This is a genomic window from Mesorhizobium sp. LMG17149 (assembly GCF_024518695.1).
Lineage (GTDB): Bacteria > Pseudomonadota > Alphaproteobacteria > Rhizobiales > Rhizobiaceae > Mesorhizobium.
The window spans coordinates 1-54561 of sequence record NZ_JANIFL010000004.1; the positions used below are offsets into that span (position 1 = coordinate 1).

A 54561-nucleotide genomic window follows, 5' to 3' on the forward strand; every position below is an offset into this window, starting at 1 on the left:
TCATCCATGATGCCAGTCTCTCGCCAAACCATCGCCGGTCCTCCCGGCGGACAAGAAAACTGTCACCCATGCTATCGGTCCATTCTGTTACCTATCTATCCGGTTCGGACAATAGCGCCCCTCTCCCCGTCACTATACGGGGAGAGGATGCCGGCAGGCAGGTGAGGGGCAGCGCCGACTTCGACACCTGATGGTCTCCACCAGGAAGCTGCCCCCGGCTACCCGCCGGTGGCGATGGTCAGCACCTTGAACGGCGTGGTGATGACGATTTCCGCGACCGAGCCGACGGCCTTGCCCAGGCCCTGACCGAGATTGTTGAGCTGAGTCGGGACGGGCTCGTCCGAGGCAAGGCCGGCAGGCGCCCGCAGCCGATCGCCCAGCAGTTGCACCAGCATTGGGTTGTCGGCGAATTTGGCGTGGTTGAGGCGGTCACCGCCCTTGGCCTGGGAAAGGTCGACCACCGACACGCCATAGCTGGCGAGGTCGGCCGCATCGCCGTAATCGCCGACGCGCGGCTTATCGCCCGAGATCAGGGAGGACAGCTTGAGAGCCCGGTCATCCGCCGAGAGCAGGATGGCGAATGGCTTGTCGGGTTTGCCGTAACGGATCATCTGTTTCTTGAACACGTCGACATCGATGTCGGGCGAGGCCAGGATGACGTAACCGAGTTTGTCGTCGAGATCGCGATCGCCGGTGATGGCAAGCTGGCGCAGAGCCTCCATGGTCACCCAGGTCCCCATCGAATGGGCGATGATGTCGATGCTCTTGACCTTGGTCTTGGCCAGCATCCTGAGCGTCGCCTCGAGGTCGTCGCGCGCTGCGTTGGCGCTTTCCTTGTCGTAGATGTAACCCGTGGTCTTGCCGCTCGAAGCCCATGAGAACAGCACCGGCGTGCCGGGATATTTCGTGTCGTGCGCGATCTGCGTCAGCCGGTAGATGCCGTCATCGAAGCCGTTGTTGAAGCCGTGCACGAAAACCAGCGCACGGTCGCCGCGCATGGCGATGTCGGCGCCGACCGCCTTGGCGAACTGCGGCGCGCCTTCATAGAAGGTGACGTCCTTGGCGGTGAAATCCTTGGCCGGGTTGCTGTTTGCCGATCCCTTGGCCCGCTCGATGGCGCCGACCTGATGGTTTTTCGGGACGGTGACGTCGACACGGGCAAAGCTGGTGGTCAGCGAGCGATCGCCGTCGAACACCTGTCGCGGGTCCTTGATTGCCCTCTGGCGGGTGGTGGCGACGAAGATTTCATGCGTGGCCGCGATGTCGGAAGCGGGCACCGTGACCGTCGTCTTGTTGAGCAGGTCGTGCGTTTTGCCGCCGGCGCAGCCGGTGACAGCGAGCGCCAATGCAACGACGAGGTAGCTCTTCGAACGCATGGTCATACGCCGGCTCCCGCCAAGGGGGACGTCAAACGCGTGACGTCGCTGGCTATTCCGATAAGGCCAGAGACCGGCGCGGTCCAGTTCAAAGTGTATCCACACGTCCGCGATGCCGGGCAGGCACGGCGAAAACCGCGGGACCGCACCTATTGGCCAAGCAGGCTGATGCGGTCTGTCACGTCACGGTCGCTGGCAAAGCCGTCATCCTCGCGCAGCCGCTGGCCGATCATCTTCACCAGCGTCGGATTGTCGGCGAACTTCGTATGGTTGAAGCTGTCCGATCCCTTGACCTTGGACAGGTCGACGACCGACACGCCATAGGAGGCGAGATCGGCGGCATCCTTGTAGTCGCCGACGCGCGGCCGGGATCCGGCGATCAGGCCGGAGAGCCGCAGCGCGCGGTCGTCGTCCGACAACAGCAGGATGAACGGCTTGTCGGGCTTGCCATAGCGCCGCATCTGGCTCTTGAACACGTCGACATCGATGTCGGGCGAAGCCAGCACCACGTCGCCGAGCTTGCCGCCGAGATCGCGGTCGCCGGTGATGGCCATCTGCCGCAGCGTTTCCATGGTGACCCAGGTTCCGAGCGAATGCGCGACGATGTCGATGCGCCGCGCGCCGGACTGCTCCAGCATCCTGAGCGTCACCTCCAACTGGTCGCGGGCAGCGCTGGCGCTTTCCTTGTCATAGACGTAGTCGGTGGTCCTGGCACCCGATGCCCAGGAAAACAGCACGGGCGTGCCGGGATAGCCGGAATCATGGACGATCTGGGTGAGGCGATAGACGGCGGCATCGAAGCCGGTGTTGTAGCCATGCACGAAGACCATGACGCGGCCGCCACGCGCCGCGATGTCGGCATTGAGCGCGCTGGAGAATTTCGGCTGCGTGTCGTAGCCGACGACCTCGGAAGCCATGAAATATTTGGCCGGGTCATCCGACTTGCCGCGCGAGCGGCGCTCGATCTGGCCGGTCTTGTGAAGCCCCGGAACGGTGACGTTGACGCGGGCATAGTTCAGCGTCGCCGAGCGTTCGCCGTCGAAAACCTTGTTGGGATCGTCGGACTTCTTGCGCGTCGTGGCGATGAAGATCGAGTGGTTGCCGGCGATCTCCGTCACCGGCGCGGACACCATGGCGCTGCCCAGCAATTCCTGTGTTTGCTGGCCGGCGCAGCCGGCGACGAACAAGGCCAGGAGAACGGTGAAAATCTTCTTCAAAGGCACGCCTGAATTTCCAACTCCGGCCGAAAGGCCTGTCTATCCTCACGATACCTCCCGGACAGGCAGAGTGCGGCAGAACTAAGTCATGTCCAGTCGAAATGTGATCGGCGCGCCGCTGCGGCCATCGCAGTGTTGCGCGAATGCCAAAATGGCGGGAAACGCCTGCGTGATCCGCGCAATGAGCGGCGTCGCCGCCGGCTCTCCAATTCCCGCAGAGATAGCGGTTTCAAGCCGCCCGGTGCCAGGGGCATGAGAATGTACCCACAAGTAGCTGAAAATATTCCGCAAAATTTCCGCTCGGAACGACGCACATGATGGACGATGGCGCCACGTAGCCGGATATGCAATAGGCTGGCTCGCGCCGCACCTGTCCCGGCGCTCAACAACCGAACGTGTGCGACCCGATCAATGATAGAGGTCCGCGGACAGCGTGCGACACAAGGTGGCTTTCCCAAGGGTGGTTTCCGATGAACAGTTTTTCTTCCCGCGTTGCTGCCGCTGCCGCCGCGATCCGCCAGATCTTCCCTGAAACGCCGCTGCAGGAAAACGATTATCTGTCGAAAAAGACCGGCGCGCGGGTGCTGTTGAAGCGCGAGGACCTGTCGCCGGTCCGCTCCTACAAGATCCGCGGCGCCTTCAATTTCTTCCGCAAGACACTGGCGGCCGGCAACGAGGCTGAACTGTTCGTCTGCGCGTCCGCCGGCAACCACGCGCAGGGTTTTGCTTTCGTCTGCCGCCATTTCGGCAGGCGAGGCGTCGTGTTCATGCCGGTGACGACGCCGCAGCAGAAGATCGACAAGACCAAGCTGTTCGGCGGCGATTTCATCGAGATCAGGCTGGTCGGCGATTTCTTCGACGACTGCTATCGCGCGGCCCTGGAATTCACTGACAGTTCCGGCGCCCATATGGTGCCGCCCTTCGATCACAAGGACATTATCGAGGGCCAGGCAACCGTCGCCTACGAGATCGCGGACCAGATGTCGGGCGCCCGCATGCCCGATATCGTCATGCTGCCGGTCGGCGGTGGCGGACTTGCCGCGGGCGTCACCCATTATTTCGCCGATCAGGGCAGGGAAGCACGCTTCGTCTTCTGCGAACCGGCAGGGGCACCGAGCCTGCGCGAAAGCCTTGCGGCGGGAAAACGGCTCAAACTCGCCAAGGTCGACAATTTCGTCGATGGCGCCGCGGTGGCCGAGATCGGCCGCGAGCCGTTGCGTCATCTCAAGGATTTTCCGGCCGAAACGGTGCGGCTGATCCCGGAAAACCGGCTCTGCGCCACCATGATCGAAATGCTCAACGTCGAAGGCGTCGTGCTGGAGCCGGCTGGCGCGCTGGCGATCGATGCGCTCAAGGATTTCTCCAAGAAGGAGATCAGGGGCAAGACCATCGTTGCCGTGGTTTCGGGCGGCAATTTCGATTTCGAGCGGCTGCCGGACGTCAAGGAACGGGCGCTGCGCTTCGAGGGGCTGAAGAAATACTTCATCATCCGCTTTCCGCAGCGGCCCGGCGCGCTGCGAGACTTCCTCGAACTGCTCGGGCCCGACGACGACATCGCCCGTTTCGAATATCTGAAGAAATCGGCGCGCAATTTCGGTTCGGTGCTGATCGGCATCGAAACCAAGGACCGCCGCAATTTCGATCTGCTCAAGGCGAAGTTCGAGGCCGAGGGCGTCCAGTATCAGGACATCACCGACAACGAGACATTGGCCGGTTTCATCATATGAGCGGCAAGGAGGCAGGAAAAATCTTCGTCGCGCTGTTTTCCGGCATCAATGTCGGCGGCAACCGCATCGTCAAAATGGCGGAGCTGCGGTCGTTCTTCGAGGATCTCGGCTTTTCCGATGTCGCCACCTACGTGCAGAGCGGCAATGCCGTGTTCCGGGCGAAGAAGGGCGACGCGGCCGCGCTGACGAAACAGATCGAAGCAGCCTTCGAGAAGAAATGGGGTTTTTATTCGCGCATCATGGTGCGCGATCTCTCATGGTTCGAGCGGCTGGTGAACGAAAACCCTTACCCGGAAGTTGCCGGGGACCATACCAAGCTGCATGCCTATGTGCTGGAGCGCGAGCCGACAGCGGACGAGGTGGCGCGACTGACCGAAAAGTGCACCGGCCCCGAACGCTTCGAGATCAAGGGCGATGTGCTCTACTTGCACGCGCCGGACGGGCTGGGCAAATCGGTGTTTGCCGGGCTGATCCCGCGCACGCTGAAAGTCCCGGGCACCGCACGCAACTGGCGCTCCGTGCAGGCGCTGCTGGAGATGGCTGCTCAGACCGGTGGGAAGTAGGCGGCCTATGCCGCCGGTGCTGGTTTCCAGTCGAAGGTCAGTTCTTCGCGGAAAGCAAAGCGCTTGATGTGATCGGCGACAACGCTTTCCAGGCGCTCGATCGATCCCGCTTCGTCGGTCGACACCGTGATATGCAGTGTCGCCGCATCGGCATCCATGACGGTACGGCCCATTGAGAGATCGATGGTGCCGTGGGTGGGATCGAACTCGACCGGGAATTTGTGCGCCCAGTGCTTGCACAGCTGCTGCAGGTAGCGGCTGGCATGTTCGGTGGCGACGTCGGCATGGCTGGTCGGCATGAATTCTCCTGGGCAAGCGCCTGTTGCATGGCTGGGCGCCGGCCCAAGCCTGGCGCCTCAGCCAGACAGATAGGCGCCGCCCCTGAAAAACCAAACGGTACCGGGCCGTCAGCCTGGTATTGTCCGCTCAAGACAGCGTGATCGGCTACCAGCTTCCGGTGTTCGCCATCGAAGCCCAGGGCTCCGCCTTGGCCTTGGCCGGGCCTTTCTGCAGAAGCTCGATCGAGATGCCGTCCGGCGACTTGACGAAAGCCATGTTGCCGTCGCGCGGCGGCCGGTTGATGATGACGCCATTGTCCATCAGATGCTGGCAGGTGGCGTAGATGTCGTCGACCTCATAAGCGAGGTGGCCGAAATTGCGTCCGCCCTTGTAGTCTTCCGGATCCCAATTGTAGGTCAGTTCGATCAGCGGTGCCTTGTCGGCGATGCCGCTTTGCTCGTCTTCGGAGGCCGCGAGGAAGATCAGCGTGAAGCGGCCTTGCTCGTTTTCGTAGCGGCGCACTTCCTTGAGGCCGAGCTTGTTGCAGTAGAAGTCGAGCGAGGCATCGACGTCGGTGACGCGGATCATGGTGTGCAGATAGCGCATGTGATTTCCTCGATAAATTGCGTTGCGGCGCAACATAGGGTCGGCCCTGTCAAAGGGCAATCGTGCGGCGGTGCGCAATGCCGGCAAAGAACAAATCCGGTATTGCCCAAATGAACCGTGAAAAAAGGCACGGCAGGTCTTGCACAGACCGGAAGCCGCAGTGTTAATCTGTTGGCAAGAATCAGTTGCGGTGTTCTTGAAAAAAGGGGGCATTCTTATGGGGGAAAAGGCCTCTTTGACGGGGCGGGACGGACCCCTCGGCGACGCCTTGCAGCGTGACGAAGGCGGCGATGCCGCGGACTTGCTCGAAATAGCCGGCGCCATCAAGTGGTTCGATGTGGCCAAGGGCTATGGTTTCATTTTGCCGGATGACGGCATTTCCGGCGATATCCTCCTCCATGTGACATGTCTTCGAAGGGATGGCTTTCAGACGGCCCTGGAGGGCGCACGCGTGGTCTGCCTCGTCAAACATGGCGACCGCGGATTGCAGGCCTTCCGGGTGCTCTCTATGGACGTCACCACCGCGGTCCACCCGGCCGAGATGCAGGAGCAGCGCACCCATGTCGCGGTGACGCCGGAGAGCGGTCTCGAACGCGCCCTGGTGAAATGGTTCAACCGCACCAAGGGGTTTGGTTTTCTCACCCGCGGCGAGGGCACCGAGGACATCTTCGTCCATATGGAGACCTTGCGCCGCTACGGTATCACCGAGCTTCGGCCCGGACAGGTCGTGCTGGTTCGTTTCGGGCGCGGCGACAAAGGCCTTATGGCCGCCGAAATTCACCCCGATATGGGGACCTTGCCGGTCTCGCACTAAGGCGTTTCCGGCCGAGGATCTCGAATGGCTTACAGGAACTGGCTGACCGCGGGCGCGATGTGCGCGATTGCCTTCATCGCCGCCGCCGGTGGTTACTTCTATTCCGAAAAGCCGACCTCGGCGGACAGCCGGGCGATGATCCTTCCGGCCGATCCGGCGCCATTGGTCGTGGTGACGAAAGGCGGTGATCGCTCTTTTTCCATCGAAGTCGCCGACACCGCCGCGGAGCGCGAGGCCGGCTTGATGTACCGCCAGGACATGGCGGACAACCACGGCATGCTGTTCGTCTTCGAGGTCCAGCAGCAGGTCGGCTTCTGGATGCACAACACGCCAATGCCGCTCGATCTGATTTTCGTCGGCCAGGATGGCAAGATCCGGGCGATCAAGCACGGCGAGCCGCAATCCGACGCCGTCATTTCGCCCGGCGTACCGGTGCGCTTCGTGCTCGAGCTCAAGGCCGGCACTGCCGCCAGGAACGGCATCGAGTATGGCGACCTGTTGCGTCATCCGGCCGTGGGCACGGTATCCGGCCCCGGCATGCCACCAGCCGACAATGGCGATGCACCCAATGGCGGTGGCGGTTGAGCACACAGGCGGGATCGCAGATGCAGTCTTTCACCCATGACGGCTTCGAGCTTGCCTTCCTCGACCGTCAGCCGGCATCCGGCGAGGGCGATCCGGTGCTGATGATCCATGGCTTCGCCTCGAGCCATTATGTCAACTGGGTGTCGCCCGGCTGGTTCAAGACGCTGAACGATGCCGGTTACCGCGCTATCGCCTTCGACAATCGCGGCCACGGTTCGTCGTCGAAGAGCTATGAGGAGGCCGACTACACGCCGGTCAAGATGGCTTCCGATGCCGCTGCCTTGCTCCGCCATCTCGGCATCGAGCGCGCCCATGTCATGGGTTATTCGATGGGCGCTCGCATCGCGGCGTTCATGGCGCTGTCCGATCCGGACAAGGTGGCGACGCTGGTCTTCGGCGGTCTCGGCATCGGCATGGTCGACGGTGTCGGCGATTGGGATCCGATCGCCGCCGCCCTGCTTGCCGATGATCCGGCCGCCACCAGCCATCCGCGCGGCCGGTCGTTTCGCGCCTTCGCCGACCAGACCCGCAGCGATCGCCGGGCCTTGGCCGCTTGCATCGCCAAATCGCGCGAATTGCTGAGCGAGCAGGATATCGCCCGCATCGCCCAGCCGACGCTGGTCGCCGTCGGAACGACCGACGACATTGGCGGCTCGCCCGATGAGCTTGCAGCGTTGATGCCGAACGCCAGCGCCTTTCACATCGAGGGCCGGGACCATATGCTGGCCGTCGGGGACAAGACCTTCAAGCAGCGCGTGCTGGAGTTCTATGCCGAGAATCCGCTTTGAGCGGACGGCGATGCATCAGGCGGATTTGATGCTTGTGCTCAGTCCGGCGCTCTCGCTGCTTGAACCGACTTCGCCATCACGCACAGCAGCTCGAACATCATCGTCGCGCCGGCGAGCGCCGTCATTCCGCCCAGGTCGAAAGGCGGCGCCACCTCGACGACGTCGGCACCGACAATGGTCAATCCGTCGAGCAGGCGGACCATTTCCTGGGCCTCGCGGGTGGTGAAGCCGCCTAGCTCGGGCGTTCCGGTCCCAGGCGCCATCGACGGGTCGATGCAGTCGATGTCGAAGGTCACATAGATGGGCGTATCGCCGACGATGCCGCGCGCCTCTTCCATGACGCTGGCCGCGCCCCGCCTGACGAACTCCTCCATGTAGATGATGCGAATGCCTTGGGCGATCGCCCAGTCATGTTCGCCGGGTTCGTATATCGAGCCGCGGATGCCGATCTGGACGATGCGCTTCGGATCGAGCAGTCCTTCTTCGATGGCGCGGCGGAAGGGCGTGCCATGCGTATAGGGATTGTCGCCGAAATAACGGTCGTTGGTGTCTGAATGCGCGTCGAAATGGATCATGCCCACGGGCGCCTTGCGGGCCACGGCGCGCAGCACCGGCAACGTCGTCAGATGATCGCCGCCCGCTGCAAGCGGAATGGCGCCCGCCGTGACGATCGCCGCGATGCCGTCCTCGATGCGCTTCAGCCCGTCCAGGAGGTTGATTGGATTGACCGAGAGATCGCCGACATCGGCGACATTGGCGATGCTGAACGGCTCCGTTCCCGAGACGTGATGGGCGCGCCGCATCAGGCTCGACTGGTTGCGGATCTCGCGCGGGCCGTGCCGTGCGCCGGCCCGATTGGTGGTGCCGCCGTCCCACGGAATGCCGACGAGCGCGATGTCGAGCCCTTCCGCGCTTGCCACGGCCGGCAGTCTCATGAAGGTCGAAAGTCCGGCGAAGCGAGGAACGGCGGAAGCGTCGATCGGCTGGAAGAAATTGCTGCTCATGGTGTCGGCACCTCAGAAGAATTCACGTTTGACGATTTCCGCAATGCGGGTCTCGCAGTCGTCGAGCAGCCACCGGCCCTTTTCGGCTGATGAGCCCTCGGTCAGCGACAGCACGCCGGATGGCGGCACTTCCTCGGCTGGCTTGGGATAGCGATCATATGGCCTGAACTGCGCCGGGCCGTCATGCAGTGCCTTGCCGAGATCGACGAACTCGGGACGCAGCGCCAGCATCATCGAGGTCTCGATGACGCTCGCATGTTCCAGCTCGATGCCGGGATAACCATCGGGGAACACTTTTGCCAGCGTCTCTGTGCGCACCATTTCCCAATGATCGATGCGCAGGATCGTCAGATCCGCCGCACGCTCGCGGCCGATGGCATCGAGCGCCAGTTCGATGCCTTCGATCGACGGGCCGATGTTCTCGTAGTGGCCGTTGAGGACAACGATGCGCCGGACCTTCTGGCGATAGAGATCGCAGATCACATCCTTGACCAGCAGCGAAAACGTGTGCGCCGTGATGTTGATCGTGCCGGGGAAGGCCGGGCCGCCGCCTGTTCTCGGCTGCGAACGGTTGCCGTAGGCAATGGTCGGCGCGACGAGGCCGCCGACCTGCTTCGCCACTGTCTCGGCGATGGCGGTGGGAAGCACGACATCGACATTCATCGCCATGTGGTGGCCATGCTGTTCGGTCGAGCCGAGCGGCAGGAAGATGGGAGCGCCGGCGGCGATCCGCTTCTCGGCTTCGGGCCATGGCAGTTCAGCGAGGAAAACTCGGTCTTTCATGATCATCTCGTTTCAAAGCATCGCCGCGCCACCATTGGCGCCCAGGCATTGTCCAGTGAAGAAGGTGGCGCCGGGGCCGGCAAGGAAGACCACCGCGGAGGCGATTTCATCCGGCCGGCCGATCCGCCCCAGCGGGTGTGTCGTTTCAAGCGCGCGCTGGCTCTCGCTCAGCGCCTCGAAACCGAGAAGCGGCGTGTCGGTTGGTCCCGGCGCCACGGCGTTGACCAGTATGCGAGGCGCAAGTTCGCGCGCCCAGGAGCGGGTCAGGCCGAGCAATGCTGCCTTGGTCGCGCAATAGACCGAGGCGCTCGCCCGGCCGAGATAGGCGAGCTCGGAGGCGATGTTGATGATGCGGCCGCCATCGGGAAGGTACGGCAGGACTTCCCGCGACACGATGATGGCGCCGCGCACATTGACGGCAAACATGCGGTCGACATGGTCGAGCGAAATCGCGCCAAGCGGTGCTTCCTGCAGGATGCCGGCATTGTTGATCAGGATGTCATAGCCGCCGATCCGTTCCGCTCCTTGCCTGACCGCGGCAATAATGTCGGCCTCATTGGCAAGGTCGCAGGCAAGGATCGGGATATCGCCTTCGGATGCCTTGAGATCGAAGCCGAGAACCGTGGCTCCGGCGTCCCGCAAGGCGAGCGCGGTAGCGCGGCCGATGCCGCTGGCCGCACCGGTGATCAGCGCGCGTTTTCCGTGCAGCGGGGTTACCAAGGCACTTCTCCCCTGTCGACGCCGAGCGACTGCCCGGTGATGTTGGCCGCGAGATCCGACGCCAGGAACAGGTAGGTGCCGGCCATGTCGGCCGGCTCCATCAGGCCGGGCAGGGCTTGCGCGCCGACGATGTCTTCGAGCAGTGCTGCTTCACTGACGCCGCCTTGCTCGGCCATGCGGCCAAGCGAGCGCATCGATGCTTCCGTGCGGACCCATCCCGGACAGACCGCATTGACGCGGATGCCCCTCGATCCAAGTTCCTTGGCCCAGGTTTTCGTCAGCCCGATGATGGCGTGCTTGGAGGCGACATAGGCGCCGAACCGCGCTTCGGCGACGCGGCCCCAGATCGATGCGGTGTTGATGATCGAAGCGCCGGCCTGCATGCGCGGCAAGGCGCGCGCGGTGACAAGCGCCGTGCCGATGACGTTGATCTCGATGATGCGCCGGAAGGCGGCTTCGGCCTCGTCGCTGCTGTCAGTGATCGGCGTCATCAGCTCGAGGCCGGCATTGTTGATGAGCACGTCGATCCGGGAGATCGGTTCGAGGGCCGCGCCGACCGCCTCGCGGTCGGCGATGTCGGCCTCCGTGCCTGTGGCGCCCAAGTCGTGGGCCCGTTCGTGCACGGCCGCGTCGTTGGCAATGAGGTGCAGGCTGGCGCCGGCCTGGGCGAAGCCCTTGGCGATGCCGAGCCCGATGCCTCGGCTCGCTCCGGTGATCACGACCGTCTTTCCGGAAAAGGAGAGGCTCATACGACCACTCCGGTTTCGTTGCGGATCAGATGCAGGACCTTGTTGCGCAGCTCGAAGAATTTCTGGGTTTCGCGAATCTCCAGCGGCCGGTCCGGGCCAAGCTCTGCCGCCACGTCGATATCGGCGACGATCGAGGCTGGACGGCGCGAGAACAGGATGATCCGGTCGGCGAGAAATACGGCTTCTTCGACGTCGTGGGTGACGAAGATGATGGTCTTTTCCTCGCGGATCTGGATCTGCCGCAGCTCGACCTGAAGCCGCTCGCGCGTCAGCGCGTCGAGCGCGCCGAAGGGCTCGTCCATCAACAGCACGTCCGAACCCGCGGCGAGCGTGCGGGCTATGGCCACGCGCTGGCGCATGCCTCCCGAGATACGGTTTGGATAGGAGTCGGCAAAGTCGGCGAGCCCGAACAGCTTGAGATAGTGGCTGATACGCTCGGCTCTTTCGGTGGCACCGAGGTCCTTCCTGTAGCGCATGCCGAAGGCGATGTTGTTTTTGACCGTCAACCAGGGAAACGACGAATAGGACTGGAACACCATGCCGCGCCGACGGTCCGGCCTGACGACCTTTTCCCCACCGAGCAGGATCGAGCCCGAACTCGGTTCGTCGAGGCCGCCGACCATGCGCATCAGGGTGGTCTTGCCGCAGCCCGAGGGGCCGAGGAAGACGACCAGCGAATTGCGGTCGAGGCCAAGGCTGGTGTTTCGCACGACATCGACGGGGCCAAAGGACTTGGCCGTGTCGACGAATTGAACATATCCGGTCATGTCATGCTCCTCACAGATACCGGAACAGCCGGCGGTGAAGCAGGCGCAAAAGCTGGTCGGTGACAAGGCCGATCAAGCCGATGACGACGACGCCGGCCATGACCTCGGGCGTCTTGACGAAGCGCCGGGCCGTCCAGATCACATAGCCGATGCCGGAATCGGCGGCGACGATCTCGGCGATGATCAGATAGGTCCAGCACCAGCCGAGCGTGATGCGCAGATTGTCGAGCAACGTCGGGCCCATCCAGCGCAGGGCGACGTCGACCATGACCTGCCTCGAATTGGCACCGACGGTGCGGGCGACCTCGACGAACTCCTGCGGCACGCGCCGCATGTCGTCGGCGACGAGCAGCACGAGCTGGAAGAACGTCCCCAGCCAGAGCAGGAAGATCTTGGTCTCCTCGCCGACGCCGAACCAGATGATCGACAGCGGCACGAGTGCGGGGACCGGCAGGTAGCGGATGAAATCGATCATCGGCTCGAGGGCGGCGCCGACGATCCGGTAGCTGCTCATCATGATGCCGATCGGGATCGCCATGACGGCGGCCAGCAGGAAGGCAATCCAGACACGGGTGGTCGAAACCGCGACGTGCCACAGCAGGTTCTGCTCGGTCAGCATCGTCCACAGGGCAATGACGACGCGGCTCGGCGAGGGCAGGAACTGCGGCGCAATGATGCCCGCGCGCGCCGCCAGCTCCCACAGGGCAACGACGAGCACAGCCGCGGCGACACTGACGGCAAACTCCAGCATCGGCGATGCGCGACCGCGGAAGACAAACAGGCTGCTGAACAAATCATTATCCCCGGATGATCGAAAGAACGGCCGTCACCGGCGCGAGCCGGAATGACATCGCTGCCGACAGCCGAGACAAGCTGCCGGCCCGGCCGCGCGGCCGCTATTTCGCCGGGATCTTGTTGATCGCCGAATTGTCGATCTGGTCGGCCGCCACCAGTCTGTTGTCGGCGGCGCCGTTCTCCAGGTTTAGATCCATCACCGTGTCGAATATCCCGTGCAACGTGCCTTTTTCTCCCGGCTTGCCCATGTAGGCCAGGGATTCTGCAAGCGTCGTGTAGGACAGGCTGGAGTTGACGATGTCGGTCACTTCGGCAGGCGTCAGGCCGAAATGCTTGGACGCCATGTCGGCGAATTTTTCCGGCTCGGCCTTGATGAAATCGACCGCCTCATAGATGCAGCCGAGGAATTTTGCGTATTTGTCGGGGTTCGCCTTGAAGTCGTCGTTGCGGGCGATGATCGCGTCGATGATGATGCCGCGATGATCCTTGGACGAGATCAGCATGCGGGCACCGGTGCGGGTCGAGGCCTTCAGCGCCTGCGACATGAACGGTTCGTAGGTCGCGATCGCCGCGATCGATTCATCGACGAAAACCGCACCCGTATCGGCCGTCGCGATGTCCTTGATCTGCAGATCCTTCAGCGACAGGCCCGCCTGCTTCAGCTCCATCTGCAACAGCAGGCGCGAGGGGATGTTGGGCTCGGCCGCGACAACCTTGCCCTTGAGATCGGCAACCGACTTGATCTTGTCATCGGTGATGACGCCGTCGCCACCGACGGATTCGTCGATCGTTCCGATGATGATGCCGGGCGTCGAGGCGTCGCGCGGGCGGCCCTGATATTCGCCGACCGAGCGCATCTGCATCTCGATGTCGCCGCGCGCCATCGCCGCCATGACGTTGGTCAGGTCATCCTCGAACTTGATGCTGACATCAAGGCCCTTGGCGGTGAAGCAGCCAAGGTCGCTGGCGATATGGACAGGCGCAAATCCCAGCCATGTCGGCGCCAGGATGCGGATCTGGTCGGCGCTGAGGGCGAGCTGCGAACTGGCGAGCAGCAGGGCTGCGGACAAGGCGGTGCCGAGTAACGGTTTCATGATTGTTCCCCAATTTTGTTCCGTACAGGCTCGCGATTTCTGACATTGATGTAAATGAGTTTATTTAGAACGATACATCGAATAACATCGATGTATCGTTCTGTGCATCATGGGGGGCGCCATGCGCCGGCTGGACAATATCGACATCCGCCTGCTGCGCGTTTTCGTGGCGCTGGCCGATTCAGGCGGGTTCGCCGCTGCGCAAATCACGCTCAACCTGTCACAGCCGACGCTGAGCACGCATCTGGCGGAGCTGGAGAAACGCATCGGTGCCCAACTCTGCCATCGCGGGCGCAAGCAATTCCGCCTGACCGAGGTTGGACAGGCAACCTACGATGCGGCGCAGAAGCTGTTCCGCGACCTTGACGATTTCGGACATCGCATCAATGCAGCCAGCGGCAGCCTGTCGGGCCGCTTGCGGGTCGGCACGTCTGATGGGGTCTTCACCAGTGGCGAACTGGGTATCCAGCACGCGCTTAGCCGCTTCATGGGGCCGGATTCCGACGTCTTCATCGACCTTTCGGTGGGTACGCCGTCCGAACTCGAGCAACAAGTCGCCGATGGCGGTCGCGACGTTGTCATCGGGCCGCTGTCGCAGAAAGCGCCTGGGGTTGTCTATCGCGACTATTGCGGCGAACCGCATCTTCTCTATTGCGGCCGCCGGCACCCGCTCTTTGCGATGCTCGATTCAAGGATCGATCAAGGCGCCGTCGACGCCGCGCGGTTCTCGGTGCGCAGCTATCGGCATTTCGACGACCTCTACCTGGTCGGCCATCCCAAGGCGAGTGCATCGGTCGTGCACATGGAAGCGCAGTTGATGCTGATCCTGTCGGGCAACTTCATCGGCTTTCTGCCGTGCCATTTTGCCGATCCCTGGGTCGCCGCCGGAGACATGCGGGCAATCAAGCCAAGGGCCTATTCGTTCAGTTCCATACACCGCGTCGCCTATCGCAAGACCGACGCCCAGCGCTCGCTTGTTCAGGCGTTTCTCGGTGCATTGTTCGATGCAACGCCCGTGGCCGGATAGGGCGACATGCAAGCGTGCCACCGGCGAAGATCACAAAGGGCTTTGCAGGGCCTGCAATGACCGCGTCATGTTTTCCCTGGCCTGCGGTTCGCAGCGCTGGCGAAACTCTTCAGTGTGGAAGATATGCGGGCGGGCGAGGAAGCTCTTCAAGACCGCACTGCGTCCGGCTCGCCACATCGGCTCCTCCACCCAGTGATACTCGCGCCGCACGGCGCGCTCATAGGCGTCGAAGGCGTCCGGCGCGGCTCCCAGGATCGACAGGTCCATATCCAGGAAAAGACTTGCGTCCCGTGTGGCCGCCGCGTCTTCGAACGGCGGCACCTGGTGCGTGGCGGTGGCGACGATCATTGCCGAGATGCGGTTAAGGCGTGAAGGATTTGCGCGGCCCGCCAGCTTTTTCTCGGCAAGGGCCGCACTTTGCGCCTCATTGTCCTTGGCCTTGCTGTCGTAGATGGCATCGTGGAACCAGATCGCCGCTTCGATCGCCTCGGGGTCGCCGAGCAATTCTCGACAGTCGCCAGCGAGCGCCAGCATTGCCTCGATATGGGAAAGGTTATGATAGTGGCGGCCTGGCGCCCGGTAGAGAGCCGAAAGCTCGCTTTTCAGCGCGTCGTCGATCAAGGGTTCGTTTTCCATGGCTGCTTGAATTCCCGCGAACCAAATCCATTTGACAAAGCACTAAGGAAAATTGAGTTCAATCGTGCTATGATCTGGCTTATATGTGCGGCTTGGCAACAGGCACAACAGGCAAGCCAGGCAGGACGCAGGACGAGACGGCGATGAACAGCATCAGCATTTCCCGACACAGCGCATTGAAGCCGGTCGATCCGATCTGGCGTTCGATCCGCGACGAGGCCATGGAGGCTGTCAACCGCGACCCGCTGCTCGCTGCATTCCTCTATTCGACCATCCTCAACCAGGACAGCCTGGAAGAAGCAGTCATTCACCGGCTGGCCGAGCGGCTGGCGCACCAGGACATCGGCTCCGACCTCATCCGCCAGACCTTCAAGTCCATGCTGGCCGACGACAAGGAGTGGCCGACGACGGTGCGTGTCGACATCCAGGCCTATTACGATCGCGATCCGGCTTGCGATCGCTTCATCATGCCTGTGCTCTATTTCAAGGGTTTCCACGCCATCCAGACCCATCGGCTGGCGCATTGGCTGTGGAATCAGGGGCGCAAGGATTTCGCGCTCTACCTGCAGAGCCGCTCGTCTTCGGTGTTCCAGACCGACATCAACCCGGCCGCCCGCATCGGCAAGGGCATCTTCATCGACCATGCCACCGGCCTCGTGGTCGGCGAGACCGCTGTCATCGAGGATGACGTGTCGATCCTGCATGGCGTGACGCTGGGCGGCACCGGCAAGGCCGGTGGCGACCGCCACCCCAAGATCCGCTACGGCGTGCTGATCGGCGCCGGCGCCAAGATCCTCGGCAACATCGAAATCGGCCATTGCTCGAAGATAGCGGCCGGCTCGGTGGTGCTGTCGCCTGTGCCGCACAACAAGACGGTTGCCGGCGTGCCGGCCCGCGTCGTCGGTGAGACCGGCTGCGATCAGCCGTCGCGCCAGATGGACCAGCTTCTGCCGTCGCAGACGATGGATCAGGTCGTCAGCTTCGACATCTGATTTTCACGGCGCCGTCGTCTGCTGTCGGATTCCGGCCGCGGGCAGGAGCGGGCGGTTGTCTCGCCTTATCAGGCCGCTTGCCTTTACATCGCCATTGTCGACGTGCCAGAAGCGCGTTCGAACGAGCAAGCCCGATGATCGGAGAAGACTGTTGAAGCCGGACGAAATCAGAAAGCTGGACGCCTATTTCAAGCGCGTCTTCCAGAACCCCAAGCTCGAGGTCAAGGCACGGCCGCGCAAGGACGATTCGGCCGAGGTCTATGTCGGCGACGAATTCCTCGGCATCGTCTTCAAGGACGAGGACGACGGCGATTACAATTTCTCGATGGCGATCCTCGACATCGATCTGGCCTGAGCCAGCGATTTTGCGCTCGGCCGGCTCCGCCTCGAATGCGGCCGGCCGGCCGCACCTTCCGAGGCTTTCTTACTGTCCTGTTTTCAGGACGCGCCCGGCTTCAGTGGCGATTGCCGCGTCGAGCGCCTGCCAATCGCCCAGAAACTCCCTTGGGAAGCGATAGGTGAGGCTGAGTTCGTCGCCGACCTGGATGTCGCGCTCGCAAGGCGCCAGCGATTGGTCGGCACTCGGTCCGCTCAGGCAACGGGCCACAAACGGCTCCTTGCCGGGGCGATTGCCGACAACCAGCACCTCGTTCAGATAGCCTGATTTCTCGTTGAAACCATAAATCATCGTGCCGCCAGGCCCGACAATGCCGGGTTGGATGATCAACGCGCTGTAGATCGGCGCGAAGCGGCCACTCATGTCACGCGACATCATCTGCTGTTCGAAGGCCAGAAAGACGATGCTTTTGGCTGTCCCCGTATGGTTGAAATCATCCCGCGCGGCCTCGCTGTAGCCGTCCATCTGGGGATAGCGCAGATAGAGGTCGAGCCGCGAGGCGATGCCGTCGCGCCGGGCCTGGGCGAAACGGATGGCGTTGGCCGGGACCGTGATGACATTGTTGCCGATCACCACCTGGTGCATCGTTGCGTCGTCGGTGTATCCGGCCATGGCGATCGAATGGCCAAACCATTTGCCTGCAAGGCTGATCGCTGCTGAAAGCAGGGCCAGCGCCGCGAATCCGTAGAGCACCCGCTTCATCAGCCTGGAATCGACCACAGTGAGTTCGTTGGCGAGCGCTGCCTGCTTCATCTCAGTCCTCGGATCTCGGGCCGTCCGTCCGCCTCCAGTGTCCCTGGGCGGCACACATCGTACGGCACGGCTCTTGCAGCCTGCGTGGAACGACTGTGCAATTTCATGGTAAATGGAAAGTTAAGATGGGACCGCTGGAACTCACACTCTTTGCTTTTGCCGTCGGGTTGACGGCCTGCGGGCTGGCCGGATCGGCTATGGAACTGGTGTCGGGCCGCAAGGTCGCCTTCACCGAACCCTATGTGTCGCCGTCACATGTCTTGCGCTCGCTGCTCGCCACTGCCTGTGCCGGACCCTTCATGCTGGTCAATGATGCCATCGATGCCCGGCGTCAGCGCCGCATTTCAACGTTGGCGCTGATGTCCTGCGGCTGCACGGCAATTGCGTGGACCTTGGCGCTGGGCGTCGTCGTGCTTGCCATTGCCTCATGGACGGTCCGTCTCCTAGGGTCCGAGCTGCCAGCTTGAGACGATTCGGAGACCAGAAATGCCGCTTTATGCGATCGATGGAACAGAGCCCAGCTTCGCCGATGCGGGTTCGAACTGGATCGCACCCGATGCGACGCTGATCGGCGACGTCAGGGTCGGACGCAATGCCGGCTTCTGGTTCGGCGCCGTCATCCGCGGCGACAATGAGCCCATCGTCATCGGTGCCGACACCAATGTGCAGGAACATACGGTCATGCACACCGATCCCGGTTTCCCGCTGACGATCGGGGAAGGCTGCACGATCGGCCACCGCGCCTTGCTGCATGGCTGCACGATCGGCGACAACAGCCTGATCGGCATGGGCGCCATCGTGCTGAACGGCGCGAAAATCGGCAGAAATTCTCTGGTTGGCGCCGGCGCGCTGGTCACCGAAGGCAAGGAATTCCCGGACAATTCGCTGATCGTCGGCTCGCCTGCCAAGGCGATCAGGGTGCTGGACGACGCGGCCGTTGCAAGGTTGCGCGGTTCGGCGGCGCACTACGTTGCCAACGGCAAGCGCTTCAAGGCGGGGTTGAAGAAGGTCTGAGGTCAGCCTGGCATTTGCTGGCGGTGGTTCGTAGCGCCCCAACTCACTGTCTGTCGGAGCTGCGCCCGGCCATCGCATCGCGCAGCAAGGAGGCACCGGCTTCAAAGCCGGCAATCTCGGCTTCCTCGATCACGTTCCTGTAGTCATCGATGCGGGTTTCGAGCACCGGGTCGGCGCCCGCCGCCAAAAGCAGGCCGATCGCATCGACACTGCGGATGGCCACCGAATAGTGCAGCGGAGTCCAGTCGTTGACGCCCCGCATGTTGGGGTCGGCACCGCCGTCGATCAACACCCGCACGATGTCCAGCCGGTCGGCGCGGTCGGTGGACAGCGCTGCAATGATGGACGGAAACCCGCCGTGATCCTGATAGTTTGGATTCGAGCCGGCATCCAGCAAAGACGAGATGAAGCCGACGGGGCTCCAATAGATCGCATATTCCAGCGGATGCCCGAGGCCGAGCTCGAACGGCATGCGCTCGTCGAACCAGCGGGAAGAGCCGCCCAACGCCACGCCGAGGCCCTCGAAGTCGCCGGCCTTGAAGGCATCGTCGATAACGTTGAACAGGCGATGGCGCTCGCATCGATCTTCCGGGATTTCCAACATGGCCGTGATCCAGAAGGCGAAACTGACGGCCTATAGTGCCTCGATCTTCCGGGCGTGGGAAGGCGGGACGATTCGACTGAATGAGATTGGGATCTTCAGCCTACCGCAGGCTGATTGGTTTTCGATTCTCCGCCAGAAATGGCGGAGCCGGCCCGGGGACGGGGCCGGCTCCTTTCACCCGGTCGTTGGGGACGGGGAGGGTGGGGACTCGACCGGGTTTCTCCTTAAGCGGTCACATTCATGCGACGCGCTTGATCTCTGTTTTAGCGGACGCTGGCGACCGCGTCGGAGCGGCCGTCATTGATCGTCACCCAAACGCCGGAATTCTGGTCCGACTGGCGCTTGAGATAGGTGTAGTCGGTGTCCGTCCAGGACAGGACTTTGGTTTCCAGATTGTCGAGGATGAATTCTCCAAGGCTCGTGCGCACGGTCAGCACCGCGTGGCCGTCGCCATTCGGCTGGCGCGCCACCGTCATCAGCAGATTGCCGGCGGGGACGCCGGCATCCATCAACTCGCGGCGCTTTTCCAGCGCGTAGTCCTCGCAATCGCCATAGCCATTGGCCGGATAGGCCCAATATTCCTCGACACCGTAGTTTTCCATGTCGGTGCGCGGCTTGATGCGGGTGTTGACCGAATTGTTGATCTTGACGATCGTCGCCCACAGTTTGCGGGTCAGTTCGACCGGCGCACCCTTCGGGGTCCGTTCGCTGCATTCGCCAGGACTGCGCTGGCAGAACTCATAATGGCCAACAGGCTGGGTGGTGCGTCCGCCGGTGTGCATATAGGCCGGTCCCGCGGCATATGCTGATCCCCAAGCGGAAAGCTGCATCGCCATTGCCACCAGCAACAGCTTGCCCCTCGTGTTCTTCATTGTTGTAGTCTCCCCGTTCGAAGGAGACATTGCCACATGTGGATTTATGTGACGCAAAAGCTCGAAGTAGATATTGAGTAAAACTCCAGTAGAATAAACGTAAAATTTGAACCAGTTGAGTATTAATTCGTTTGGATATTGAGGCGCCAATCTCGACGCGCGGAGGGCTGCCAAGCCCCGCCAAGAGTGGCCTAAGCATGCAGGTCATGGCGTCGAAAACAAAAAACCGGCCACAAGGGCCGGTTTCCTGGAGTGTCGCTGTCGGCCTGCTCAGGTACGTGGCGTGTTGAATTCGGAATCGAGCGTTTCGGGGCGCTGGATCACAGCGAATTCGATGGCGACGCCGTCCTCGAAATGACGCACGACCTGCCCGCGCATGGTGCCAAGCATAACCTGGATGCCAATCGCCGGCTTGACGTCGATCTCGACCGCGGCGCCGGAGAGCGAAAGGTCGATGATACGGCATTGGTACTGGCGGCCGTCGGTGAGCTGCAGCACGCTGGTCGGATTGCGCGGCGCGACGCGCTCGTGGCGGCGATCTTCCGGCAGGTCGAGTTCATGCTTGTTGGCGAGCCAGGTCAATTGCGCGGCCAGCTTGTCCTTCTTGCGATCCGACGCGATGACGGTCATCGCGAAACCGTCCTGCAAGGTGCGGGTGACGACACCTTCGATGCGGCCGATATGATCGATGTAGGCAATGATTTTTTCGCCGGGCATGCCGATGTTCGGTGCGAAACGCGACATTGCCCGGTGACATGTCGACGACCTGGCAGGGGTGTTCGGTGCGGTCTTCCAGCATGAAGCGTCCGTAGATTTTAACCCGGACGCGCTGAAAGTTACGCCTTTCAGCTTGGGACGGCGCATAGTCGACCGCCGCTGACCTCATGACTGCCTACACCCCGTTTGGCATCCCGCGCGCCGATGCGAGGAACTTCATCAGAGAAGTACAACAAAGCGGGTTAACAAAGGGAAAAAGCGGGCGCTCCAGGGGTTTCCTTTTTGCAGGTCGCGGTGCCAAAATAGCCGCGCAGTTTTGGGCGACGTGCATCAGGCCGCAAACGGACTATTCCTCGCGCCCGCCATCGAACACGACGAGATGGCGGATGCGGCGCGCCCGGCCGAGTGCCGAGATCGTCTCGGGTGCTCCAAGTTCATCGGGAACGAGCGAGGGAACATCGATCGCCGGGCGATTGTTGAGAAGCTCCTTCTCCGGATCGATGACGCGTATCGAATCGATCAACGCGTCGGTGATCGGATCGGCACCCAGCCAGAAGGGCTTCTCCACGGCGCTGATGACGCCCAGGCAGCGCGGATTTTCGACGCCGCCGTCCAGCGGCAGGGCAAGCAGTTCGAACTTGTTTGAGCGCCCGTTGCGGCTGAAACCCTCATAGCTGATCAGCACGACCGACTTCTGCTCGAAGACGCCATGGATCAGCCGCGAGACGAGCCGCTGATCCTTCTCGCGCCACAGCGATGGAAAGGAAAACCCCTTGAGTTCGCGGCCGTAGCAGGCGCAAAGCCTGGTGCCGGCCAGCCGGAATACGGCTTGCCCGCGCGTGTCCCGTTCCAGGATAAAGGTGTCGGCCAGCAGCGACTTGATGTCGGCCGGCTCGACCTCCGAACGCTTCGGGGCAGGGCGTCCATCACGCAGGCGGTTCCAATATTGGAACAGCGTGATCGATCCATTCTGGTTCATACTATGCTGCTCCGCGCATTCTGTCGTCTGATGTCCCATCGGTGAACAGAAGGGCGCCCTCCGATGACCTACATGCGTTGCGGAGCAGGAAGCGTGCCAGCGTCGTTAACACTTGTTCACGGGTCGGGGCCGTTAAGGTTAACAGGTGGTTTACGTTGCATCGAAGCGAGCCCCGTGGCACACAAAAACCACTCCAGAAGCGGTCGTTTCGCGACGATCGGCAGCACTTCAGTCAAGAGTTTTAGGGGAGCAGGGGGCTCGACCAGCCGTTCAAGGGAAACCTTGAACGGCTTCTTTTTTGATTCGCGCCGCGGCGATTCGCGGTTTGCGGTTCGGTCCGTGGTGATCTAGATGCTCGAACCCCGAATCCCGCAGAGTGCAATTTCAAATGAGTGAACCGGCATCTCCCTCGGAAGTCGACCCGGTCGAGGGCGCACCTGAACCGCGGCGCGAGCCGGTGTTCAACCTGCCGCCCGTCGTGCTGGCGGTGATCGGCATCTGCGTCGTCGTCTACCTGTTGCAGCAATATGTGTTGAGCGAATCCCAGCAGATGACATTGCTGTATGACGGGGCCTTCATCCCCGTTCTCTACACCGGGCAATACGGCTTCGACTGGTTCCTGTTTTCGCGGCCCTTCACCTATGCCTTCATGCATGGCGGCTTTGCCCACATCGCCATCAATATGGTGTGGCTCGCCGCGTTTGGTTCACCATTGGCAAACCGTCTGGGAGCGCTGTGGTTCGCGCTGTTTTTTGCCGCAACCGGGTTGGCTTCGGTCGCGCTTTTCTGGGCGATGCATCCTTATGGTGAGGCGCCGCTGGTCGGGGCTTCCGGTGCGATATCGGGCATGATGGGGGCTGCGGCGCGTTTCGGCTTCCGCACCGACCGTTCGGCCGGCAAGGCCGCCTTCGCCGGCCCCGTGTTGCCGATCGCATTCGTATTGCGCCTGCGCGGTGTCGTGATCTTCCTCGCCATGTGGATGGTCATCAATCTCGCCACCGGCCTGCTCGGGTTTGCCCCAGGGGTAGATGGTCAGATCGCCTGGGAGGCTCATATTGGCGGCTTTGTCGCGGGCTTCTTCGGCCTGCGCTGGTTCGACAGGCGATGGCAGGCGCCCGAGTGGGAGACGACTGACCACCGCACTTGAAATGCAACCGATCACGGCGCACGATGTTCACTCTTACGTGAAGGCCGGTCAGGGCAGGAACCGGCAGGCAAAGCAGAGGAGGACGCCATGACGGTGAAGGCAATTCTCGAGAGAAAAGGCCATGACGTGTTGACGCTCGGGCCGAACGAAAAGCTGAGCGAAGCCATCCGCATCCTGGCAGAGCACAAGATCGGTGCGCTGGTCATCACCAATGGCGATCGCAAGATCGTCGGCATCCTGTCAGAGCGCGACATCGTCCGGGTTGTCGCCCGGGAAGGTGGAGCCGCGCTCGATATCGCGGTGCGTTCGGCGATGACGCCGAAGGTGAAGATCTGCAACGAAAATCACACCGTCAACGAGGTGATGGAGATTATGACCCGCGGCCGTTTCCGCCATCTGCCGGTGGAAAAGGACGGCATGCTCGATGGCATCGTGTCCATCGGCGACGTGGTCAAGCGCCGCATCGAGGATGTCGAGCGCGAGGCCGACCAGATCAGGGCCTATATCGCCACTGCCTGAACGGTGAGGCGAACCGCCGGCCGGAGAACCGACCGGCGGAACCGCGGGCTACCTGTTGTCGAGTTCGGAGCGGACAAGTGCGAGCCCGCGCCGGGTGATGCGGTAGGGGCCGCCTCCCGACGAAGAAACCGCCTTCTTCCGCTTCAGCTTTCGAAACATGTCGAGATCGACGTCCGGATAGTGCCAGCCGTCGCGGGTCAGGCATTTGACGGAGGCGATCCGCTTCTTGTCGTTCTTTTCGATTTCAATGCGTCCGCCCTGCGCGAGCAGGTGCAGGATGCGCTGTTCAGTGCGCGAAATATCCATGTGAGAGTTTTCCGGGAAAACAAAAAATGCCGCCGCCGCGAAGCTTCGCGGCACGGGGTTTCAGGTTTTCTGCCCTGCCTCGCCAGGAGGTCAGGGCCTTACCGGGACTGAGCGTAAGTGGACATCCACTCTCCATTGGAATGAGCGTCCTATAGGCGAAAGCGGCTGAAAAGGCCAGTCCGTGGCTTTGCGCTTGTCTCTTTTGGCCGTTTGCACTAGCGAATGATTTCACGTTCGACGTGAAATTCAGGTTCAAACGTGAAATCAGTCACCGCAATTCGCAGGCCGCCATGTCCCTTATCGACACCCGTACTCCTGACGCAAAACGCCTGATCCCCGGCGCCACCGGCGACTGGGAGATCATCATCGGCCTCGAGGTCCATGCGCAGGTCACGTCGGAAGCAAAGCTGTTTTCGGGCGCCTCGACGGCCTTCGGCGCGCCGCCCAACGCCAATGTCAGCCTGGTCGATGCGGCGATGCCGGGCATGCTGCCGGTCATCAACGAGGAATGCGTCAAGCAGGCGATCCGCACCGGCCTGGGGCTGAAGGCGCAGATCAACCACAAGTCAGTCTTCGATCGGAAGAACTACTTTTATCCCGACCTGCCGCAGGGCTACCAGATCTCGCAGTTCAAGCAGCCGATCGTCGGCGAAGGCACGGTGATCGTTTCGGTCGGCCCGGACCGCCAGGGCGAATTCGAGGACATCGAGGTCGGCATCGAGCGGCTGCATCTGGAGCAGGATGCCGGCAAGTCGATGCACGACCAGCATGCGACCATGTCCTATGTCGATCTCAACCGCTCCGGCGTGGCGCTGATGGAGATCGTCTCCAAGCCGGACATGCGCTCGGCCGACGAGGCCAAGGCTTATGTCACCAAGCTGCGCACCATCGTGCGCTATCTCGGCACCTGCGATGGCAACATGGACGAAGGCTCGATGCGCGCCGACGTCAACGTTTCGGTGCGCAAGCCGGGCGGCGAGTTCGGCACGCGCTGCGAGATCAAGAACGTCAACTCGATCCGCTTCATCGGCCAGGCCATCGACTATGAGGCGCGCCGGCAGATCGCCATCCTCGAGGATGGCGGCAAGATCGATCAGGAGACGCGGCTGTTCGACGCCGTCAAGGGCGAGACGCGTTCGATGCGCTCCAAGGAAGAGGCGCATGATTACCGCTACTTCCCCGATCCCGACCTTTTGCCGCTGGAATTCGACCAGGCCTATGTCGATGCGCTGGCCAAGGAATTGCCGGAACTGCCGGACGACAAGAAGGCGCGGCTGATCGCGTCGCTCGGCCTGTCCGTCTATGACGCCTCGATCCTGGTTTCGGAAAAGCCGATCGCCGATTATTTCGAGAAGGTGGCCGCCGGCCGCGACGGCAAGCTTGCCGCCAATTGGGTCATCAACGATCTGCTCGGGCAATTGAACAAGGCCGGAAAAGACATTGAAAACGCTCCGGTTTCACCCGAGCAGCTCGGTGCGGTCATCGATCTGATCAAGGATGGCACCATCTCCGGCAAGATCGCCAAGGACCTGTTCGAGATCGTCTGGAATGAGGGCGGCGACCCGCGCCAACTGGTCGAGAGCCGTGGCATGAAGCAGGTCACCGACACCGGCGCCATCGAGAAGGCCGTCGACGACGTTATTGCCGCCAATCCCGACAAGGTCGAACAGGCGCGCGCCAAGCCGAGCATGGCCGGCTGGTTCGTCGGCCAGGTGATGAAGGCGACCGGCGGCAAGGCCAACCCGCAAGCCGTCAACGACCTCGTCAAGGCCAAGCTGGGCATCGAGTAGCGCCGTGTTCGTCCGCACCGCAGGTGAACGCGACCTTGCCGCTGTGCGGACGCTGCTGGTGGAAACGTGGCATGCGACCTATGACGCCATTTATGGCGCTGCCAAAGTCACCGAGATCACCGACGAATGGCACTCGGTCGCTTCGCTCCGCTCGCGGCTGACGCGGCCGAATTCGGAATTCCTGGTGGCCGATGATGGCAAGCGGATCGGCGGCATGGCTTTCGCCGCCGCCACCGCCGATGCGAAAATCATCCTGCTGAACCAGCTCTACGTCCATACGGACTGCCAAAGGCGCGGGATCGGGCAAGCACTGCTCGACGAGGTCGAGGCCAGTTTCCCGGAAGCGCGAACGCTGCGCGTCGAGGTCGAGGAGGCCAATGGCGGCGCCATCGCCTTCTATCGGTCGAAAGGGTTCTTGCCTGTCAGTGCCGCGGAGGAGTCCCGTGATACCTCAAGGCCGACGACGCTGAGTTTCGAGAAGTCGCTCGGATAGATTGCCACCGGGATGAATAGAGCGACCCGGCCATGCGTCATCGCGGCGTTTGCTGTGCCGGCTCACGACGGATATGCAAGAGCATGACCAAACTGTCCCGCATTACAGCGCTGGCGCTGCTCGCCATCATCATTTTCGCGACCTTGTCGCCGATCCAGATGCGGCCGCACCTCGCTGAAGCGAATGTCGAGCGTGCCTTGGCTTATGTCCTGCTGGGCTTCGCCCTGGCGATCGGCTTCCCCAACCGACTGTACCAGGTCGTGATCTTCGTGGCTGTGACCGCCGGCATGCTGGAACTGCTTCAGCTCATTGATCCCGGTCGCCATGCACGCCTCATCGATGCATTGGTGAAAGCCCTTGCCGGGGTGGTTGGGATCGTCGCGGGACACCTGATCGTCAGGGCCGGCGGACAAAAGAGCGAGAGCTAGGCGCGGCAGCAATCCGCCGCGATACGTCGACCCCAAAGAGTACGGGACCATCGACTGTGGTCGGCCCGTGTCTATCTGGCCGAAGGATCGAGCCTTCGCTAAACAGCGGGAACCCCGACATTGTCGATCAGTCTGGTCTTGCCGAGCCATGCTGCCGCGAGAAGACGCCCTTCGTGGTTTCGATGCCATGGCGCAAGCGTCAGGCTTTCGCGTGCCTGGACATAGTCGACCTTTTGAAAGCCGGCGGCGATGAGGGCGCGGCTGGCCTCTTCGGTTGCGTCGCTCTGGTCGGCGCCTGCCGCCAGGGCTGCAGCCGTATTGCGCAATATCACGTTGAGTTGGCGGGCGATCTTCAACTCGGCCTCATCGAGATAGGCGTTGCGGGACGACATGGCGAGACCATGCGCGTCGCGGATCGTTGGTGCGCTGATGATCTCGACGGGCAGGTCGAGGTCGCGGCAGAGCTGCCTCACCACGCAAAGCTGCTGGTAGTCCTTCTCGCCGAAGACCGCACAGTCGGGCGTTGCCTGCAGGAGGAGCTTTGCCACCACGGTGGCGACGCCGTCGAAAAAGGTCGGCCGAAAGTCCGATTCGAGCCCGCCGGAGGGGCCGCCGACCGAGATTTTCGTGGCGAAGCCGGCGGGATACATCTCGCCAACCGTCGGTGTGAAGGCAAGGTCGGCCTTTGCCGCGCCCAGTTGGTCGAGGTCGCGGGCGAGTTGGCGCGGGTATTTGTCGAGGTCTTCGCTCGGCGCGAACTGGGTCGGGTTGACGAAGATCGACACGACGCAGCGCTCGGCTCTTTCGAGTGCGATCCTGACCAGCGAGATGTGCCCGTCATGCAAAGCGCCCATGGTCGGCACCACGGCGACACGAAGGCCGTCGCGCCGCCAGTCCCGGATTTGCGCGCGAAGTGCGGCTACGTTGTCGACGACGGCGGGTTGGCTCATGCGTCGTCCCTGCTGTTTGTCGCCGAAAAGACATGGCCGGGGCCGGGGAATGTCCGGCCCCGCACCTCGGCTGCATAGGTTTCCGCTGCATGCGAGATCACGCTGCGCAGGTCGGCGTATTCCTTGACGAATTTCGGCACGCGATCGACGGTCAGCCCGACCATGTCGTCGATGACCAGGATCTGGCCGTCGCATTCACCGCTGGCACCGATGCCGATGGTCGGAATGGCGAGGCGGCGGCTGATATCGGCGGCGACCCTCTCGACCGTGCCTTCGATGACCACCGAGAAAGCGCCGGCATTCTCGACGGCGAGCGCATCGCGAAGCAATGCCGCAACAGCCTCCTCGGTGCGGCCCTTGATCTTGTAGCCGCCGTCCTTCTCGACCGATTGCGGCTGCAGGCCGATATGTCCCATCACCGGAATGCCGGCGGCGACGATGGCCTCGATCTGGCTGATCATGTCGAGGCCGCCTTCGAGCTTCACCGCCTGGCAGCCGGTTTCGTCGACGACCCGCCGCGCCGAGGCGACGGCTTGCGCTGCCGTTGCCTCATAGGTGCCGGCCGGCAGGTCGACGACGACGCAGGCCCTGGCCGAGCCGCGCATCACGGCCTGCCCATGTGCTATCATCATCTCCAGCGAGGCGCCCAGCGTCGTCTTGTGGCCATGCAGGACCATGGCAACACTGTCGCCGACCAGAAGCAGGTCAACATGGTGATCGAGCAGACGGGCGATGGGATAGGTATAGGCGGTCAGGCAAACGATCGGCGTGCCGCCCTTGCGGTGGCGAATCGCCTCGGCGCTGATGCGAATGTCGGTGGTCGGCAATTCCGTGGCCAATCGTCACCTCCTTTGGCCTCAAGCCGGGCTGGATGCTGGCATAGGCGCGCAGAGCTTTAGAAATACCGTAAAGGCTTGGCAAGCGTGCATGCTGCGACCGGCAGGATCACAGGCTTGTGTCGGGTTTCCGGCAAGCCATTTGCGCGCACGCCGTGGCAAAAGCCTTGCCTTCGGCAAGGCCTGACGCCATAAGCAGGAAAACGGGCGCTGCCGGCGCGAGGGTTTTGAAATGAAGACTTTCCTTACGCAGTTTTTCACCTGGTGGAACAGCCAGACGATAGGAACCCGCCTGCACACCTGGCGGTACGGCAAGAAGGTCGGCCAGGACGAAACCGGCAATCTCTACTACGAAGGCGGCATCGATTCGGAAGGCCGCACGCGCCGCTGGGTCATCTACCGCAATTATTCGGAAGCTTCGGCGATACCGCCCGGCTGGCACGGCTGGATGCACCACCGCGTCGACGTCGCGCCGTCCAGCGAGGACTACAAGCCGCGCGACTGGCAAAAGCCGCATCAGCCCAATCTGACCGGCAGCCCGGCGGCCTATCGCCCGAAGGGCTCGGTGCTGACCAATCAGCATCGCCCGCAGGTTACCGGCGATTACGACGCCTGGACACCCGGGTCTTAGCGACAGGCTGCAAGCCGGTCCTTTATCGCCACAATTGGTGTTTAGCTGCTTGCTGATCAGAAAACGGCGACTAGCCTTGGTGATCGACAGAATCACCCGGGCGCGAACCACCGGTATCTTTGCATGAGCTTTTCTTACTCAATATCGGCCAGTCTGGCGCTAGCCGCCGGTCTTGCCGTCAGCACCGTGGCCTTCGCCGCTTCGCCTGAGCCCGCGGCACCCGCGCCGGCGCCGCCCGCGGGAGCGGACCGGGTCACCAATGCCGTTGCCGAGTTTGCCGGTATCGACAAGATCACCGGCCGCATCATCACCTTCGATGTCTATATCGACGAGACGGTGCAGTTCGGTGCTTTGCAGGTGACGCCGCGCGTCTGCTATTCGCGGCCACAGACCGAAGAGCCGAAGACAGATTCCTTCGTCGAGGTCGACGAGATTACGCTGGACCGCAAGATCCGCCGCATCTTCACCGGCTGGATGTTTGCCGAAAGCCCCGGCCTCAATGCCGTCGAGCATGCCGTCTATGACGTCTGGCTGAAGGCTTGCAAGCAGAAGTCGGATGTGCCGGCGCCCGATGGCGCCAAGGCAGACTCGACCAAAGCCGAGGCGCCCAAGCCCGCGGCGGCCAAACCGAAAGCCGCGACCGCTCCGGACGTGACAGAGCCTGGCGTGACGGAGCCGGACGCTTCGGACCCCGATACGACCGACACCAACTGATCCTCCGGAACCGTCCTTGCCACCATACGTTGGGGCACGGATGAGCGCGCATCTATGCGCAGGGAGGATCTTCCGATGTCAGACAGCAAGCGGATCACGGCTGGCAAGGCAGAGTTGCTGGAACTTGAAAAGGGATTCTGGACTGGCGACGCGGCCTACTATGCGGCCAATGTCGACACCGAATGCTTGGTGGCGTTTCCGCAGATGGCACAGGCGATGGACAATGCGGATCTCGCCAAGACCGCAACCAAGCCCAACCGCTGGCGCGACCTGAAAATCGACCTCAAGGGTATTATCGAGCCGGGCAGCGACATCATCATGCTGACCTACGAGGCACATGCGACACGCGAGAACGGCGAACCTTACGTCGCGCTGGTCAGCACCGGCTATGTCCATCGCGTCAATGGCTGGAAGATGATGTTCCATTCGCAGACGCCATTGGAAGCCGCCACCGGGAAGTAGGCTCAATCTTCAGGGATAGAATTCGGCGTCAGGGATAGAATACGGCCTCGCCCTTCAGCGCGTCGGCCAGCATCTTTTCATATTTGCCGCGCGGCACGTCGACCGCGCCGAAGCGCTTGAGGTGCTCGGTGGTGAACTGGGTGTCAAGCAGAGCGAAGCCGCGTGCCTTCAAGCGCTCGACGAGATAGAAAAGGCAGGTCTTGGAAGCGTCCGTCTCCCTGGCGAACATGCTCTCGCCAAAAAACACCCGGCCGAGCGACACGCCATAGAGGCCGCCGACCAGCCGGTCCTCGCGCCACGCCTCGACCGAATGACAATGGCCTATCCGATGCAACTCGACATAGGCTTCGCGGATCGGCGCATTGATCCAGGTCGAGCGCCGTTCCACGCGCTTTTCGGCGCAGCCGTCGATGGTCGCTTCGAAATCGAAATCGAAACGGATGTCGAAGGGGTTCTTCCTGATCGTTTTCCTGAGGCTTTTCGGCGCGTGAAAACCATCGAGGGGAATGATGCCGCGCGTCTCCGGCCGCACCCAGAACACCTCCGGGTCGCCGGCACTTTCGGCCATCGGAAAGACGCCCGAGGCGTAGGCCTTGAGCAGCAGGTCGGTGGGGATGCGATAGCCGGGCGCGTAGGGGCGGGTCATCGCGTCTCCGCGCTAGTCTTCCTTGGCCAGGTATTTTTCCAGCCAGTGGATGTCGTAGTCGCCATTGGCGATGTCGGCATTGCCGACGAGATCGCGAAACAGCGGCAACGTCGTCTTGATGCCGTCGACGACGAACTCGTCCAGGGCGCGGCGCAGGCGCATCATGCACTCGACGCGATTACGCCCATGCACGATCAGCTTGCCGATCAGGCTGTCATAGTATGGCGGGATCTTGTAGCCGGAATAAACGCCGGAATCGACGCGGATGCCCAGGCCGCCCGGTGTGTGGAAATGGGTGATCGTGCCGGGCGAGGGGGTGAAGGTGCGCGGGTCCTCGGCGTTGATGCGGCATTCGATGGCGTGGCCGTTGAACTTGATGTCCTCCTGCTTCACCGAGAGGCCGCCACCGGAGGCGACGCGGATCTGCTCGTGGACGAGATCGATGCCGGTGATCGCTTCCGTCACCGGATGCTCGACCTGCAGGCGCGTGTTCATCTCGATGAAGTAGAACTCGCCATTCTCGTAGAGGAACTCGATGGTGCCGGCGCCGGAATAGCTGAGATCGGCGATGGCCTTGGCGCAGATGCCGCCGATGCGGGCGCGCTCTTCGGCATTGAGGGCGGGCGAGGGCGCCTCTTCCCAAACCTTCTGGTGGCGGCGCTGCAAGGAACAGTCGCGCTCACCGAAATGCACGCCGCGGCCAAAGCCGTCACCGAACACCTGGACTTCGATATGGCGCGGCTTTTCCAGGTATTTTTCGATATAAACGGCATCGTCGCCGAACGCCGCACCGGCTTCCGTGCTCGCCGTCTGCAGGGCGATCTCCAGGTCAGCCTCGGTGAGGGCGACCTTCATACCGCGACCGCCACCACCGGCCGATGCCTTGATGATCACGGGATAGCCGATCTCGGCGGCAATGCGCCTGGCTTCCTTCTGGTCGGTGACGGCGCCGTCCGAACCGGGCACAACCGGAATGCCGAGGCGCTTGGCGGTTCGCTTGGCCTCGATCTTGTCGCCCATGATGCGGATATGGTCGCCGGACGGACCGATGAAGGTGATGTTGTGCGCGGCCAGTATGTCGGCGAATTTGGCGTTCTCCGACAGGAAGCCGTAGCCCGGATGCACGGCGTCGGCGCCGGTGATTTCGCAGGCCGCAACGATCTGATGGATGTTGAGATAGCTGTCGCGCGATGGCGGCGGACCGATGCAGACGCTCTCGTCGGCGAGCCGCACATGCATGGCGTCGGCATCGGCGGTCGAATGCACCACCACCGTCTGGATGCCGAGTTCCTTGCAGGCGCGCAGCACCCGGAGGGCGATTTCGCCGCGATTGGCGATGAGGATCTTCTGAAACATCAGGCCCGCTCTATTCGATCACGACGAGCGGCATGCCATATTCGACCGGCTGCGAATCCTCGAAAAGGATCGCGGTCACCGTGCCGGCACGTGGCGAGGGGATCTGGTTCATCGTCTTCATCGCTTCGATGATCAGCAGCGTCTGGCCTTCCTTGACCTTCTGGCCGACTTCGATGAATGCCTTGGCGTCCGGCGACGGCGCCAGGTAGGCGGTGCCGACCATCGGCGAGGTGACTGCGTTCTTGGAAATATCTGCCACAACGGGCAGAGCTACGGAGGCAGCTTGCGCTGCTGCCGGCGCATAGGCCTGCTGCGGCGCTGCGATTGCATGAACAGCCGGCGCCTGCCGCGAGACGCGCACCTTCAGGTCGCCCAGTTCAACCTCGATCTCGGTGAGATTGGTGTCGTTCAGTATGCCCGCCAGATCGCGGATCAGTTGCTGGTCAACACCGGTCTTCTTTATCGACATTTTCGAGCCTTCTGTTTGTTGGCCGGTCATAGGCGTGCGGCCAGCGCCTGTAGCGCCAGCGTATAGCCGAGCGGCCCAAAGCCACAGATCATGCCGACGGCGACCGGCGCGACCATGGAGATGTGGCGGAATGGTTCCCGCGCATGGATGTTGGAAAGATGAACTTCGGCCACCGGCAACGGCGCGACGGCGCGGATGGCGTCGTGGATGGCAATCGAGGTGTGGCTGTAGGCGCCCGGATTGATGACGATGCCGACAGCCTTGTCGCCAGCTTCCTGAATCCAGTCGACAAGGTCGCCCTCATGGTTCGACTGGCGGAAATCGATCTCGAACCCCAGCGCCGTGCCTGCCTGCTTGCAGTCGTCGGCGATCGCGGCAAGCGTCTTGCCGCCATAGATGCCCGGCTCGCGCTTGCCGAGCGCGTTGAGATTGGGACCGTTCAGGACGAAAACCGTTTTCAAAAAGCCGACCTTTCCCGGCGCCGTCATCAAGCCGGCGCGCTGGGCCCTCTATAATGGGCATAGCCGCCCGCGGAAAGAGCGCAAGTGCGTTCTTTCACTGTCCACAACAGGCGGAAATGTGCCCGTGAGAAATAGCTGGCGAGCAAGATCAGAGCGCGGCTTTCGCCGCCTCGATCTTTTCTGCCAGCACTTCCTGCCCGAGTGCTCCGAACACCACCTCGTTGCCGATGACATAGGACGGCGTTCCGGTGATCGCCAGCTTGTTGGCAAGATCGTAGGTCTTGGCGAGGGCCTCGTTGATTGTCGGGTCCTTCATCTTCTCGCGCAGCGCCGCTTCGTCGGCGCCGAGCGACAGCGCGACCTTGATTGCCGACGCCTCGGTGGCGCGTCCCTGGCCGCCGAGCAACGCATTGTGGAACTCGCCGTACTTTTCCGGGTGCATCAGGTGAAAGGCCATCGAGACCACGCTCGCCTTCTGCGATTCCGGTCCAAGGATGGGGAATTCCTTGAGCACGAAGCGCAGGTCCGGATCGGTCTTGGTCAGCGCCTGCATGTCGTCCATGGCGCGTTTGCAGAAGCCGCAATTGTAGTCGTAGAACTCGACGATGGTGACCTTGCCGTTCGGATTGCCGACGACGCCGTCGAAGGCGGAGTTGAAGATCTGGTCCTTGGCATTCTTGATCACGCCGAGATGAGCGATGCGCTGCTCTTCCTTCTGCTTGGCCTCAAGCGCGTCCTGGACTTCCAGGAGGACTTCCGGGTTTTTCAACAAATAGTCGCGGATGATGCCTTCGACCTCGGTGCGGTCGATCTTGGTATCGGCCGCCGCGGTCTCGACCGGCTGTGCGGTACCGGCCTTGGCGATCTGCGGGTTTCCGGCAACGAATCCGAAAGCCAGCATGGCCAGGGCGACCGCAACCCCCGTGGTGCCCAGCAGCAGTGCCTTTTTCATCGTTCCTGTTCCTTCTACCTGTTTTCCGGTCTGGCTATGTCGTGGCGCGCGGCCGGAAGGTTCACTTGATCTTGGTTGACGGCTTGTAGTTTATGATATCCTGGGCGCGAAGCCAGCGCGGCTCGCCGCGTTTCATCTGCTGCTGCGCCCGCATGGCGAAAATCTTCGCATCCTTGTAGTTGCCGGAATAGAAATGGCTTTCGGCGGTGGCAAGTTCGGCGCCCGGTATGTCACCCAACTCACCGTAGGCCTGTGCCAGATAGCGATACCCGGCTGAATTTTCCTTGTCGCGCCCGAGGCCGTTGTTGATCTGCACGACGGCTTTTTTCAGAGAGTCGGGCGTGCCGACGGCCATCAGCGCCTGGCCCATGGACACCGGCAGCAGACCGGACCGCGCCGAATCGAGGCTGACCGCCTTGGCGTAGGCGTCCGCGGCTTCCTTGGGTTTGTTTGCCTTCATCAGGATGTCGCCGCGCAGTTCCTGGAAGTAAGCGTTCTTGGGCTGCGCCTTGATCAGTGCATTGGTCTTGGCGAGCGCGGCGGCGATGTTGCCGAACAGGTAGGTCGACTGGGCGTCGCCATATAGCGCGGCGAGTGTCCCTTGCATCTTTCGCATCAGCCGCGACGCAGCCGCCTGGCCTTCCATGTAGACGGCGATCTTCACCCGCACCATGTCATGGCGCTGCTGCAGCGCGGGCGGGTCCGGCCTGTCGACATTGGGGCTCTGTTTCACCAGCACTTCGAGATTGGAGATACGATCCCGCGGCATCGGATGGCTGATCCGGTAGGGATCGACTTGCGCGCCCGAGAGCGACAGCGCAGTCTGGAAGCGGTGAAACGTCTTCAGCATGCCCATGCCGGACTGGCCGGTGGCGTTGAGATAGGTGATCGCCGAGCGGTCGGCCGTCATCTCCTCGGTGCGCTGGTAGGCGAGGATGCTGCGCTGTGCCATCTCGCCGCCGCCGGCGGCCACGCCCACGCCCGCACCGGCAAGGCCGCGGCTATTGGTTGTCGCGCCGGCGACCATGGCACCGGCACCCAGCAGCGTCGCGATGATGGCCATCGTCTTGGCGCGTTCAAGCTGGTCGCGGAGTTTCTGCTGGTGGCCGCCGGCGATATGACCGGCTTCGTGCGCGATGACGCCGATGATCTCGTTGGGCGTTTCAGCCGTCATCAGCGCGCCGGTGTTGATGAACAGCCGGCGCCCGGTGACGAAGGCGTTGAAACTCTGGTCGTTGACCAGAACGATGTCGATGCCGTCATTCGCCAGGCCAGCCGCCCTGAAGATCGGCCGCGCGTAATCGCGAACCAGCGCCTCGATCTCGGCGTCGCGCACCACCGGCACGTTCTGGGCAAAGGCGCTGACCGAACTCGCCACTGCAACGGCAACGCCAAGCGAAAGCGTCGCGAAGACGCGCGCTGCCTGGGCAATCGTCGATCTGGGTCGGCTCAACATGATGGCTCCACTGGTAGACGAGCGGGCGAAAGATGAAAAGTCGGCGCCGGAAACTTCCTCAACTTGTGATCCTCACATCAATCGGGCATTTGTGCGGCACATGCGCCAGTGCCTGGCGCCGTCAGTCATCGGGAATACTGGTCAAATGGTCGTTTCGCTCTCACGTCGTGGCAATGTCGAGCCCTTCCATGCGATGGACATTCTGGCAGAGGCAAACCGGCTGAAGTCCCAGGGCGTGCCGGTTGTTTCGATGGCCGTCGGCCAGCCCTCCGATCCCGCACCGGTTCTGGTTCGCGCCGCAGCCGCCAAGGCGCTGCAGGACGGACGCATCGGCTACACCGACGCGCTGGGACTGGCAGGTTTGCGCAAGGCGATCGCCGGACACTACGCCGATCACTACGGGCTTGATATCGAGCCCGGCCGGATCGCGGTGACCACTGGATCGTCGGCCGCCTTCAACCTCGCCTTCCTGGCGATGTTCGATCCGGGTGACCGCGTCGCCATCGCGGCACCCGGCTATCCCGCCTATCGCAACATCATGGCCGCGCTCGGCATCGAGGTGGTCGAGATCGAGCTCGGCGACGCCGCCTACCTGCATGCCGGCCATCTCGAGACCGCGCATCGTGAAAAGCCGCTGAAAGGCGTTCTCTTCGCCAGTCCCGCCAATCCAACCGGCGCGGTCATACCGGCCGATGAACTGGCGGCCCTGGTGAGGACGGCACAAGACCTCGGCATCGCCGTCATCTCCGACGAAATCTATCACCGGCTCGCCTATGCCGCCCCCGACACCACGGCGCTTGCCTATGGAGGCGACGTGACCGTGATCAACTCCTTCTCCAAATATTACTGCATGACCGGCTGGCGCATCGGCTGGATGGTGCTGCCGCAAGAGCTGGTGCGGCCGGTCGAGCGCGTCGCCCAGAGCCTCTACATCTCGCCGCCGGAGCTATCGCAGATCGCCGCGATCGAGGCGTTCAGGGCGACCGAGGAACTGGAGGCGGTAAAAGGCCGCTACGCCTGGAATCGCGAGCTTTTGATGAAACGCCTGCCCGAGCTCGGCTTTCCGCTGGCGGCGCCCATGGACGGCGCCTTCTATGCCTTTTGTGACGTCACCAGGCATACCAATGACAGCATGGCCTTCGCGCGCAAGATGCTGGCCGAGGCGCATGTCGCGGCAACACCCGGCCAAGACTTCGACACTCAGGCCGGCCACCGGACCATGCGTTTCTCCTATGCCGGCAGCCACGACGACATGGTTGAGGCAATGGCGCGCATCGAACACTGGTTGAGGTAGCGCCATGCCGGAACTCGAACAGGCCCACAAACTTGATCAGGCCTCCAAACTTGATCAGGCATTGGCCGAAGTCGCTGCCGAAATGGCCGATCGCACCGATCGCGGTGACGTCGCTTCCTACATTCCGCAGTTGGGCAAGGTCGATCCGAAGAAATTCGGCATCGCAGCGGTCACCAATGACGGCCACGTGCTGACGGCGGGGGACGCCGACCAGGCCTTTTCCATCCAGAGCATCTCGAAAGTGTTCACCCTGACACTGGCGCTCGGCAATGTCGGCGACGCGCTGTGGCAGCGGGTCGGCCGCGAACCGTCAGGCAATCCGTTCAACTCGATCGTGCAGCTCGAGCATGAGAACGGCATTCCGCGCAATCCGTTCATCAATGCCGGCGCCATCGTCATTTCCGACATCCTGCTTGCCGGCCACCAGCCGCGCGAGGCGATCGGCGAGATCCTGCGCTTCATCCAGTTCCTCGCCGACGACGAGACCATCATCATCGACCGCGAGGTCGCGGCGTCCGAGCGCGCCACCGGCTACCGCAACTTCGCGCTTGCCAACTACATGAAATCCTTTGGCAATCTCCACCATGCGCCGGAACTGGCGCTGGGCGTCTACTTCCACCACTGCGCCATCGCCATGAGTTGCCGGCAACTGGCGCTCGCCGGCCGCTTCCTCGCCAATGGCGGCAAGAACCCGGCGACCGGGCATTCCGTGGTGTCGGCCGAGCGGGCACGCCGCATCGGCGCCATGATGCTGACCTGCGGCCATTATGACGGCTCCGGCGATTTCGCCTTCCGCGTCGGCATCCCCGGCAAGAGCGGTGTCGGCGGCGGCATATTGGGCATCGTGCCGGGCGTGGCGTCGCTTGCCGTCTGGTCGCCAGGTCTCAATGCCAACGGCAACTCCAAGCTGGGGTCGATTGCGCTGGAAAAGCTGGCCAGGATGATGAACTGGTCGATCTTCGCGCCGTAGCCTTTCGCGATCCGCCATAGCGCCAGATAAGAAAATCCCGCACCGTCTTCGAGACGGCGCGGGATTTTTTTGTCAGAGAACTAGCTCAGGTGGCTGAAACGCTTAGAAAAAGCCCTTCCGCTGCCACCAGCCGCCGCGCTTCGGCTTGTCCTCGGTCTTGTCCTCGGCCTTGGCCGCGGGCTCTTCCGCGACGATCGAAGACACGACCGGCACGACCGGCGCATTCGCCGCCGCCGGCTTGCGCCGCGACGGGCGGGCCTTCGGTGCCTCCTCGACAGAAGCGATGGCTGCCTCGTCGGATGCGGTGACCGGCGTGTCGACCGGTGCTTCCACCTCCGCAGCCGGCTCATCGGCGACAATTTCGGCCGCGGCCTTCTTTGGCTTGGCCGCGCGACGTGGCTTCTTCGGCTTCTCCGTGGCCGGCGCGTCGTCATTGGCCGGGGCAAGCGCCACCGGCTCTTCGGCTGGTGCGGCAACGACCGGCTCGCTGGCGATCACCTCGGTTGCCCGGACTTCGCCTTCAGACGCGTCTGCTGTTTCGCCAGCACTTGCCTCAGCCTCGCCTTCACCGTCTTCGCGACGGTTGCGCTTGCCGCCGCGCTTGCCGCGCCGGCGCTTTTTGCCCTGGCCTTCGTCCGAAGCTTCAGCTGTCTCAGACGTTTCGGCAACACCGACAGGGGCGTTGTCGTCCGCTTCCGTGTCGCCATCGCTGGCGGCCGAGTCCGGGTCCGAAAACTCACCGGCCGGAGCCGAGACGGAAGCACCGTCCGCAGGGGCGCCATGTTCGCGATCGCGATCCTTGCCGCCGCGCCGGCGCCGACGCTTGCGGCGCTTGCGGTCGCGGCCTTCGCCTTCTTCGCCACCGGCAGCGGGCCGGGGCTGTTGTTGCTGCGGCTGCTGGCGTGGCTGTTCGGCCTGCACCGGTGCTTCATCGTCTTCCTCGACGACGACAATCTCGTCCTCGGGCTCTTCCAACTCGACATAGGCCGGGAAGCTGCGCGCCTCGACGAAGCCTTCCGGCTTTTCAGCCAGCGCGCCACGGAAGATCGCATAGTGTTGCGAACCCACCGAATCGTCGGCCTCGACGGTGATCGTCAGCCCGAAGCGGCTTTCGAGTTCGACCAGCGTGCCGCGCTTGTGGTTGAGCACATAGAGTGCGGTCGCCGCCGGCGTCCGCACCGTGATGTGGCTGCGGGAATCCTTGAGCAGGAATTCCTCAATCGCCCGCACCACCATCAGCGCGACCGACGAATCGGAGCGTACGTGGCCGGTGCCGCCGCAATGGGGGCAGGGCTTCATGGTCGATTCCAGCACGCTGGCGCGGATGCGCTGGCGTGACATCTCCATCAGGCCGAAATGCGAGATACGGCCGACCTGGATGCGCGCACGATCGTTCTTGAGGTGATCCTTCAGCCGCTTCTCGACGGAGCGGTTGTTGCGGTTCTCCTCCATGTCGATGAAGTCGATGACGATCAGGCCGGCAAGGTCGCGCAGCCTGAGCTGACGCGCGACTTCCTCGGCCGCTTCCAGATTGGTGTGGAGTGCGGTGTCCTCGATCGAGTGCTCCTTGGTGGAGCGGCCCGAATTCACATCGATGGCAACCAGCGCCTCGGTCTGGTTGATGATGATGTAGCCGCCGCTCTTCAGCGTCACCTGCGGCTGCAGCATGCGGTCAAGCTGTGCCTCGATGCCGTTGCGCACGAAGATCGGCGTCGTGTCGCGGAACGGCTGAACCACCTTGGCGTGGCTCGGCATCAGCATGCGCATGAAGTCCTTGGCCTCGCGATAGCCTTCCTCGCCGGAGACAAGAATCTCGTCGATATCCTTGTTGTAGAGGTCGCGCACCGAGCGCTTGATCAGGCTGCCTTCCTCGTAGACCAGGGCAGGGGCCGTGGACTGCAAGGTGAGATTGCGGACATTTTCCCAAAGCCGCATCAGATATTCGTAATCGCGCTTGATCTCGGCCTTGGTACGGCTCTCGCCGGCGGTGCGCAGGATCACGCCCATGCCCTGCGGCACTTCGAGATCGGCAACGACCTCCTTCAGACGCTTGCGATCGACCGCGCTGGTGATCTTGCGCGAAATGCCGCCGCCACGCGCCGTGTTCGGCATCAGCACCGAATAGCGGCCGGCAAGCGACAGATAGGTGGTCAGTGCCGCACCCTTGTTGCCGCGCTCTTCCTTGACGACCTGCACCAAGAGGATCTGCCGGCGCTTGATCACTTCCTGGATCTTGTACTGGCGGCGCACCGGCTTGCGGCGGTTGCGCACTTCTTCCAGCGCGTCCTCGGCGCCGACCGATTCGACCTCGTGATCGTCCGGATGCGAGGACTGCACTTCTTCCAGCATGCCGCGATCATTGTCGCCGGAGGTCGCCTCGCTGCCTTGTTCGGCCTGCGGAACGGCTTCGGAAATCACATCGGCCTCGACCGAGGCGGCGATCGACGTCGGGCCGCCTTCGCGGGTTTCGCCTTCGTCCTGCTCGGCGGAATCCTCGCCATGTTCGGACGCATCGGCATGTTCGGACGCATCGGCCGCATGTTCGATGATCTCGGACGTGTGCGAGATCTCCTCGAAACCAGCGTCGGCGCCCTCTTCCGCCTCGTCGGCAGCGTCGCTTGCCTCGCTGGAATCGGCTGCATCGCGCTTGTGCTCGCCCCGGTCGCGGGGCTTGCCGCCGCGCCTGCGGCCGCGCCGTCCGCGATCGCGGCTCTGGCGATCATCGCCGTCGCCGTCCTCGTTCTCTTCGTCCTCAGCCTCCTGCGCTTCCGCGCGCAGCAGTGCCTGACGATCGGCGACCGGAATCTGGTAGTAGTCGGGGTGAATTTCACTGAAGGCGAGAAAACCGTGACGGTTGCCGCCATATTCGACAAAGGCTGCCTGAAGGGAGGGCTCTACGCGCGTTACGCGGGCTAGGTAGATGTTTCCTTTGAGCTGCTTCTTGTCCTGGGATTCAAAGTCGAATTCTTCAATACGGTTACCGCGTACGACGACAACGCGTGTTTCCTCCGGGTGGGAGGCGTCTATCAGCATTTTGTTGGGCATTATTTCGTTTCCCCCCGGCAGCCGTCAGCCGCAGCTTGCGAGGCAAAGCCTGCTGCTGCGTGCCTGGGATGTGGGTGCCGGATATTTGATCGTCCGTCGGCCGCCGCTTGAGCGCCATGGCGGTGCCGCCCGCAGCCATAATGGCGCGGTTTGATGCGGACCTTTCCATGATTGCGCTTGAAGCCATCGTCACCAACAGAACCTTTTGAACCAAAGCCCGGACGAACCGGACCAGCTTGTTTGCTCATACAGAGCCGGCACGGGAACAAACCCGGCCGTTTTCCTCACGCAGGCGATTCCCCCGCCACGGGAGCACGCCTGCGAAATTCGTCGCGATCACCTGAACCCTTTTCGCCTGAAGCGAAAGGAGCCGCCTTTACGTCTGACCCTGTAGCAAGAAGCTGCGGAGGAGGGCGGTTCCAGGATTGCAGTGATCCACCATCGCTTTTATGATTTGGCGGGGTGGAAGGCAACCCCGATTTCCGATGCCGGCAAAAAGCCGTTCCGTAGCGTAAGCCAGCTTGCCGCCCTTGCATGAAAAGGCTTGGTTAACCTTCTCTGGATACCAATCGTTAATCGAGTTCGCGGCCTAACCGGCATTTCGACGAAACGACCGGCGCCGGGCGCCAAACCGGGAGCGACTGGAAGAGAGATGGGATTGGCGGACTTCACAGACAAGGGATGTCGTGTCGGCGGCCGGATCCTGGCCGCTTTCTGCCTCTTGCTGCTGCTGGCGGTCTCATCTGCCTTGTCCTCAAAAGCCAATGCCGCCGACGCTCCGCTCGTGGCAAAAGGTTACAAGATGGCCGGCGATGCCACCAAGATGCGCATCGTCATGGACTTCGATCGCGAACCCGATATCAAATGGTTCCTGCTGCGCGGTCCCAACCGCCTTGTCATCGATCTCGCGAATACGAGATTCGTCGTTGATGCCAAGGACTTGAAGGCGCGGGGCCTGGTCAAGGGCGTGCGCCTGGGCGCGCTCGGCGAGGGCGTTTCGCGGCTGATCCTCACCGGCAAGGGACCGTTCGCCGTCGACAAGCTCGACGTGCTCAAGAACGAGGACGGAACCGGCTACCGCATTGCCATCGACATGTCGGCGGCATCCGAGCGCGAGTTCGACGTGGCGCTGGCTAACCAGGCGCTGACCACCGGATCGACCGTTTCGACCGACAAGGGAGGGCGGGTCGGCACCGGACCGGTTTCCAATCCGGGTCATCGGTTCACCGTCGTCATCGATCCCGGCCATGGCGGCATCGACGGCGGTGCCGAGGGCCTGAACGGCACCATCGAGAAGAATGTCACGCTGGCCTTCGCCACGGAGCTGCGCGACAAACTCGCAGCCGTTGGCAATTATGATGTGTTCATGACGCGCGACACAGACGAATTCCTGCGTCTTGATGACCGCGTGCGCATCGCCCGTCAGCACGAGGCCGACCTGCTTATTTCGATCCATGCCGACACGATCAGCGTCAAGGGCATTCGCGGCGCCACCGTCTACACCGTCTCCGACAAGGCTTCGGACCCCGAGGCGCAGGCGCTTGCCGACCGAGAAAACCTCTCCGATCAGTTCGCCGGCATGGAAATCAAGAACGACAACAAGGAAGTCACCGACATCCTGATCGACCTGATCCGCCGCGAAACGCACAATTTCTCGATGAGTTTCGCCCACACGCTGGTTGGCCAGTTGTCGACCAGCGTCGGCCTCATCAACAATCCGCAGCGTTCGGCGGGCTTCAAGGTGCTCAAGGCACCCGACGTGCCGTCGGTGCTGGTCGAACTCGGTTATCTCTCGAACGCCAAAGACGAGGCGCAGTTGCTCAACGCCGACTGGCGCGGCAAGGCGGCCCAGAGTATAACCAACGCCGTCGCGCTGTTCGCGTCGGCCAAGGCCGGACCGGGAACCGGAGGTTGACATGACCGGCGGCGCCTGCAACCAGAGGCGGCGTTGCGCGACGACAACACCCAATGCTTTTTATTTCCGGCTCGCGACCGCGAAATCAGGCATTGCCGTATTTTGTCCACATGGCGGCGACAAGGGTTTTCGATTACGGATTGGGACCGGCTCGAAAGCTTGCGCGAAAGGCGGCTTCGTTTAGGAAATTCCCGAACCAAGGACTGGAGCGGGTATGATTCGTCTCATTGGCTATTTTTTCGGCATCGGCACGACGCTGGCCCTTTTGGTCGCGGCGGGCGTTGCGATCTACATCGGCCATTTGTCGAAAGATCTGCCCGACTACGAGGTGCTGGCCAAATACGAGCCGCCGGTGACCACCCGCATCCATGCGTCGGACGGCGCGCTGATGGCCGAATACGCGCGCGAACGGCGCCTGTATTTGCCGATCCAGGCCATACCGGACCGCGTCAAGGCGGCCTTCCTGTCGGCCGAAGACAAGAATTTCTACAACCACCCGGGCATCGATGTGACCGGCCTCGGCCGCGCCATCATCGTCAACCTGCAGAATCTCGGCTCGGGCCGGCGTCAGGTCGGCGCCTCGACGATCACCCAGCAGGTGGCGAAGAACTTCCTGTTGTCCTCGGACCAGACCTACGAGCGCAAGATCAAGGAGATGATCCTCGCCTTCCGCATCGAGCAGGCCTATCCCAAGGATCGTATTCTCGAGCTCTACCTCAACGAAATCTTCTTCGGTTTCGGCGCCTATGGCGTCGCCGGTGCGGCGCTGACCTATTTCGACAAGTCGGTCAACGAACTCTCCGTGGCCGAGGCCGCCTACCTGGCCTCGCTGCCCAAGGGGCCGAACAACTACCACCCTTTCAAGCATGCCGATCGCGCGATCGAACGCCGCAACTGGGTCATCGACCAGATGGTCGAGAACGGCTACGTCACGCGTGAAGAAGGCAACAAGGCCAAGGCCGAGCCGCTGGGCGTGACGCCGCGCCGCAGCGGCACCTATCTGTTCGCCGGCGAGTACTTCACCGAAGAGGTGCGCCGCCAGATCATCGCCCGCTACGGCGAGAACGCGCTTTACGAAGGCGGCCTCTCCGTCCGCACCACGCTCGATCCGAAGATCCAGCTCATTGCCCGCAAATCGATGCAGAACGGGTTGATGAAATACGACACGCTGCGCGGCTATCGCGGGCCGGTGACATCGATCGACGTGTCGGGCGACTGGGGCGTGCCGCTTGGCGCCGTCAAGGGGCTGGAGGATGTTCCCGAATGGTCGCTCGCCGTCGTGCTCGACAGTTCGGCGACCGGGCTGTCGATCGGCCTGCAGCCCGCACGGCAGGCGTCGGGCGAGATCGTCAAGGAGCGCGTCGAAGGCACCGTCAGCAAGGAGGACATGGGTTTTGCCATGCGCCATGTGGTTGCCGGCAAGACCGTCAAGGCCAAGTCGCCGGCGGAGGTGCTGAAGCCGGGCGACGTCATCTTCGTGCAGAAAAACGATGGTGCCGATGGCGCCTACAGCCTGCGCCAGGTGCCCGAAGTGGAAGGCGGCCTGATCGCCATGGACCCGCACACCGGCCGCGTGCTGGCCATGGTCGGCGGCTTCTCCTATGCGCAGTCCGAATTCAACCGCGCCACGCAAGCCATGCGCCAGCCGGGCTCTTCGTTCAAGCCGATCGTCTATTCGGCCGCACTCGACAATGGCTATACGCCGGCCTCGGTGATCATGGACGGGCCGATCACGATCCAGAGCGGTAACACCAGCTGGACGCCCAAGAACTATGACGGCACCGTCGCCGGTCCGGCGACCCTGCGCTCCGGCATCGAGAAGTCGCGCAACCTGATGACGGTGCGGCTTGCCAATGACATGGGGATGAAGCTGGTCGTCGAATACGCCGAGCGCTTCGGTGTCTACGACCATCTGGCACCCTATCTACCGATGGCGCTGGGTTCCGGCGAAACCACCGTGATGCGCATGGTGTCGGCCTATTCGATCATGGCCAATGGCGGCAAGTCGATCAAACCGTCGCTCATCGACCGCATCCAGGACCGCTACGGCAAGACGGTGTTCAAGCAGGACGAACGTGGCTGCCAGGGCTGCAATGCACAGGAATGGCAGAACCAGCCGGAGCCGGAACTCGTCGACAATTCCGAGCAGGTGCTCGATCCGATGACGGCCTACCAGATCACCTCGATGATGGAAGGTGTCGTGCAACGCGGCACCGGCGCCACCATCAGTGAACTCGGCCGTCACATCGCCGGCAAGACCGGAACGACCAACGACGAAAAGGACGCCTGGTTCATCGGTTACACGCCCAACCTCGTCGTCGGCCTCTACATGGGCTACGACACGCCGCGCGGACTCGGCCATGGCGCCACCGGTGGTGGCCTCGCGGCCCCGATCTTCAAGGACTTCATGCGGGTGGCGCTGGACGGCACGCCCAATGTCGACTTCAAGGTGCCCGAAGGCATGAACCTTGTCGCCATCAACCGCAAGACCGGCATGCGTGCCGCATCGGGCGATCCGGGCACCATCATCGAAGCCTTCAAGCCGGGTACCGGTCCCGCCGACAGCTATTGGGTCATCGGCATGGGCGCCGACGGCTCCAATGCCACCGGTGGCGCGTTGTCGCCGCAGGCCAACCAGGCCATCCAGTCCGGCGGCGGCGGCCTCTACTGACGATTTTCATGAGCGGATGGGCTGGCCTTTGCGCCAGCCCATTTTGCTTTACAGCCGGCGGCGGCCTGCCTATGTATCGCGCCGACCGACTTCAGCAAACAGGACAGAACAGCCAGCCATGCGCGCGGAAACGCAGAATATTGTCGACGAGATCAGGCAGGCGATAACCCTGCTGAGGAGGCATCTTTGACTGGGATCAGGCCATAAAGCGGCTTGAATACCTCAATGTGCGCGCCGAGGACGCCAGCCTCTGGAACGAGCCGCTGGAAGCGCAGAAGCTGATGCGCGAGCGCCAGGGCCTGGAAGAGGGCATCGCCTCGGTGAAAGGTCTGACGCAGGCGCTGGAAGACAATATCGGCCTGATCGAGCTCGGCGAGGAAGAGCGCGACGAGGGGGTCATTGCCGAGGCCGAAGCCGCGATCCGCTCGATGCAAGGCGAAGCGAAGGCCCGCCAGGTCGAGACGCTGCTGTCGGGTGAAGCAGATTCCAACGACACCTATCTCGAAATCCATGCCGGTGCCGGCGGCACCGAAAGCCAGGACTGGGCCTCGATGCTGCTGCGCATGTATACGCGCTGGGCCGAGCGTCGTCGCTTCAAGGTCGAAGTGCTGGAAATGCATGACGGCGAAGAGGCCGGCATCAAGTCGGCCACGTTGATGATCAAAGGCCACAACGCCTATGGCTGGATGAAGACGGAATCGGGCGTTCATCGCCTGGTGCGTATTTCGCCCTATGACAGCAATGCGCGCCGGCATACGTCCTTCGCCAGCGTCTGGGTCTATCCGGTCATCGACGACACGATCGAGATCGACGTCTCCGAATCCGATGTCCGCATCGATACTTATCGCTCGTCCGGCTCGGGCGGCCAGCACGTCAACACCACCGATTCGGCCGTGCGCATCACGCATCTGGCCACCGGCATTGCGGTTGCCTGCCAGGCCGAACGTTCGCAGCACAAGAACAAGGCCAAGGCCTGGGAGATGCTGCGCTCGCGCCTTTACGAGGAAGAGCTGAAGAAGCGCGAGGCGGTTGCAAACGCCACCGAAGCGTCGAAGAGCGATATAGGCTGGGGTCACCAGATACGCTCCTATGTGCTGCAGCCCTACCAGCTGGTGAAGGATCTCCGCACCGGCGTCGAGAGCACCAGCCCGTCGAGCGTGCTCGATGGCGACCTCGACGATTTCATGGAAGCCTCGTTGTCGCAGCGCATCGAAGGCGGTGCGGGCGAAGCCGTAGCAGACCTGGATTAGGATATGTCCATGTTCAGGTGAGGCTAGCCTGACCTCAATCTGAACATATCCCTGCGCACCACAGCGACGGAGGAGAGGATTGGCGAGCAAGCTCACCGGAAAGTGCTTTTGCGGCGCGGTTCACTACGAGGTCGCCGACGAATTCCTCTATGCCGCGAATTGCCATTGTTCGGACTGCCGGCGCACCACCGGTTCGGCCTTCAAGCCTTTCGCCGGTATCGAGCGTGAAAAGCTTGTCCTCACCGAAGGCGGGGACAAGCTCCTGATCTTTGGCGACGAAAGCGGCCATAACGCGCATTGCGGCCGGTGCGGCTCCTTGCTTTATTCGCTGGTGCGCGACGGCGCCTACGTCCATGTCGCCATGGGAACGCTCGTCAACGACCCGTCCATCCGCCCGACCGAGCACATCTTCGTCGGGTCGAAGGCGGGCTGGTTCACCATCATCGATGACCTGCCGCAGCATCAAGAGCACGTGATTGCCGGCTCTGACCAGCAATAGGCTGGAACCACAGCGGGCCAATTCCGTTTATTCGACGCCCGTTTGCCGGGAATTGACCTTGGCCTCATCTCGTCGGCGGTAGCGGATACCTGACGTTTATAGAACGACGTCGGGAATGCATCTTCTTGCGCCGACCAAGGAATCAGCCCAGCATCCAAACGCTGGGAGAGAAAAAGCATTTATGGCCGGACGCGGCATATCTGCGACCCGACGATCCGGCCACTGGGAAGATACGTTCCGGGAACGGGCAAGCGAAACGCTTGAGCTCGTTTGAAAGGAACGCGTCATGTCTGCTGCCACACTCAGATCGGCCAATGCCGTTCAACCGGCTGGCCGACTTTTGTTTTCCCTGTTCGTGATCGGCGCGATGGCAATGCTGACGGCACCCGCCTTCGCGCATGACGCCACACCCACGGCGGCAAAGCCACAGGGCTGGAGTTATCCGTTCGCATGCTGCGCCAACTATGATTGTCGCACGACCCATACAGGCGAAGTGCTGGAGAAACCCGAGGGCTATGTCATCGCCGGAACGGGTGAGATCGTTCCAATGACCGACAAGCGTGTCAAGGACAGCCCGGACGGCGAGTTCCATTGGTGTGCGCACCAAGCGGGCCTCGACGCCGGCAAGACAATCTGCCTGTTCGTGCCGCCGCGCTCTTATTGACGACAGGATGGCGGTCGGACGTCCGCGGTCGCGTGTGACCGGGGCCGCAGGCCGGGTTTGCGCGGTTCGGGTGATGCCTGCTGACAGACAGTTGTCAGGAGCACCTCTTTATGCTGCCTTTGCCGCACAGGGCGGCGGGCGACAGGAGGAGTTCGTTGATGACCATCAAGGCAAGCTGTCATTGCAAGGCGACGACATTCGAGGTTTCGCAGGCACCGCAGACGGTGACGCAATGCACCTGTTCTTTCTGCTCGAAACGCGGCTCGCTCTGGGCCTACTACGTGCCTTCGCAATTCAAGCTCACCAGCCCGATGGAGAGCGTCTCTTTCTACCGCTGGGGATCGAAAACCGTAAAGCACGGTTTTTGCGCCGCCTGCGGCTGCGGCACCTTTACCGAAACGCCGGACTGGTCGACCGGCGAGCCGGATTTCGACAATCCCAAGATCAGCGTCAACTCGCGACTGTTCGACGATTTCGATCTCGACAAGGTCGAAGTGGTGGTCATAGACGGCAAGAACCTCTGGTAGCCTGATCCGAACGATTGCGGCCCGGCGATGCGGCGCTATCGCCAGGTATCGGTCCCTCGGGAAAAGCCGTGAGCGGCGCTTTTGCCGTTCCGCTTTTCGCCGCAATTCGTGGTACAAGTCGCGGGAAGGGCTGATTTGGCGCCACCGCAAGGCGTGACTTGGAGAGGGACCATCCTATGAAAAAGACTGTGCTCGTCGTCGTGGCGACGGCTGTGCTCGTGAGCGCCTGCACCACCACCGATCCATATACAGGCGACCAGAAGATTTCCAATACGGCGGCCGGCGCCGGCCTTGGTGCTCTGGCGGGTGCCAGCCTTGGCCTGCTTGCCGGCGGCAACGACCGCCGCAACGCACTGATCGGCGCCGGCATCGGCGCGCTGGCCGGCGGCGCCATCGGCGCCACCATGGACCAGAACGAGGCCGAACTGCGCCGGCAGCTCGAGGGCACCGGTGTCAGCGTCACCCGCAGCGGCGACCAGATCATCCTCAATATGCCGTCCGACATCACCTTCAACTCGGACCAGGATGCGGTGAAGCCCGGCTTCTACCAAGTCCTGAACTCTGTCGCGCTTGTGCTGAAGAAGTTCAAGCAGACCACAGTCGACGTGTTCGGCCACACCGATTCGACCGGTGGCGACCAGCACAATTTCGATCTGTCGCAGCGTCGTGCTTTGGCGGTGGCGAACTATCTGTCCGGTCAGGGCGTGGATCAGCGACGCTTCGCAGTCACAGGCTTCGGCAAGACGCGCCCCGTCGCATCCAATGCCACGGCCGAAGGTCGCGCCCAGAACCGCCGCGTCGAGATCCAGCTTTCTCCGCTCACCTGATTTGTACGGCAAACCAATGCGAAACGGCTCCCATGGGGGCCGTTTTTGTTTGAGCGGATATTGGTGTTGTTCAATTAGTTATTGCTAAAATACATCTTTCCCGCAGCTATGGAAAGGAATAGCATCATCGCTGTTCCTGAGGGGATGAGGCGGTGTCACTGGCCGCGCAATCAGCATTTTTCCGCCTCGGTCTTGCACGGCCAGATCAGAAATCTGGGAGGAATGCATGACAAGAACAGCCAGCCTTGGGCGCTGCGGCGTCCTCGTTTTGACAGGTTTGGTAGGCGCGTGGCTGAACGTTGCTTCGGCTCGCGCCGAGGACGCCAACAAGGCCGACATCGAAGCCTTGAAGAAGTCGCTCGCCAAATATGAGGATTACACCGCTGCCGTCCGCGACCTCTATCTGTCGACCGTCGGCTGCGTCCACTACAGCGGAGAAAAGATACCGGGCGCGATGGACTACCCGAAGGGCGCCATGGGCATCCACTTCGTCAATGTCCCGAGTGTCGGCCAGAAGCTCGATCCGATGAGGCCGAACGTGCTGATCTACGAGCCGACCAAGGAAGGCCTGAAGTTGGTCGGAGTGGAATGGCTGGTGCCGCTGACGCCGGACACCAAGGAGCCGCCCAAGCTGTTTGGCCAAACCTTCATGGGACCTATGGAGGGGCACTACCCTCTCATCCCGAAGGAGTTCGTCCATTACGACCTTCATGCCTGGCTCGGGGACAACCCGAACGGCATGTTCAGTCCGACGAACCCGAACGTGAAATGCAACAAGGCCGAGTTTCCGATGCTGGAAAAACCGACCAAGATGATGCCTGGGCCGATGTAACGGGCGAGCCAGGCTGGAAGCTTTGCCAAGAAGGCAGCCGAGTGGCCGGCTCGCCTTCGAAGCGGTCGGGATCAGACCTTGGCGACGATCCGCATGAAGGCCGGCATGTCGTCGCCGAAGCCAACGGTGGAATCATTGTCTTCCTGGTGGCGTTGGCGGGCAGGGCGGCTGTTGTCGCGCTGCGGCCGGGTGTCGCCGCGTTCGGGTGCGCGCTGTTCATTGCGATCGGATGATTTGCGCTCGGTGTTTTCCGAACGGATCGCTTCCTTGCGCGAACGCCGTTCGCCGATGTCGGCGGCTGCGGCCTCGGCCACCGGCTGATCCTCGCGGACTGTTTCCGGTGCGGCATCTTCGCTGCGCTTGGCGTGGCGTTCGCGCGGTTTGCGCTCGCCGCTCTTTTCCCTGCCGCGGTCGTCGTCCTTGCGTCCGGCACGGCGCGGTGCGCCTTTGCCACGGCGCGGAGCATCGTCCTCGCCTTCGCTGGCAACCACCGTCGACAAGTCGCCGTCATGCCACTCGATCTTGTTGCCGATCAGACGTTCGATGGCATCGATGTATTTGGTGTCAGATTTGGTCGCGATGGTGAAGGATTTTCCGGAGCGTCCGGCGCGCCCGGTGCGGCCGATACGGTGGACATAGTCCTCGGCGTGGATCGGCACGTCATAGTTGAAGACATGGCTGACATCGGGGATGTCGAGGCCGCGCGCGGCAACGTCGGAAGCGACGAGGTAGCGCAGCTTGCCGTCGCGGAAATTGGCCAGCATCTGCATGCGCGCGCGCTGGTCCATGTCGCCATGCAGCGCACCGGCGTCGAAATCATGCTTCAGCAGCGAGCGGAACAGCTCCGACACTTCGACCTTGCGGTTGCAGAAGATGATGGCGTTCTTCAGTTCGGCGTCTTCGGCCTTGATCAAATTGCGCAGCGTCTCGCGCTTGTCCCACGGCTTGGAGCCTGATTTGACCAGCCGCTGGATGATGTTGGTGGCGGCGGATGCTGCCTTCGAAACCTCGACGCGGACCGGCGCGTGCAGGAACTTTTCGGTGAGCTTGGTGATTTCGGGCGGCATCGTCGCCGAAAAGAACAGCGTCTGCCTGGTGAACGGGATCATTTCGCAGATGCGCTCGATGTCGGGAATGAAGCCCATGTCGAGCATGCGGTCCGCTTCGTCGATGACGAGGATCTCGACGCCGTTGAGCAACAGCTTGCCGCGCTCGCGGTGATCGAGCAGACGGCCGGGTGTCGCGATCAGCACGTCGGCGCCACGCTCCAGCTTCTTGTCCTGTTCGTCGAACGACACGCCGCCGATCAGAAGCGCGATGTTGAGCTTGTGGTTCTTGCCGTATTTGACGAAGTTTTCCTCGACCTGAGCGGCGAGCTCGCGCGTCGGCTCCAGAATGAGCGTGCGCGGCATGCGAGCGCGGGCGCGGCCCTTTTCCAGCCTTGTGAGCATCGGCAACACGAAGGAGGCCGTCTTGCCGGTGCCGGTCTGGGCAATGCCCAGCACGTCCTTGCCCAGCAGGGCATGCGGAATGGCGCCCGCCTGGATCGGCGTCGGCTCGGTGTAGCCGGCGTCGGTGACTGCGGAAAGGACCTTCGGCGACAGGCCGAGGTCTGAAAAGGTCAACGCTTCTGGAGCGGTCGTGGTGTCTGAGGACAAGTGTTGTTGTCTTTGGCTGGTTCGGGGAAGCGCAACGGCGTCTAATGGCGTCTGTCGCGGCAAGCGCCACGCGCCTGCAAGATTGGTATTGCAATTAGGAGCAAGCCCTCGATTTGTCAACAGAAACGGGCAGCAATGGCACGATTGTGAAGTTGTAACCTTAATCGGGATGCTTAATCGACCTGTCGGTCGCAGCGCCGGCTCAATAGCGGAACTGTTCGGCGAGAATACGCTCGTTCCAGGAATGATTGGGATCGAACAGCAACGTTGCTGTCGCCGTTGGTGATTCTCGCACCGTCACCGAGGTCACGGCCTTGACCTCGGTATGGTCGGCGGCGGCGTTTACCGGCCGCTTTTCCGGCTCGCGGATGTCGAAGCGCACGGTCGCCTTGTTGGAGAGCAGCGCGCCGCGCCAGCGGCGCGGGCGAAACGGGCTGACCGGGGTCAGCGCCAGCAGCGGCGCGTCGAGCGGCAGGATCGGTCCATGCGCCGAAAGATTGTAGGCGGTGGACCCGGCCGGGGTTGCGATCATGACGCCGTCGCAGTTCAGTTCCTCAAGCCGGACCTGTTCGTCGACGGTGATGCGGATCTTGGCCGTCTGGTACGACTGGCGCCACAGCGCCACCTCGTTGATCGCCAGTGCTGAAATCGTTTCGCCTTCCGAGGTCACGGCCAGCATCTCCAGCGGGCGGATCGTTTCGGCGACGGCGGCCTCGAGACGCTCGGTGAGGCCACCGGAACGATACTCGTTCATCAGGAAGCCGATGGTGCCACGGTTCATGCCGTAGACCTTCTTGCCGGTCCCCATCGTGTCGCGCAGGGTCTGCAGCAGGAAACCGTCACCCCCAAGCGCAACGACGATCCCGGCCTCCTCGACGGAAGACTGGCCATAGCGCGCCGACAGGCTTTCCAGCGCCGTCTTGGCGTCAGCGGTGTCGGACGAGACGAAGGCGATGCGGCTGGCGGCTTTGCTCATGGCTCCCCGATGACGACCGATTGGCAGCGGCCGGTTGCTGGGCCGCGCCAGCGCCGGGGTAGCATGGGCGGGGTACGTCTGCAAAGGGAGGTACCATCCCGGATGGCAACGCCATCCCGGATGATACGGCCATGCCGGTCGGCGGATGCGGGCATGCCGTTCGCGTATCATGTCAAAGGCTACGCGAATGTGATGGTTAAGACGGGCCTTAAAGTCTCGTAAAGCCGGATCGGTCATGTTAGCCGGCAGTGGATGGGTGGCGTGGGGGCTAGCCAGTCGAGGCCGACATATTGCCGGTAACACGCCTGATCATCGTCTTCCTGATGCTGGGAAGCTTCGCGCTGCTCTTTGCCGAACTGGTGCGCCAGTCCGAAGAGACGAGCTTCCGGCCGCAGCCCACGGCGTCGCGCTGTGGTGATGCAGCCGGGGCGCCATGCCCGCAAAGGGCGCTGTAGCCCTGAAATGTCCTGATCATCCTCGCGATGACGGGCAGCATCGGCGGTCGCTTCGATGCGCGACATCGCGCGGCAGTTTCTCTGCTTAAAAGCAGAGGCCGGTCGGCCGCCGCACGTTCCACTCGTGAAGGCTTGCTGTTTGCACTCGCGGCGCTTGGCGGTGTAGATGGGTGCATCGATTGGCGGAAAGGCTTTTGGGTAGCTCGCATCCGCTGTTGTTGGGAAACAAGCCCTGGGCTCGTTGACTGGCCGGTGTCTGGAGCGGGGGTTTTCCATGTCACGCAGCGTGTTGATCTCTGGCGGCTGCGGTTTCCTGGGCTCGCATCTGGTCGACCGTCTGTTGCGGCGAAGCGATCTGGAAAAGCTGGTCGTCGTCGACAATCTTTGGACCGGGACGCGAGACAACATCGCGCATGTCGCCGATCCGCGTTTCGATCTGCAGATTGCCGACGCCGAAAGCTTTTCATCCCTTCAGCGCTTCGATGAGATCATCCATCTCGCGTCGCCGGCGTCGCCGCTTTGGTACATGCGCGAGCCGGTACGCACGATCAAGGCCAATATCGGCGGCGCGCTCAATCTCCTGACGCTGCTAAAGCCCGGCGGTCGCTTCTGCTTCGCCTCGACCTCGGAAGTCTACGGCGACCCCCTGGTTTCACCGCAACCCGAGAGTTACAGGGGATCGGTGGACTGCACCGGTCCCAGGGCTTCCTATGATGAAAGCAAGCGCTGCACAGAGGCATTGCTGTTCGAGCAGCAGCGGGTCGGCGGGCTCGACATTCGCGTCGTCAGGATCTTCAACACATATGGGCCACGAACCCGCATCGACGATGGACGCGCCGTCTCGAATTTTGCCATCCAGGCACTGACAACCGGGGTTCTGACGGTTTATGGCGACGGCTCCCAATCGCGCAGTTGGGGTTATGTCGACGATATCGTCGAGGGGCTGGAACGTTACTTCTGGCGCGACGGCATCTCGCATCGCGGTCCTCTGAACATTGGCAACGACCACGAGGTTTCGGTCCTGCGCATCGCGGAATTCGTAAGATCGCTTGTCCCCGGCAGCCGCATCGAGCACCACCCTCCAGCTCCCCAGGATCCGACAAATCGGTGTCCGGACCTGACTTTGGCGAGGCATGTCCTTCCTGGCTGGGAAGCGAGGACGAGCTATCAGGAAGGCATCGGGCGCACCTTCGATTGGTTCCGCCAGCGAATTGCGGCCGCGAGCATTTCGGCCTCCACGGCCTGACGCGTCCGGTATCGCGGCTAAACCTCTTTCTGCCTGCTCACTCAGTCACCATCTCATCGGGCGCATCGTCAATCGCCGAGCAATGGCCGTACCCGCGGAAAGATATTGACTGTATGTTTAGTCATAGTTACTCCTGAGGTCGCGAATTGAGTTGGACAGCCGGCGCCAGCCGGTGAATGGCCACAATGAAGAGGGGAATATCTCGACCGCGATGCGGCTTGCCGTTGCCGGCGCGCCGCATGCCGCAACTGCGATGTC

Annotated in this window: 60 protein-coding genes and 1 pseudogene (1 of these 61 only partly in view); 31 read left to right on the plus strand and 30 right to left on the minus strand. The window is 62.4% G+C overall.

The window, feature by feature from the left end; all coding sequences use genetic code 11:
- Window positions 1-218: 218 nt before the first annotated feature.
- Both NP945_RS08990 and NP945_RS08995 read right to left on the minus strand, forming a co-directional pair.
- On the minus strand, window positions 219-1382 hold the full coding sequence (locus NP945_RS08990) for an alpha/beta hydrolase (protein ID WP_256746159.1): 1164 nt from the start codon (window positions 1380-1382) through the stop codon (window positions 219-221).
- Between the two features lie 143 nt (window positions 1383-1525).
- Window positions 1526-2599 carry an alpha/beta hydrolase gene (locus tag NP945_RS08995; protein ID WP_127332086.1) on the minus strand — a complete coding sequence of 358 codons (1074 nt, stop codon included), beginning with the start codon at window positions 2597-2599 and terminating at the stop codon, window positions 1526-1528.
- Between the two features lie 464 nt (window positions 2600-3063).
- On the opposite strand from NP945_RS08995, the gene ilvA reads away from it, so the two are divergent.
- Both ilvA and NP945_RS09005 read left to right on the plus strand, forming a co-directional pair.
- Window positions 3064-4320, plus strand: coding sequence for a threonine ammonia-lyase IlvA (gene ilvA, locus NP945_RS09000; protein ID WP_256746160.1), 1257 nt, complete (start codon window positions 3064-3066; stop codon window positions 4318-4320).
- Window positions 4317-4883: a DUF1697 domain-containing protein gene (locus NP945_RS09005; RefSeq protein WP_127271772.1), complete on the plus strand. Its 567-nt coding sequence runs from the start codon at window positions 4317-4319 to the stop codon at window positions 4881-4883. The genes ilvA and NP945_RS09005 overlap by 4 nt, the downstream gene beginning before the upstream one ends.
- A gap of 5 nt (window positions 4884-4888) precedes the next feature.
- Here the strand turns inward: NP945_RS09005 and NP945_RS09010 are convergent, their stop codons facing one another.
- Together NP945_RS09010 and gloA are read right to left on the minus strand one after the other, a co-directional pair.
- Window positions 4889-5182, minus strand: coding sequence for a DUF2218 domain-containing protein (locus tag NP945_RS09010; protein WP_127415469.1), 294 nt, complete (start codon window positions 5180-5182; stop codon window positions 4889-4891).
- A 145-nt stretch (window positions 5183-5327) separates the two neighbouring features.
- Window positions 5328-5768, minus strand: coding sequence for a lactoylglutathione lyase (gloA, locus tag NP945_RS09015; protein ID WP_127271577.1), 441 nt, complete (start codon window positions 5766-5768; stop codon window positions 5328-5330).
- 217 nt (window positions 5769-5985) lie between these two features.
- Between gloA and NP945_RS09020 the strand changes: the two genes are divergently transcribed.
- Genes NP945_RS09020 through NP945_RS09030 form a run of 3 tightly spaced genes read left to right on the plus strand, consistent with a single transcriptional unit; the run spans window position 5986 to window position 7955 of the window.
- Window positions 5986-6582, plus strand: coding sequence for a cold-shock protein (locus tag NP945_RS09020; RefSeq protein WP_032901396.1), 597 nt, complete (start codon window positions 5986-5988; stop codon window positions 6580-6582).
- A gap of 24 nt (window positions 6583-6606) precedes the next feature.
- Window positions 6607-7167, plus strand: coding sequence for a DUF192 domain-containing protein (locus tag NP945_RS09025; RefSeq protein ID WP_256746161.1), 561 nt, complete (start codon window positions 6607-6609; stop codon window positions 7165-7167).
- Window positions 7168-7187: 20 nt separating this feature from the next.
- Window positions 7188-7955 carry an alpha/beta fold hydrolase gene (locus NP945_RS09030; protein ID WP_256746162.1) on the plus strand — a complete coding sequence of 256 codons (768 nt, stop codon included), beginning with the start codon at window positions 7188-7190 and terminating at the stop codon, window positions 7953-7955.
- Between the two features lie 38 nt (window positions 7956-7993).
- Here the strand turns inward: NP945_RS09030 and speB are convergent, their stop codons facing one another.
- The 7 genes from speB to NP945_RS09065 all read right to left on the minus strand — a co-directional run bounded on the left by speB (window position 7994) and on the right by NP945_RS09065 (window position 13867).
- Window positions 7994-8959: an agmatinase gene (speB, locus tag NP945_RS09035; protein WP_256746163.1), complete on the minus strand. Its 966-nt coding sequence runs from the start codon at window positions 8957-8959 to the stop codon at window positions 7994-7996.
- 12 nt (window positions 8960-8971) lie between these two features.
- Window positions 8972-9742 carry a creatininase gene (locus NP945_RS09040; protein WP_127396855.1) on the minus strand — a complete coding sequence of 257 codons (771 nt, stop codon included), beginning with the start codon at window positions 9740-9742 and terminating at the stop codon, window positions 8972-8974.
- Window positions 9743-9754: 12 nt separating this feature from the next.
- Entirely contained in the window at window positions 9755-10462 is a 708-nt protein-coding gene (locus NP945_RS09045) for an SDR family NAD(P)-dependent oxidoreductase (protein WP_256746164.1), read from the minus strand.
- Window positions 10456-11211, minus strand: coding sequence for an SDR family NAD(P)-dependent oxidoreductase (locus NP945_RS09050; RefSeq protein WP_256746165.1), 756 nt, complete (start codon window positions 11209-11211; stop codon window positions 10456-10458). The genes NP945_RS09045 and NP945_RS09050 overlap by 7 nt, the downstream gene beginning before the upstream one ends.
- On the minus strand, window positions 11208-11978 hold the full coding sequence (locus NP945_RS09055; RefSeq protein ID WP_127396858.1) for an ABC transporter ATP-binding protein: 771 nt from the start codon (window positions 11976-11978) through the stop codon (window positions 11208-11210). The genes NP945_RS09050 and NP945_RS09055 overlap by 4 nt, the downstream gene beginning before the upstream one ends.
- Window positions 11979-11988: 10 nt before the next feature.
- Window positions 11989-12771 (minus strand): ABC transporter permease, encoded by a 783-nt coding sequence (locus NP945_RS09060; protein WP_236383447.1) that lies wholly within the window; start codon window positions 12769-12771, stop codon window positions 11989-11991.
- A gap of 103 nt (window positions 12772-12874) precedes the next feature.
- Window positions 12875-13867: an ABC transporter substrate-binding protein gene (locus tag NP945_RS09065; protein WP_256746166.1), complete on the minus strand. Its 993-nt coding sequence runs from the start codon at window positions 13865-13867 to the stop codon at window positions 12875-12877.
- A gap of 121 nt (window positions 13868-13988) precedes the next feature.
- Here NP945_RS09065 and NP945_RS09070 point away from each other — a divergent pair, with 121 nt between their 5' ends.
- Entirely contained in the window at window positions 13989-14894 is a 906-nt protein-coding gene (locus NP945_RS09070) for a LysR family transcriptional regulator (RefSeq protein WP_256746167.1), read from the plus strand.
- A 30-nt stretch (window positions 14895-14924) separates the two neighbouring features.
- Here the strand turns inward: NP945_RS09070 and NP945_RS09075 are convergent, their stop codons facing one another.
- On the minus strand, window positions 14925-15530 hold the full coding sequence (locus NP945_RS09075) for a hypothetical protein (RefSeq protein ID WP_128308274.1): 606 nt from the start codon (window positions 15528-15530) through the stop codon (window positions 14925-14927).
- Between the two features lie 143 nt (window positions 15531-15673).
- Here NP945_RS09075 and cysE point away from each other — a divergent pair, with 143 nt between their 5' ends.
- Both cysE and NP945_RS09085 read left to right on the plus strand, forming a co-directional pair.
- Complete coding sequence (gene cysE, locus NP945_RS09080; protein WP_013531333.1) at window positions 15674-16522, plus strand: serine O-acetyltransferase; 849 nt, start codon at window positions 15674-15676, stop codon at window positions 16520-16522.
- Between the two features lie 151 nt (window positions 16523-16673).
- Complete coding sequence (locus tag NP945_RS09085) at window positions 16674-16877, plus strand: DUF3126 family protein (protein WP_013531334.1); 204 nt, start codon at window positions 16674-16676, stop codon at window positions 16875-16877.
- A 69-nt stretch (window positions 16878-16946) separates the two neighbouring features.
- Here NP945_RS09085 and NP945_RS09090 read toward each other — a convergent pair whose 3' ends face one another.
- The gene (locus NP945_RS09090; RefSeq protein WP_256746168.1) at window positions 16947-17672 is read right to left on the minus strand and encodes a hypothetical protein; all 726 of its coding nucleotides are present in this window, start codon (window positions 17670-17672) and stop codon (window positions 16947-16949) included.
- 125 nt (window positions 17673-17797) lie between these two features.
- On the opposite strand from NP945_RS09090, the gene NP945_RS09095 reads away from it, so the two are divergent.
- Complete coding sequence (locus NP945_RS09095) at window positions 17798-18139, plus strand: hypothetical protein (protein ID WP_127271612.1); 342 nt, start codon at window positions 17798-17800, stop codon at window positions 18137-18139.
- Between the two features lie 19 nt (window positions 18140-18158).
- Window positions 18159-18686, plus strand: a complete 528-nt coding sequence (locus NP945_RS09100; protein ID WP_256746169.1) for a gamma carbonic anhydrase family protein — start codon at window positions 18159-18161, stop codon at window positions 18684-18686.
- A 43-nt stretch (window positions 18687-18729) separates the two neighbouring features.
- On the opposite strand, the gene NP945_RS09105 is transcribed toward NP945_RS09100, so the two are convergent.
- The 4 genes and pseudogenes from NP945_RS09105 to NP945_RS09120 form a co-directional block, all read right to left on the minus strand.
- A complete protein-coding gene (locus NP945_RS09105; protein ID WP_256746170.1) occupies window positions 18730-19290 on the minus strand; it encodes an ankyrin repeat domain-containing protein in 561 nt (186 codons plus the stop codon).
- Window positions 19291-19553: 263 nt separating this feature from the next.
- Window positions 19554-20162, minus strand: coding sequence for a transglutaminase-like cysteine peptidase (locus tag NP945_RS09110; RefSeq protein ID WP_256746171.1), 609 nt, complete (start codon window positions 20160-20162; stop codon window positions 19554-19556).
- 270 nt (window positions 20163-20432) lie between these two features.
- A pseudogene (locus tag NP945_RS09115) lies at window positions 20433-21048 on the minus strand (PilZ domain-containing protein).
- A 177-nt stretch (window positions 21049-21225) separates the two neighbouring features.
- Window positions 21226-21858, minus strand: a complete 633-nt coding sequence (locus NP945_RS09120) for a PAS domain-containing protein (RefSeq protein ID WP_023812148.1) — start codon at window positions 21856-21858, stop codon at window positions 21226-21228.
- A gap of 388 nt (window positions 21859-22246) precedes the next feature.
- On the opposite strand from NP945_RS09120, the gene NP945_RS09125 reads away from it, so the two are divergent.
- Window positions 22247-23005, plus strand: a complete 759-nt coding sequence (locus NP945_RS09125) for a rhomboid family intramembrane serine protease (RefSeq protein WP_127269621.1) — start codon at window positions 22247-22249, stop codon at window positions 23003-23005.
- 87 nt (window positions 23006-23092) lie between these two features.
- On the plus strand, window positions 23093-23524 hold the full coding sequence (locus NP945_RS09130) for a CBS domain-containing protein (protein WP_027039198.1): 432 nt from the start codon (window positions 23093-23095) through the stop codon (window positions 23522-23524).
- Between the two features lie 48 nt (window positions 23525-23572).
- Here the strand turns inward: NP945_RS09130 and NP945_RS09135 are convergent, their stop codons facing one another.
- On the minus strand, window positions 23573-23830 hold the full coding sequence (locus tag NP945_RS09135; RefSeq protein ID WP_127269620.1) for a YjhX family toxin: 258 nt from the start codon (window positions 23828-23830) through the stop codon (window positions 23573-23575).
- A gap of 290 nt (window positions 23831-24120) precedes the next feature.
- On the opposite strand from NP945_RS09135, the gene gatB reads away from it, so the two are divergent.
- The 3 genes from gatB to NP945_RS09150 all read left to right on the plus strand — a co-directional run bounded on the left by gatB (window position 24121) and on the right by NP945_RS09150 (window position 26541).
- A complete protein-coding gene (gene gatB / locus NP945_RS09140) occupies window positions 24121-25620 on the plus strand; it encodes an Asp-tRNA(Asn)/Glu-tRNA(Gln) amidotransferase subunit GatB (RefSeq protein WP_127810287.1) in 1500 nt (499 codons plus the stop codon).
- A 4-nt stretch (window positions 25621-25624) separates the two neighbouring features.
- Window positions 25625-26113 (plus strand): GNAT family N-acetyltransferase, encoded by a 489-nt coding sequence (locus NP945_RS09145; protein ID WP_256746172.1) that lies wholly within the window; start codon window positions 25625-25627, stop codon window positions 26111-26113.
- A gap of 83 nt (window positions 26114-26196) precedes the next feature.
- Window positions 26197-26541 carry an antibiotic resistance protein VanZ gene (locus NP945_RS09150; protein WP_023812139.1) on the plus strand — a complete coding sequence of 115 codons (345 nt, stop codon included), beginning with the start codon at window positions 26197-26199 and terminating at the stop codon, window positions 26539-26541.
- A 98-nt stretch (window positions 26542-26639) separates the two neighbouring features.
- Here the strand turns inward: NP945_RS09150 and panC are convergent, their stop codons facing one another.
- A complete protein-coding gene (gene panC, locus NP945_RS09155; RefSeq protein WP_256746173.1) occupies window positions 26640-27491 on the minus strand; it encodes a pantoate--beta-alanine ligase in 852 nt (283 codons plus the stop codon).
- A complete protein-coding gene (gene panB / locus NP945_RS09160) occupies window positions 27488-28330 on the minus strand; it encodes a 3-methyl-2-oxobutanoate hydroxymethyltransferase (protein ID WP_256746174.1) in 843 nt (280 codons plus the stop codon). Before panB ends, panC begins: the two co-directional genes overlap by 4 nt.
- Window positions 28331-28559: 229 nt before the next feature.
- On the opposite strand from panB, the gene NP945_RS09165 reads away from it, so the two are divergent.
- From NP945_RS09165 to NP945_RS09175, 3 genes are all read left to right on the plus strand, one after another.
- Entirely contained in the window at window positions 28560-28958 is a 399-nt protein-coding gene (locus NP945_RS09165) for an NADH:ubiquinone oxidoreductase subunit NDUFA12 (protein WP_256746175.1), read from the plus strand.
- A 123-nt stretch (window positions 28959-29081) separates the two neighbouring features.
- Window positions 29082-29672, plus strand: a complete 591-nt coding sequence (locus NP945_RS09170; RefSeq protein ID WP_128304042.1) for a DUF2155 domain-containing protein — start codon at window positions 29082-29084, stop codon at window positions 29670-29672.
- 75 nt (window positions 29673-29747) lie between these two features.
- Window positions 29748-30134, plus strand: coding sequence for a hypothetical protein (locus NP945_RS09175; RefSeq protein ID WP_127322832.1), 387 nt, complete (start codon window positions 29748-29750; stop codon window positions 30132-30134).
- 28 nt (window positions 30135-30162) lie between these two features.
- Here NP945_RS09175 and aat read toward each other — a convergent pair whose 3' ends face one another.
- From aat to NP945_RS09205, 6 genes are all read right to left on the minus strand, one after another.
- Window positions 30163-30780, minus strand: coding sequence for a leucyl/phenylalanyl-tRNA--protein transferase (aat, locus tag NP945_RS09180; RefSeq protein WP_127269232.1), 618 nt, complete (start codon window positions 30778-30780; stop codon window positions 30163-30165).
- 12 nt (window positions 30781-30792) lie between these two features.
- The gene (gene accC / locus NP945_RS09185; RefSeq protein ID WP_256746176.1) at window positions 30793-32136 is read right to left on the minus strand and encodes an acetyl-CoA carboxylase biotin carboxylase subunit; all 1344 of its coding nucleotides are present in this window, start codon (window positions 32134-32136) and stop codon (window positions 30793-30795) included.
- Window positions 32137-32146: 10 nt separating this feature from the next.
- On the minus strand, window positions 32147-32605 hold the full coding sequence (accB, locus tag NP945_RS09190; protein WP_023812132.1) for an acetyl-CoA carboxylase biotin carboxyl carrier protein: 459 nt from the start codon (window positions 32603-32605) through the stop codon (window positions 32147-32149).
- Window positions 32606-32631: 26 nt separating this feature from the next.
- On the minus strand, window positions 32632-33066 hold the full coding sequence (gene aroQ, locus NP945_RS09195) for a type II 3-dehydroquinate dehydratase (RefSeq protein WP_256746177.1): 435 nt from the start codon (window positions 33064-33066) through the stop codon (window positions 32632-32634).
- 148 nt (window positions 33067-33214) lie between these two features.
- Window positions 33215-34018 (minus strand): DsbA family protein, encoded by an 804-nt coding sequence (locus tag NP945_RS09200; RefSeq protein ID WP_127272408.1) that lies wholly within the window; start codon window positions 34016-34018, stop codon window positions 33215-33217.
- Window positions 34019-34079: 61 nt separating this feature from the next.
- The gene (locus NP945_RS09205) at window positions 34080-35474 is read right to left on the minus strand and encodes a M48 family metalloprotease (RefSeq protein WP_256746178.1); all 1395 of its coding nucleotides are present in this window, start codon (window positions 35472-35474) and stop codon (window positions 34080-34082) included.
- A gap of 145 nt (window positions 35475-35619) precedes the next feature.
- Between NP945_RS09205 and NP945_RS09210 the strand changes: the two genes are divergently transcribed.
- Together NP945_RS09210 and NP945_RS09215 are read left to right on the plus strand one after the other, a co-directional pair.
- On the plus strand, window positions 35620-36768 hold the full coding sequence (locus NP945_RS09210) for a pyridoxal phosphate-dependent aminotransferase (RefSeq protein WP_256746179.1): 1149 nt from the start codon (window positions 35620-35622) through the stop codon (window positions 36766-36768).
- A gap of 4 nt (window positions 36769-36772) precedes the next feature.
- Window positions 36773-37738, plus strand: coding sequence for a glutaminase (locus tag NP945_RS09215; RefSeq protein ID WP_256746180.1), 966 nt, complete (start codon window positions 36773-36775; stop codon window positions 37736-37738).
- Between the two features lie 102 nt (window positions 37739-37840).
- Here NP945_RS09215 and NP945_RS09220 read toward each other — a convergent pair whose 3' ends face one another.
- On the minus strand, window positions 37841-40783 hold the full coding sequence (locus NP945_RS09220; protein WP_256746181.1) for a ribonuclease E/G: 2943 nt from the start codon (window positions 40781-40783) through the stop codon (window positions 37841-37843).
- 652 nt (window positions 40784-41435) lie between these two features.
- On the opposite strand from NP945_RS09220, the gene NP945_RS09225 reads away from it, so the two are divergent.
- The 9 genes from NP945_RS09225 (at window position 41436) to NP945_RS09265 (ending at window position 49968) form a co-directional block, all read left to right on the plus strand.
- Complete coding sequence (locus NP945_RS09225; RefSeq protein ID WP_256746182.1) at window positions 41436-42698, plus strand: N-acetylmuramoyl-L-alanine amidase; 1263 nt, start codon at window positions 41436-41438, stop codon at window positions 42696-42698.
- Window position 42699: 1 nt separating this feature from the next.
- Window positions 42700-42882, plus strand: a complete 183-nt coding sequence (locus NP945_RS09230; RefSeq protein WP_127323273.1) for a hypothetical protein — start codon at window positions 42700-42702, stop codon at window positions 42880-42882.
- A 30-nt stretch (window positions 42883-42912) separates the two neighbouring features.
- Window positions 42913-45369 (plus strand): penicillin-binding protein 1A, encoded by a 2457-nt coding sequence (locus NP945_RS09235; RefSeq protein ID WP_256746183.1) that lies wholly within the window; start codon window positions 42913-42915, stop codon window positions 45367-45369.
- 118 nt (window positions 45370-45487) lie between these two features.
- Window positions 45488-46619, plus strand: a protein-coding gene (gene prfB, locus NP945_RS09240; protein WP_127272597.1) for a peptide chain release factor 2 whose coding sequence is annotated in 2 segments (ribosomal slippage) — window positions 45488-45553 and window positions 45555-46619 — 1131 coding nt in all. Because the reading frame shifts where the segments join, the coding sequence is not laid out codon by codon here.
- A 79-nt stretch (window positions 46620-46698) separates the two neighbouring features.
- Window positions 46699-47118 carry a GFA family protein gene (locus tag NP945_RS09245; protein ID WP_256746184.1) on the plus strand — a complete coding sequence of 140 codons (420 nt, stop codon included), beginning with the start codon at window positions 46699-46701 and terminating at the stop codon, window positions 47116-47118.
- A gap of 286 nt (window positions 47119-47404) precedes the next feature.
- On the plus strand, window positions 47405-47782 hold the full coding sequence (locus NP945_RS09250) for a hypothetical protein (RefSeq protein WP_256746185.1): 378 nt from the start codon (window positions 47405-47407) through the stop codon (window positions 47780-47782).
- Between the two features lie 158 nt (window positions 47783-47940).
- Window positions 47941-48309, plus strand: coding sequence for a GFA family protein (locus tag NP945_RS09255; RefSeq protein WP_128363345.1), 369 nt, complete (start codon window positions 47941-47943; stop codon window positions 48307-48309).
- Window positions 48310-48485: 176 nt separating this feature from the next.
- A complete protein-coding gene (locus NP945_RS09260) occupies window positions 48486-49136 on the plus strand; it encodes an OmpA family protein (protein WP_013531371.1) in 651 nt (216 codons plus the stop codon).
- Window positions 49137-49362: 226 nt separating this feature from the next.
- Window positions 49363-49968, plus strand: coding sequence for a hypothetical protein (locus NP945_RS09265; protein WP_127272004.1), 606 nt, complete (start codon window positions 49363-49365; stop codon window positions 49966-49968).
- Between the two features lie 71 nt (window positions 49969-50039).
- On the opposite strand, the gene NP945_RS09270 is transcribed toward NP945_RS09265, so the two are convergent.
- Together NP945_RS09270 and NP945_RS09275 are read right to left on the minus strand one after the other, a co-directional pair.
- Complete coding sequence (locus NP945_RS09270; RefSeq protein WP_164748844.1) at window positions 50040-51626, minus strand: DEAD/DEAH box helicase; 1587 nt, start codon at window positions 51624-51626, stop codon at window positions 50040-50042.
- Between the two features lie 202 nt (window positions 51627-51828).
- Entirely contained in the window at window positions 51829-52602 is a 774-nt protein-coding gene (locus tag NP945_RS09275; RefSeq protein WP_023812117.1) for an NAD kinase, read from the minus strand.
- A 290-nt stretch (window positions 52603-52892) separates the two neighbouring features.
- Here NP945_RS09275 and NP945_RS09280 point away from each other — a divergent pair, with 290 nt between their 5' ends.
- Both NP945_RS09280 and NP945_RS09285 read left to right on the plus strand, forming a co-directional pair.
- The gene (locus NP945_RS09280; protein WP_164748845.1) at window positions 52893-53057 is read left to right on the plus strand and encodes a hypothetical protein; all 165 of its coding nucleotides are present in this window, start codon (window positions 52893-52895) and stop codon (window positions 53055-53057) included.
- A gap of 274 nt (window positions 53058-53331) precedes the next feature.
- Entirely contained in the window at window positions 53332-54303 is a 972-nt protein-coding gene (locus tag NP945_RS09285; RefSeq protein ID WP_128363343.1) for an NAD-dependent epimerase/dehydratase family protein, read from the plus strand.
- 117 nt (window positions 54304-54420) lie between these two features.
- Here the strand turns inward: NP945_RS09285 and NP945_RS09290 are convergent, their stop codons facing one another.
- Window positions 54421-54561: the 3' portion of a hypothetical protein gene (locus NP945_RS09290; RefSeq protein WP_256746186.1), read on the minus strand. It continues 39 nt past the right edge of the window; the window shows 141 of its 180 coding nt (coding positions 40-180); its start codon lies beyond the right edge, outside the window; the stop codon is at window positions 54421-54423.

What these genes read in the sequence shown, in the direction of transcription:
- NP945_RS08990 (WP_256746159.1), bottom strand. Translation starts at nt 1,382, where the DNA reads ATGACCATGCGTTCGAAGAGCTACCTCGTCGTTGCATTGGCGCTCGCT.
- ilvA (WP_256746160.1), top strand. Translation starts at nt 3,064, where the DNA reads ATGAACAGTTTTTCTTCCCGCGTTGCTGCCGCTGCCGCCGCGATCCGC.
- NP945_RS09005 (WP_127271772.1), top strand. Translation starts at nt 4,317, where the DNA reads ATGAGCGGCAAGGAGGCAGGAAAAATCTTCGTCGCGCTGTTTTCCGGC.
- NP945_RS09010 (WP_127415469.1), bottom strand. Translation starts at nt 5,182, where the DNA reads ATGCCGACCAGCCATGCCGACGTCGCCACCGAACATGCCAGCCGCTAC.
- gloA (WP_127271577.1), bottom strand. Translation starts at nt 5,768, where the DNA reads ATGCGCTATCTGCACACCATGATCCGCGTCACCGACGTCGATGCCTCG.
- NP945_RS09020 (WP_032901396.1), top strand. Translation starts at nt 5,986, where the DNA reads ATGGGGGAAAAGGCCTCTTTGACGGGGCGGGACGGACCCCTCGGCGAC.
- NP945_RS09025 (WP_256746161.1), top strand. Translation starts at nt 6,607, where the DNA reads ATGGCTTACAGGAACTGGCTGACCGCGGGCGCGATGTGCGCGATTGCC.
- NP945_RS09030 (WP_256746162.1), top strand. Translation starts at nt 7,188, where the DNA reads ATGCAGTCTTTCACCCATGACGGCTTCGAGCTTGCCTTCCTCGACCGT.
- speB (WP_256746163.1), bottom strand. Translation starts at nt 8,959, where the DNA reads ATGAGCAGCAATTTCTTCCAGCCGATCGACGCTTCCGCCGTTCCTCGC.
- NP945_RS09040 (WP_127396855.1), bottom strand. Translation starts at nt 9,742, where the DNA reads ATGAAAGACCGAGTTTTCCTCGCTGAACTGCCATGGCCCGAAGCCGAG.
- NP945_RS09050 (WP_256746165.1), bottom strand. Translation starts at nt 11,211, where the DNA reads ATGAGCCTCTCCTTTTCCGGAAAGACGGTCGTGATCACCGGAGCGAGC.
- NP945_RS09055 (WP_127396858.1), bottom strand. Translation starts at nt 11,978, where the DNA reads ATGACCGGATATGTTCAATTCGTCGACACGGCCAAGTCCTTTGGCCCC.
- NP945_RS09065 (WP_256746166.1), bottom strand. Translation starts at nt 13,867, where the DNA reads ATGAAACCGTTACTCGGCACCGCCTTGTCCGCAGCCCTGCTGCTCGCC.
- NP945_RS09070 (WP_256746167.1), top strand. Translation starts at nt 13,989, where the DNA reads ATGCGCCGGCTGGACAATATCGACATCCGCCTGCTGCGCGTTTTCGTG.
- NP945_RS09075 (WP_128308274.1), bottom strand. Translation starts at nt 15,530, where the DNA reads ATGGAAAACGAACCCTTGATCGACGACGCGCTGAAAAGCGAGCTTTCG.
- cysE (WP_013531333.1), top strand. Translation starts at nt 15,674, where the DNA reads ATGAACAGCATCAGCATTTCCCGACACAGCGCATTGAAGCCGGTCGAT.
- NP945_RS09090 (WP_256746168.1), bottom strand. Translation starts at nt 17,672, where the DNA reads ATGAAGCAGGCAGCGCTCGCCAACGAACTCACTGTGGTCGATTCCAGG.
- NP945_RS09095 (WP_127271612.1), top strand. Translation starts at nt 17,798, where the DNA reads ATGGGACCGCTGGAACTCACACTCTTTGCTTTTGCCGTCGGGTTGACG.
- NP945_RS09100 (WP_256746169.1), top strand. Translation starts at nt 18,159, where the DNA reads ATGCCGCTTTATGCGATCGATGGAACAGAGCCCAGCTTCGCCGATGCG.
- NP945_RS09105 (WP_256746170.1), bottom strand. Translation starts at nt 19,290, where the DNA reads ATGTTGGAAATCCCGGAAGATCGATGCGAGCGCCATCGCCTGTTCAAC.
- NP945_RS09110 (WP_256746171.1), bottom strand. Translation starts at nt 20,162, where the DNA reads ATGAAGAACACGAGGGGCAAGCTGTTGCTGGTGGCAATGGCGATGCAG.
- NP945_RS09120 (WP_023812148.1), bottom strand. Translation starts at nt 21,858, where the DNA reads ATGAACCAGAATGGATCGATCACGCTGTTCCAATATTGGAACCGCCTG.
- NP945_RS09125 (WP_127269621.1), top strand. Translation starts at nt 22,247, where the DNA reads ATGAGTGAACCGGCATCTCCCTCGGAAGTCGACCCGGTCGAGGGCGCA.
- NP945_RS09130 (WP_027039198.1), top strand. Translation starts at nt 23,093, where the DNA reads ATGACGGTGAAGGCAATTCTCGAGAGAAAAGGCCATGACGTGTTGACG.
- NP945_RS09135 (WP_127269620.1), bottom strand. Translation starts at nt 23,830, where the DNA reads ATGGATATTTCGCGCACTGAACAGCGCATCCTGCACCTGCTCGCGCAG.
- gatB (WP_127810287.1), top strand. Translation starts at nt 24,121, where the DNA reads ATGTCCCTTATCGACACCCGTACTCCTGACGCAAAACGCCTGATCCCC.
- NP945_RS09150 (WP_023812139.1), top strand. Translation starts at nt 26,197, where the DNA reads ATGACCAAACTGTCCCGCATTACAGCGCTGGCGCTGCTCGCCATCATC.
- panC (WP_256746173.1), bottom strand. Translation starts at nt 27,491, where the DNA reads ATGAGCCAACCCGCCGTCGTCGACAACGTAGCCGCACTTCGCGCGCAA.
- NP945_RS09165 (WP_256746175.1), top strand. Translation starts at nt 28,560, where the DNA reads ATGAAGACTTTCCTTACGCAGTTTTTCACCTGGTGGAACAGCCAGACG.
- NP945_RS09170 (WP_128304042.1), top strand. Translation starts at nt 29,082, where the DNA reads ATGAGCTTTTCTTACTCAATATCGGCCAGTCTGGCGCTAGCCGCCGGT.
- NP945_RS09175 (WP_127322832.1), top strand. Translation starts at nt 29,748, where the DNA reads ATGTCAGACAGCAAGCGGATCACGGCTGGCAAGGCAGAGTTGCTGGAA.
- aat (WP_127269232.1), bottom strand. Translation starts at nt 30,780, where the DNA reads ATGACCCGCCCCTACGCGCCCGGCTATCGCATCCCCACCGACCTGCTG.
- accC (WP_256746176.1), bottom strand. Translation starts at nt 32,136, where the DNA reads ATGTTTCAGAAGATCCTCATCGCCAATCGCGGCGAAATCGCCCTCCGG.
- accB (WP_023812132.1), bottom strand. Translation starts at nt 32,605, where the DNA reads ATGTCGATAAAGAAGACCGGTGTTGACCAGCAACTGATCCGCGATCTG.
- NP945_RS09200 (WP_127272408.1), bottom strand. Translation starts at nt 34,018, where the DNA reads ATGAAAAAGGCACTGCTGCTGGGCACCACGGGGGTTGCGGTCGCCCTG.
- NP945_RS09205 (WP_256746178.1), bottom strand. Translation starts at nt 35,474, where the DNA reads ATGTTGAGCCGACCCAGATCGACGATTGCCCAGGCAGCGCGCGTCTTC.
- NP945_RS09210 (WP_256746179.1), top strand. Translation starts at nt 35,620, where the DNA reads ATGGTCGTTTCGCTCTCACGTCGTGGCAATGTCGAGCCCTTCCATGCG.
- NP945_RS09215 (WP_256746180.1), top strand. Translation starts at nt 36,773, where the DNA reads ATGCCGGAACTCGAACAGGCCCACAAACTTGATCAGGCCTCCAAACTT.
- NP945_RS09220 (WP_256746181.1), bottom strand. Translation starts at nt 40,783, where the DNA reads ATGCCCAACAAAATGCTGATAGACGCCTCCCACCCGGAGGAAACACGC.
- NP945_RS09225 (WP_256746182.1), top strand. Translation starts at nt 41,436, where the DNA reads ATGGGATTGGCGGACTTCACAGACAAGGGATGTCGTGTCGGCGGCCGG.
- NP945_RS09230 (WP_127323273.1), top strand. Translation starts at nt 42,700, where the DNA reads ATGACCGGCGGCGCCTGCAACCAGAGGCGGCGTTGCGCGACGACAACA.
- NP945_RS09235 (WP_256746183.1), top strand. Translation starts at nt 42,913, where the DNA reads ATGATTCGTCTCATTGGCTATTTTTTCGGCATCGGCACGACGCTGGCC.
- NP945_RS09250 (WP_256746185.1), top strand. Translation starts at nt 47,405, where the DNA reads ATGTCTGCTGCCACACTCAGATCGGCCAATGCCGTTCAACCGGCTGGC.
- NP945_RS09255 (WP_128363345.1), top strand. Translation starts at nt 47,941, where the DNA reads ATGACCATCAAGGCAAGCTGTCATTGCAAGGCGACGACATTCGAGGTT.
- NP945_RS09260 (WP_013531371.1), top strand. Translation starts at nt 48,486, where the DNA reads ATGAAAAAGACTGTGCTCGTCGTCGTGGCGACGGCTGTGCTCGTGAGC.
- NP945_RS09265 (WP_127272004.1), top strand. Translation starts at nt 49,363, where the DNA reads ATGACAAGAACAGCCAGCCTTGGGCGCTGCGGCGTCCTCGTTTTGACA.
- NP945_RS09275 (WP_023812117.1), bottom strand. Translation starts at nt 52,602, where the DNA reads ATGAGCAAAGCCGCCAGCCGCATCGCCTTCGTCTCGTCCGACACCGCT.
- NP945_RS09285 (WP_128363343.1), top strand. Translation starts at nt 53,332, where the DNA reads ATGTCACGCAGCGTGTTGATCTCTGGCGGCTGCGGTTTCCTGGGCTCG.